The sequence below is a fragment of the Paenarthrobacter sp. AR 02 genome (assembly GCF_021538675.1).
Classification (GTDB): Bacteria; Actinomycetota; Actinomycetes; order Actinomycetales; family Micrococcaceae; genus Arthrobacter.
This window is the reverse complement of sequence record NZ_JAJUKH010000001.1, coordinates 902,575-960,245: the sequence shown is the minus strand read 5'-3', so window position 1 is coordinate 960,245 and position 57,671 is coordinate 902,575. Positions and strand designations below refer to the sequence as shown.

The following is a 57,671-nucleotide window of genomic DNA, read 5'->3' as shown; positions in this document are numbered from 1 at the left end:
AGAGCTACTGGATGGCCGATGGGCCCTACAAGGTTACTGACGTCAGCCAAACTCCGAATGCCGGTAAGTCAGAGCGCAGCAGTGAGACTGTGGGGGATAAGCTTCATAGTCGAGAGGGAAACAGCCCAGACCACCAACTAAGGCCCCTAAGCGTGTGCTAAGTGGGAAAGGATGTGGAGTTGCGAAGACAACCAGGAGGTTGGCTTAGAAGCAGCCATCCTTGAAAGAGTGCGTAATAGCTCACTGGTCAAGTGATTCCGCGCCGACAATGTAGCGGGGCTCAAGTACACCGCCGAAGTTGTGGATTTCACACAGTACCCTAGCCTTCGTGGTTCAGGGGTGTGGAGTGGTAGGGGAGCGTCGTGTGGGCAGTGAAGTCGCGGTGGAAACCAGCGGTGGAGCCTACACGAGTGAGAATGCAGGCATGAGTAGCGAAAGACGGGTGAGAAACCCGTCCGCCGAATGATCAAGGGTTCCAGGGTCAAGCTAATCTGCCCTGGGTAAGTCGGGACCTAAGGCGAGGCCGACAGGCGTAGTCGATGGACAACGGGTTGATATTCCCGTACCGGCGAAAAACCGCCCATGCCAAGCGGGGGATACTAACCGCCCGGAGCCTGCCCGTACACCCTTGTGGTGTGCCGGGTTTTGGCCGAGCGCGGGACCTGATCCCGGGAGGTAAGCGTATTAACAGGTGTGACGCAGGAAGGTAGCCGGGCCGGGCGATGGTTGCCCCGGTCTAAGGATGTAGGGTCAGGGATAGGCAAATCCGTTCCTGTGTGTTTCGAGCACGATCCTGAGATCTGATGGGACTCCCGTAAGGGGGGATCCGGTGATCCTATGCTGCCAAGAAAAGCATCGACGCGAGGTTTTAGCCGCCCGTACCCCAAACCGACACAGGTGATCAGGTAGAGAATACCAAGGCGATCGAGAGAATTATGGTTAAGGAACTCGGCAAAATGCCCCCGTAACTTCGGGAGAAGGGGGGCCTGCCCCGTGATGGAGACTTGCTCTCCGTGAGCGGGTGTGGGCCGCAGAGACCAGGGGGAAGCGACTGTTTACTAAAAACACAGGTCCGTGCGAAGTCGCAAGACGATGTATACGGACTGACTCCTGCCCGGTGCTGGAAGGTTAAGAGGACCGGTTAGCCAACTCGTTGGCGAAGCTGAGAATTTAAGCCCCAGTAAACGGCGGTGGTAACTATAACCATCCTAAGGTAGCGAAATTCCTTGTCGGGTAAGTTCCGACCTGCACGAATGGAGTAACGACTTCCCCGCTGTCTCAACCATAAACTCGGCGAAATTGCAGTACGAGTAAAGATGCTCGTTACGCGCAGCAGGACGGAAAGACCCCGAGACCTTTACTATAGTTTGGTATTGGTGTTCGGAGTGGCTTGTGTAGGATAGGTGGGAGACGTTGAAACCCGGACGCCAGTTCGGGTGGAGTCATCGTTGAAATACCACTCTGGTCACTTTGGACATCTAACTTCGGCCCGTGATCCGGGTCAGGGACAGTGCCTGATGGGTAGTTTAACTGGGGCGGTTGCCTCCTAAAAAGTAACGGAGGCGCCCAAAGGTTCCCTCAGCCTGGTTGGCAATCAGGTGTCGAGTGTAAGTGCACAAGGGAGCTTGACTGTGAGAGAGACATCTCAAGCAGGGACGAAAGTCGGGACTAGTGATCCGGCGGTACATTGTGGAATGGCCGTCGCTCAACGGATAAAAGGTACCTCGGGGATAACAGGCTGATCTTGCCCAAGAGTCCATATCGACGGCATGGTTTGGCACCTCGATGTCGGCTCGTCGCATCCTGGGGCTGGAGTAGGTCCCAAGGGTTGGGCTGTTCGCCCATTAAAGCGGTACGCGAGCTGGGTTTAGAACGTCGTGAGACAGTTCGGTCCCTATCCGCTGCGCGCGCAGGAAATTTGAGAAGGGCTGTCCTTAGTACGAGAGGACCGGGACGGACGAACCTCTGGTGTGTCAGTTGTACTGCCAAGTGCATCGCTGATTAGCTACGTTCGGATGGGATAACCGCTGAAAGCATCTAAGCGGGAAGCTCGCTTCAAGATGAGATTTCCATACACATTTATGTGTGAGAGGCCCCCAGCCAGACCACTGGGTTGATAGGCCGGATGTGGAAGCGAGGACTAAAGACTCGTGAAGCTGACCGGTACTAATAGGCCAACAACTTACACCACACAACACACTGCACGCGTCCACTATGTGGTTCCCAACCAACAACCCCGGGAACCAACAACCAACTGAATAAACAACCAAGCACCACAGTTGTAACCACAGTCTTCCCACCCACCCCCACACGGGGTTGGGACGGGTAACAAAGTTACGGCGGTCATAGCGTGGGGGAAACGCCCGGTCCCATTCCGAACCCGGAAGCTAAGACCCACAGCGCCGATGGTACTGCACCCGGGAGGGTGTGGGAGAGTAGGACACCGCCGGACAACCATTAAGGTCGAGACCCCCCAACCCACACGGGTCGGGGGGTCTCCCACATTTAACAACCCAACAGCTCAGGTACTGTCATGGGATGAATCTCACCCGGAACATCCCCTTTGACGCCGCCGACACCGCGGACGGACGCGGGCCATTGACCTTGCGCCCGCTGGCGGTCCAGGATGCCGGCCCCTTGGCCGCGGCCTACACACGGAACCAGGAGCACCTGGCCCCGTGGGACCCTCAACGGAGCGAGGAGTTCTTCAGCGAAGTTGGTCAGGCCAGGGACGTGGAAGCCAAACTGAACCTGTTCGCTGGCGGCAGCGAGGTGCCCTGGGTCATTACGGCGGGTCAACGGGTCATCGGCAGAATTACGCTCTCCGGCGTGGTTCGCGGGCCATTTCTCAGCGCGAATATGGGTTATTGGGTTGACCAGGAGTTCACCGGCAGAGGCCTGGCATCGGCCGCAGTAGGGCATGTCCTCACCATGGCCGCGGATGAGTTGGGACTCCATCGCGTGCAGGCCGCGACCCTGGTCCATAACCTGGCCTCGCAGGCGGTACTCAAGCGGTCCGGGTTCGAGCGGATCGGGATGGCGCCAGAGTATCTGCAGATCGCCGGTAAGTGGCAGGATCACGTCCTCTTCCAACGCATCCTGTTCTGACAGGACCGGACGACGGCTCCCTGCCGACGGCGAAGGGTACGCCAAGGGCGTAAAGCGGTCCCAAAAACCCCTAAATTGCGGTGATTTTGGTCAAAAAGGCGCGGAAACACGCGGAATTTGCTGGCCATGGCTGCCCAAGCTGGTAAGTTTTCGAACAGTGGCTTGCTCGCATTCCGCTTGAAAGCTCAAAAACGTATGAGTCCAGGAGGACGTAAATGGCTAAGAACCGTAGTGAACTCGTTGCAGAGGTAGCAGGCAAGGCTGGCACCAGCCAGGCAGCAGTCAACTCCGTGCTCGATGCACTGTTCGAGGTTTTCGAGACTTCTGTCGCCGCCGGCGAAAAGATCACCATCCCGGGCTGGCTCGCAGTTGAGCGTACCGACCGTGCAGCTCGCACCGGCCGCAACCCGCAGACCGGCGAAACCATCCAGATCGCAGCCGGCCACAGCGTCAAGCTGACCGCTGGCTCCAAGCTGAAGGCAGCTGTCGCCAAGAAGAAGTAACTATTCTTCGGCGAACGCCTTGAAGGGACGGCAACCTGATGGTTGCCGTCCCTTTTGCTGTTAGTTAATGCACATAGCGCCCCTTACGATTCGCAGCCCGGGAGCGGGTAGCGGACAATGGATAGGTGCCGTCAGCAAGAAGCTCCGCAACTGCCCCTTCGCCCGTTCCCAAGCCGGGAACGCGTGGAGGTGACTCCGTCGCGGGAATTTCCGTTCCGTGGCAGCTGGCTGGCTTGGCGGTCTTGTTCCTGGTTCTGGCCGGGGCACTGATCTTCTCCGGCGCTGCCGCAGCCCGGCAGGTCTCCGATCCCGGCGCTCTGGTCCGATGGGGTCTTCCGATTGCAAAGGCCGTACACAACATTTCTGTGGCCACCGTTGTGGGTGGGCTGATCTTCGCCGTCGGCATCCTGCCCAAGAACCTCGGCGGCTCCCGGTCACGGGAGAAGGACCTCGACGCTCCGGAGCATCCGGCCTTTACCCGGGCCCTTGGAGTTGCTGCAGCCGCCGGTGCCGCCTGGACCCTGTCGGCCGTGGCGGTTCTCGTTCTGACGTACGCGGATGTCGCTGGGCAGGGACTCTCGGGTGATGCCGAGTTCACTCGGGCGTTGGTGTATTTCATGACCGACATCGACACCGGTAAGGCGTGGCTCGCGGTGACCATTATCGCCGCAGTGGTCACCACGGCACTGTTCGGCGTCAGGTCGTTGACGGGCCTGGCTTTCACTCTTCTTTTGGCCCTTATTGGTCTCGTTCCTACTGCCCTCATTGGGCACTCTTCAAGCTCCAGCGACCATGAAGGTGCCATCAACTCCCTGGGCCTTCACTTGGTGGGAGTCTCAACATGGGTGGGTGGCATCATCATGCTCGCCGTCCTGTCAGGACTCCTCACGGGTTCGCGAAGCAAGGGGAGCCCGGACATCACGGAGCAAACCCTCCGGCGCTTCTCCGCCCTGGCAGGCTTCGCGTTCGTTCTTGTGTTCGCCTCGGGTGTCATCAACGCAGCCATCCGGGTCACCAACCCGGCGGACCTGTTCGGTTCGCCTTACGGTCAGCTGATCGTCGCCAAGGCGCTGGCTACCCTGGTCTTGGGCGGCATTGGTTTCATGCACCGTCAGTGGGTCATCCCCCAGCTCGGCAAGGGCGGTTCGATGTCCGCGCGCCGCGTGCTGTGGCAGCTGGTGCTGGTTGAACTGCTCGTGATGGGTGCGACGTCGGGCCTCGCCGTTGCGCTTGGGCGCTCGGCACCGCCGCAGCCCACCACCTACGCGCCGGACGCGTCGCCGTCGTTCATCCTCTCCGGCTACGAGTTGCCACCCGAACTGACGCCCGAGCGGTGGCTCACTGAGTGGCGTTTCGACTGGCTGTGGGTAGGTGTAGCGCTCTTTGGCGCAGTCACGTACGTCATGGGCGTCGTGAAGGTCCGCAAGCGTGGAGACAAGTGGTCCTGGTTCCGGGCTGCGAACTGGATGATCGGCTTGGTGGTACTCACGTACATCACGTCAGGACCGCCCGCTGTCTACGGCAGGGTGCTGTTCTCCGCGCACATGGTGGACCACATGGCCCTGACTATGGTGGCACCGATCTTCCTGGTCCTCGGGGCGCCGGTAACCCTCGCCTTGCGTGCCCTCCCGGCGAGGGGCGAAGGCGCCCAGGGCTCCCGCGGACTGCGCGAGTGGTTGCTGTTGTTTGTCCACTCCAGGTTCTCGCAGGTCGTCACCCACCCGTTGTTCGCCGCAGCGAACTTCGCAGGGTCGATCGTTTTGTTCTATTACTCGGATCTCTTCGGCCTGGCGATGCGCGAGCACGTTGGCCATGAGCTGATGAATGTCCACTTCCTGCTGACCGGATACATCTTCGTGCTCAGCATGATCGGCAGCGATCCGCTGCCACGCCGTGCCCCTTATCCAATGCGCCTGCTTCTGCTGCTGGCCACCATGGGCTTCCACGCCTTCTTCGGCGTGTCCATCATGGGTGGCACGGGCCTGCTCGCCGCGGACTACTTCGGAAACCTCGGCCGTGCGTGGGGCCCGTCGGCCTTGGGAGACCAACAACTGGGGGGAGCAGTGGCCTGGGGCATCGGCGAGATACCCACGCTGCTGGTGGCGATCGGGGTGGCTGTCATGTGGTCCCGTTCCGATGAGCGGGAGACCCGCAGGGTGGACCGGGCGGCCGACAGGAATAATGACGCCGATCTCAGTGCTTACAACGATATGTTTGCCCGCCTGGCTGATCGTGACGCCAAGATGGCGGGCCGGAGCACGGAACCTGCCCGGACGGACCCCACCACGGACCCCGCCGGGCAGACTGAACCACAAACCAAGCTGGAAGGACGCTGATGAGCGAAACCGTACGCACCCAACTCCGGGTCCGGGCCTCCGAACTGGAGGGCCGCGGCTGGCTCAACACGGGCGGCAAGTCACTGGATCTCGAATCCCTGCGGGGAAAGATCGTGCTGCTCGACTTCTGGACGTTCTGCTGCATCAATTGCCTGCACGTCCTGGATGAGCTCCGCCCGCTCGAGGAAAAGTACTCGGACGTCCTGGTGACGGTAGGCGTGCACTCGCCCAAGTTCGAACATGAGGCCGATCCGGTGGCCCTGGCATCAGCTGTTGAACGCTACGAAATCCACCACCCGGTCCTTGACGACCCGGAGCTTGCCACCTGGAAGGCCTACACGGCCCGCGCGTGGCCAACGCTCGTCGTGGTCGATCCGGAGGGCTACATCGTGGCCCACCTGTCGGGCGAGGGCCACGCAGGCGGCCTTGCCGTGCTCCTGGAGGAGCTCGTAGCCGAGCACGAAGCCAAGGGAACCCTGCACCGCGGCAACGGTCCCTACGTGGCACCGGAGCCGACGTCGGGTACGTTGCGCTTCCCCGGAAAGGCCACCCAACTCACCAACGGCAACTACCTCGTGGTGGACTCCGGCCACCACCGGCTGGTGGAGCTCCGCCCGGACCTGGAGACTGTGGAGCGCGTTATCGGCTCAGGGACCAAGGGCTACGTGGACGGACAAGCCGAGATTGCCCGGTTCAACGAGCCGCAAGGCGTAGCTTTGCTCCCGTCTGAGCTCGCGTGGAAGCTCGGATACGACGCCGTCGTGGCCGATACGGTCAACCACCGGCTGCGCGGCGTGACGCTCAGATCCGGCTATGTGCAAACCGTTGCGGGCAACGGAGTGCAGCGCCTGCTGGACGCCGGTCCCGCCCGGGTCACCGACTCGGGTGCGGGTACGTGGTCCGAACACCACGACGACGGTCCGGCCGATTTTGCGGCGGACTCCGTGGACGTTGGAGCACTGGGACTTGGCACTGAAGTTTCCCTGTCCTCGCCCTGGGATGTGGTCTGGAGCCAGAAGCTGCAGAAGGTCGTCATTGCGATGGCCGGAACCCACCAGATTTTCGCTTTCGACCCCCTGACCAACGAGGTTTCGATCCTTGCCGGTTCCGGGCTTGAAGGCCTGTTGGACGGCAAAGCCGAGGAAGCCTGGTTCGCCCAGTCGTCCGGCCTTGCGATCGACGCGGATGACAACATCTGGGTTGCCGATTCTGAGACGTCCTCCCTGCGCCGCCTGGTTCTCAGTGACTCCGGCGTGACTGTTGAGACTGCCGTAGGCAAGGGCCTGTTCGACTTCGGGTTCCGCGACGGTGACTTCGCGGAGGCCCGTCTCCAGCACCCCTTGGGCGTCACGGTCCTCCCTGACGGTTCAGTGGCCATTGCCGATACGTACAACGGCGCCGTTCGCCGGTACGACCCCGTCGCCAAGTCCGTCTCCACGTTGGCGAGGGGCCTCGCCGAGCCGAGCGACGTCGTCGTGGTTCAAGTGGAAGGCAGCGAGCCGCTGCTTGTCGTGGTGGAGTCGAACAAGCACCAGCTGGTCCTGGTTCCCATCCCGAAGGAAGCACAGCAGGTGGACGAGGGCGCGTCGCAGACGCACCGCCCCAAGAGCCCTGTCACGCCGGGAAACCTCGAGCTTGCCGTGCGGTTCAAGGCCCCCACAGGCCAGAAGCTTGACGACCGCTGGGGCGACCCGACGCAGTTGAAGATCTCCTCCACACCCCCTGAGCTGCTGGTTTCAGGTGGAGGGACGTCGGTGGGCTTGCTCCGTACCCTTGAACTGTCGGCCGACGTTCCCGAGGGCATCCTGCACATCACGGCACGTGCTGCCGCGTGTGATGGACCCGAGACCGAAGACGGCGAAATCCCGGACCATGCTGCATGCCACCTCTACCAGCAGGATTGGGGCATTCCAGTGGTCCTGCAGGCCGATGGCGAGTCCGAGTTGGTGCTGGACCTCCGCGGCATGGACTAAGAACCCGCGGACAGGCCTCAGAACGTCAGCATGGGCGTCACCGTCACGGTGTCGCCGCTGACGTCCAACTGGGTGGTGAAGCTGAAGTCGTGCTCAACGCTGAGGTCTTTGCCGGCGCCCGTGAAGAGGTCGATTTCGCGGGCGGTCAGCGTAGCTTTGCCATTCAAAGGCGCTACGACCCACTTGCCGCCAAAGGGCTCAATGGTGACCTTGGGGTACTCCGTGATAGCCCATTTGATGGTTCCGTCCACTACCCGGGCATTGCTGACGTGGTAGAACGGGCAGTCCGGCTGGAGGCGTTGCTGTTCCGTCGCCTGGACGGCGCACGTGTCCAGGAACTCCTTGACCTTGCCCGCGACGGCGTCATTCATGGCCTTCGTGGACCGCGTCAGGAGGTTCAGGGGGGCCGTCCCGCCGTCGCGCGTTGAAACGAGCGCCGACGCAGGAGGAGCCTCGAAATAGGTGCCGTTCAAGCTTGCTTCGTATTTGCCGGGGAAAAAGACGGCGAAGGTGTTGTGGCCGTTGGGCATGTTGACGGGGACACCGTTGAGCGTCGCTTCGCTTGCATTGACCACCGTGACGTCAATGGTGGGCAAGGTTGTGGGCACGAAGGCCCATTTGGTGAAGAACAGCCACTGGGTTCCGGTGCGCTCCATCAGGAACTCGGTGTGGAGGCGGTTGCCGTCCAGGGTGTATTCCACGGGCACGGCTACCCGGTTGCTGCCACGGGATTCGGGGTTCCCCACCTTGACGTCTGACATCTTGGAGGCGGCGGTTTGTAACGCGGTTCCGTCGAGCATTGCGGCGTTGGCGCTGGGAACTTTGGCCCTCAGCAACCCCAGTGCTTGTGCGCCGTCACCCTTTTGCAGGGCTTGGAAGTATTCCTTGACGGGCTGCTGGGGGCTGGCCACAGAGGAGCTCACCAGATTGATGCACACGATGGCTCCGGCGGCAGCAAGCATCAGACCGAGCAGCCACCCGGCTGCGGTCCTGACCATCGCTTGACTCCACTGCACGCCCTTTACGTTACCTGCCGCAGCCGAAATCACTGTGCACGAAGGCGTCGGAACGACTTATGTCCACCGTGTGGAGAAGGCACGACGGCGGGCGGCAGCTTGTGGTGCCGCCGCCCGGGCCCGGCGAGGAGGGTTAGCGACGCCGGCGCGAGGAGGTGCCGAAGACACCCCGCATGAGGTCACGGCCGAGCTGGGTCCCCATGGATCGGACCATGCTCTTGAGGCCACCGCCCAACGCACCTCCCAAGGCGCCGGCGATGTCACCGAACATGCCGTCCTGTGGGGCGGGTGCCGGGGCAGGCGCGGGAGGGGCCGGCATGGGCGGGGCCGGGTAGGACTCGGGGGTGGAAGGCCGGGAGCTTGGACGGCCGAGGATTTCCTCCTCGATACGGCGGGCTTCGGCGTCGATGTCTGCCTGCGATGTTCCCGTGGAGGAAGCCGGGGCGGGCGGCAGGCCGGGTGCGGGGTCGCCTGTGGAGGCGGCAACCTGGCCGTTCAGCTTCTCGTACGCGGAGACGTTGTCCACCGCGGTACCGTACTTCGACAACAGCGCGGATGCAGCCACCGTGCTCCGGATGAGCTCGTCAGTGCTGGGTCCCATGACGGACTCGGGCGCCCGGAGCCGGGTCAGGGCAACAGGCGTGGGAGCTCCTTTTTCGTTCATGACGGTGATGACAGCTTCGCCGATGCCGGCTGAAGTCAGTGTCTTTTCCAGGTCGTAGTCGCTGACCGGGAACGTGGACACCGTCGCTTTGAGCGCCTTGGCGTCCTCCGGGGTGAAGGCCCGCAAGGCATGCTGCACCCTGTTGGCGAGTTGGCCCAGGATGTCGGCGGGAACGTCCTTGGGTGTTTGGGTGACAAAGAAGATGCCCACGCCCTTGGAACGGATGAGCCGGACCGTGGTGGTGATGGCTTCAAGGAAGGCCTTGGAAGCGTCGTTGAAGAGCAGGTGGGCCTCGTCCAGGAAGAAGACCAGCTTGGGCTTGTCCAGGTCGCCGGCTTCGGGCAGGTCTTCGAAGAGGTCGGCCAGGAGCCACATCAGGAAGGTTGAAAACAGCAGGGGCTTGGTCTGCAGCGTCGGGAGCTCCAGGCAACTAACCACTCCGCGGCCGTCCGGTGCTGTGCGGAGCAGCTCGGCAGTATCGAACTCCGGTTCGCCGAAGAATTTCTCCATGCCTTGCGCTTCCAATCCCACCAATTCGCGCAGGATCACGCCTGCTGTGGCTTTGGAGAGGCCGCCCAGGTTCTCAAGCTCCGCTTTGCCCTCGTCGGAGGTGAGGAACTGGATGACGGCACGGAGGTCCTTGAGGTCGATCAGCTCAAGGTTTTTCTGGTCGGCGAAGTGGAAGATGAGCTGGAGGCTGGACTCCTGGGTGTCGTTGAGGTCCATGATGCGCGAGAGCAGGATGGGCCCGAAAGAGGTAATGGTGGCGCGGACCGGGATACCGTTGCCGTCCCCACCGAGTGACAGGAACTCGACGGGAAAGTTCTTCGCGGACCAGTCCTGGCCCAGCGCAGAGGTACGGGCTGTCAGTTTCTCGCTCCCGGTTGCGGGCGTCGCCAGCCCGGACAGGTCGCCTTTGATGTCGGCGAGGAAAACCGGGACACCCGCCGTCGAAAGCTGTTCGGCGATCATGTGCAGCGTGACTGTCTTGCCGGTACCGGTGGCGCCGGCCACCAGACCGTGCCGGTTCATCATGGCCAGCGGGAGGCGGACCTGCGCCTCCTTGTGGACTTCGCCGTCCACGATCGCTGCACCAAGCTCAATGGTGGCACCTTCCAGGGTGTAGCCCTGCTGGATGGTGGCTAGTTTTTCGGCAGTGGTTTTGTTGGCCATGCGCATAGCTTAGCTGTGCGTGGCAAGATCCTTGCTGAAAGCCAAATGCTTGATTTCTTCGGGGTCTGCGGCGAGGTCGAACAGCGCCGTATACCCTGTGGCCAGGTACAGGTTTTTGGCTTCCGGCTGCCTGGGACCCGTGGTCAGGTAGAGCTTGGAGTAGCCGCGGCGCAGGGCCTCCGCCTCGAGCTCAAGGAGCACCCGCCGTGCCAGGCCGCGGCGGCGATGCGCTGAGTGCGTCCAAATCCTCTTGAGTTCGGCGGTGTCCTGGTCATAACGGCGGAAGGCACCGCCAGCCACGGACTCGCCGTTCTCCTGGAGGATGATGAGCGCACCGTGGGGCGCCGCGAACTCTTCGGCAGGGTAACGGTTGAGTTCCTCGGCCGCGCCCTCGCTGCTGAACAGATTCCCGTAGCGCGTCTCATATTCGACGGCGAGCTCGTCCAGGAGCGGGCGGACGCGGGGATCGTCCATGGGCAGGCTCAGGACGGTGATGTCCGACGTCGGAAGGGTCGGCGAAGTGGTCATGTCATGCCTTTCGTGAACGGATACCAACCAGGTCCAAGCTGCGAACTAGTTGGGTTGGAGCGCGGGGACGGCGGCAACCGCGGACAGGATCCGCCGCGCCAGGGCGTCATTTTCCCGGAACGGAGCTGCGTTGGTGTTGGGACGGGCAAAGGCGCCCGCGCCCCAACCGGAAGTCCATGGTCCCACCGCGAACAAACCCTTCTGTGGAATACCAACAGGGGACAATACTTCGTGATTCCCGGAAACCAGGAGTTTGCCCGTTGAGTGGGTTCCTTCGGAGGTGAGCAACCGCTGTTCGGTTCCCCATCCGGCGTCGTGCAGGTGCAGCAGGGCAGGGTTGGCGGACCGCTCCACCGACGCCGAAGGCAACCGCGCCTCGATATAGGCGGACGAGTCAACCACCACGGGCGACTGGAAGGAGCCCGCGACGAAACGGCCGAGGGATTCGTCAGCGCGAACCCACATGCCCGGGCCCAGGAATTTCAGGAGCCCGGCCCTGTGTAGCGCGAGCATTTCGCGGAGTCGGTGGGAAGGGGGTCCGGAGTCAACGAAGCTGAAGAAGCCGTGCCACCAACCGTGGACGGCCTGCTGTGAGCGGGCGTTGAGCCGCTCCTGCGGGACAAGCCGGCCCAGATCCATGTACACAAACAACAACGCGGTGAACAGTGCGAGGGTTTCGGAGTGGTCGCTGCTGGTGCGGAGGTTGAGGTCGTTCTGGATGTACGCGGCCACCGAACGCTGCACGGCGTCATGGTCGGCGAAAGCGCAGCCGCTCAACGGGTGGTCGAGCTTCTCCAGGTCCAGCCGGAGTGCCGGATCCGGCACGGATACGGCCACCAGCTCTTCCCGTGCCGGGCTGTACCACTGGACGGCGTCAAAGTGCGCTTCGAAGCTCTCCCACGTTCCCAACACCCGTGACGGGTAGCCGGTGAACAGTTCCCGGTAGTAGGCGTAGCCGGCATCCTTGGCGATCAGGGGCCACAGTTGGGTGCGGAAATCGAGCTCCTGATGCTCGGCCAACAGCGCCTGGACAGCCTCTGCAGTGAAATACCGGGGGCGGGAAATCGGCTCGCCGCGCAGCTCCGAGGAGATCTTGGAGTGATACGGCACCCCGCGCCGCGACCCTGCCCAGACCCGGGGTTCGGCGCCGGACGGCACGTAGTCGAGTTCGCCGTCGGGCCTTTCCTCGAACCGCCCGCCGCGACCTTCGAACAACAACACCAGCAGGTCAACGAACGCGAGACCCATTCCGGAGACAATCACGTCCTGGCCTGCTTCCACGGCGGAGTAGTCCACATCAGTGGTGTACGACGGCGGCGCATGGAACCCGCCGTGGGTGGCAGCGAAATCGCTGAGGCGGGCGGACTCGGGATCCAGCAAGGAATCGGTGTGGCCGAGCGCGTAGACCACGACGTCGGCGACCACCCCAGCACCGGAAGCCAGCCGCACGTGGTGGGAACCGTCGTCGGAAGCGCGTTCGACGGCGGTTGCCGTGTCCTGATGGACCGTGACCGTCACTTCTGTGCCGAGCGAAGAGACGGCCCGACGGAAGAACCACTCAAGGTACTTGCTCTGGAGTTGCCTGGTGGGAAAGGACGACGGCGTCAGCGAGCGGAGCTTTTCGAGCAAGTGCGGCTCCAGCGCTGGAACGTCGCGGATTGTGCCATCCAGCACTCCCGCGGCCCAGGTTGCGAGGCCCGGCCCATCGACGGAGGGTCCATCGCACGCCACCGACGCGTCAGTGAACATGGTGACGTCCGCTGCCGTTGAGTTGAGCAGGAGGCCGGGGTCCTGGTCGTAGCGCCAGATCCTGCCCGAGCCCGGCTGATGCGGCTCGATGACGTGGATGTCCAGGGGGCCTTCGAACAGTGCGGGGCGGTTGGCTGCCAGCCGTTCCAGGACGCCGGCCGTGCGCGGACCGCCGCCAATGAAGGCGAGGGCGGGAACTCGTGACGGCATGGGATCTCCTGGCAAACAGTGGTTGGTGCAGTCCAATCTAGGGACCTCGGAGCGCGCCGGTCGAGGAGCGGGTAACGGCCGTTCACCACGCGTAACACCGCGTTAAGGCACGCAAAATCCCGACGCATATGGCGCTTGATGACGGTGATTGTGACGCGGTGCGAAGCCTTGCGAAGCCCCGCGAAGTCCAGTGAAGAAGTGCAAATTCCCGCCTTGCTGGCGGCTTCGGCGCGCCCATAGATTGGCAGCCATCCACTAGACAACAACCGATCTGAAATGAGGTGGCGCATGAGTGCAATAGCACCGCCTGCCACGGCGGACACCGCACCGCCCACCCCGGACTACTCCGAATACAAGCTGGTCCCGGCCCGTCACACCTGGCGTTGGGTGGGTACCGTGCTGGTTGCCGCCGGCGTCGCAGCCATCGCCTGGTCCCTGGTGACCAACCCCCGCTGGGAGTGGGGCGTGGTGGCCCAATGGTTCACCGCGCAGTCCGTTGTCAACGGTTTGGTGGAGACCCTTAAGCTCACGGCCATCTCCGGCGTCCTGGGCTTTGTGCTCGGGTTCATCCTTGCCCTCATGCGCTTGTCTGCCTCGCCTTTGCTGGTTTCAGTGTCCTGGACGTTCTCCTGGATCTTCCGCTCCACACCGCTGCTGGTCCAGCTCCTCCTTTGGTACAACCTGGGGTACCTGTACGAGAAGATCAGCCTGGGCATCCCCTTCACGGACGTCCGCTTCTTCGAAGCCCAGACCACCACGCTCATCAGCCAGTTCGCCGCTGCCGTGCTTGGCCTCACCCTGAACCAGGCGGCCTACTCTGCAGAGATCATCCGCGGCGGCATTCTCTCCGTGGACCAGGGCCAGTTGGAAGCAGCATCGGCTTTGGGCATCCCGGCGTGGAAGCGTTCCACCCGGATCGTGCTGCCGCAGGCCATGCGCGCCATCCTGCCCAATGCCTTCAACGAAATCATCGGCCTGGTCAAGGGCACCTCGATCGTTTACGTCCTGGCCTACTCCGAGCTCTTCTACACCGTCCAGGTCATCTACAACCGGACCCAGCAGGTGCTCCCGCTGCTGTTGGTCGCCACCCTCTGGTACGTGGTGATCACCTCCGTGCTGAGCGTCTTCCAGTACTACATTGAGCGCCACTTCTCCAAGGGCGCCCTCCGGACGCTGCCGCTCACGCCGCTGCAGAAGGCCCGGAAGTTTTTCGCCACCCACGTTGCCTCTTCCCCCACGAAGGACGCCCGATGAGCATCATCGCCGCACGCAAGCAGAAAACGACGGCGGCACAGGCTGCCGCTGAAACCGCAGCCGGGGAGGCTGCCGGCGAATCCCGCGAAACCGTGGGCGCTACCGGGTCAGCCCAAGCAGCCAACGACTCAGCCCAGGCCAAGGCCGGCACCCGCGGCCAGGTCGATATCGCCAACGTCCGGAAGTCCTTCGGCGCCACCGAGGTCCTCAAGGGAGTTTCCCTCACCGTCCAGCCTGGTGGCGTGGCTGTGATCGTCGGACCGTCCGGGTCCGGCAAGTCCACGCTTCTGCGGACCATCAACCACCTTGAAAAGGTCGACGGCGGCTACATCACCATCGACGGCGAACTGGTGGGCTACGAGGTTCGCGGCAACAAGCTCCACGAACTGCGCGAGAAGGACATCCTCAAGCAGCGCACCAACATTGGCATGGTGTTCCAGAGCTTCAACCTGTTCCCGCACCTCACAGCCCTGGAGAACGTCGTTGAGGCGCCGATCGTGGCGCAGAAGCGCTCCAAGGCCGAAGCCCGGAAACGCGGGCTGGAACTCCTGGACCGGGTGGGCCTGAAGGACCGCGCCGACGCCTACCCCCGGCAGCTCTCCGGTGGCCAGCAGCAGCGCGTCGCCATTGCCCGTGCGCTGGCCTTGGACCCCAAAATCCTGCTGTTCGACGAGCCCACCTCCGCCTTGGACCCTGAACTGGTCAACGAGGTCCTGGACGTCATCCGGGAACTGGCCAAGTCCGGGACCACGCTGATCATCGTGACCCATGAGATGGGCTTTGCCCGAGACGTGGCAGACACCGTGGTCTTCATGGACGACGGGTTGATCATCGAATCCGGTTCACCCCAGGAGATCTTCGCCAACCCGCGCGAGGAACGCACCCGGAGCTTCTTCTCCAAAGTCATCGAACCAGCTTTCAACATCTAGGACACCCCATGCCTCGCATTACCTCCGCAGTCGCCGCACATGAAACCAAGCTGCGCCCCACCAAACGCAGGCTCCTGGCACTCGCTGTACTTCCCGCCGTCGTGCTTCCCGTGCTGGCCGGTTGCTCCGATCCCGGAGCGTCGGCAGCCAAGCCGGAATCGGCGGCCGCCAAGAACGGCATTGTGTACAACACCTCCGTTGACCAGAACCGGGTCCGCGATGAGAAGGACCCCGCAGCGGCGGCCAAGGTTCCGGCCGCCATCGCCAAGGACGGCAAGCTGACCGTTGCCACCACGGCCGGCTCCATCCCACTGTCCTTCCACGCCACGGATGACAAGACCCCCATCGGCGTGGAGGTCGATATCGCCCAATTGGTGGCGGACAAGCTCGGGTTGGAACTGGACCTCCAGGTGACCTCGTGGGAGAACTGGCCGCTGAAGACACAGTCAGGCGACTTCGAGGCTGTCTTCTCCAACGTGGGCATCAATGCCGCCCGCGTGAAGCTGTTCGACTTCTCCACGTACCGCGCCGCCTACATGGGTTTTGAAGCGAAGAAGAGCTCCAGCTACGACATCAAGGGCTCGGACGACATTTCCGGGTTGAAGGTCTCCGTAGGGTCCGGCACCAACCAGGAGAAGATCCTGCTGGCGTGGAACAAGGAACTCGAAGGCAAGGGCAAAGCCCCGGCCACGCTGCAGTACTACTCCTCCGACGCCGACACGATTCTGGCGCTGTCCTCTGGCCGTACCGACCTGAACCTGGCCCCGTACCCGTCCGTCACATACCGTGAAAACACGCGTGACGACCTCAAGGTGGTGGGCAAGGTCAACGCCGGCTGGCCGTCAGAGACGCTTGTCGCAGCCACGACACTTAAGGGCAACGGACTGGCCCCGGCCATCACCGATGCACTGAACTCCACCATCAAGGACGGCTCCTACGCCAAGGTCCTGGAACGCTGGGGCCTTTCCGAAGAAGCCGTGACGGAATCGAAGACCGTCACCGAAGCGACGTTCGGTACCGGCAAATGAAGTTCCAGGTCCTGGACATCATTCCGCACCTGAAGAACCCGGTCACCGGGGAAATCGTGTCCACCGCTGATCGGCTCAACCAGGTAGTGGAGACGGCCCGCCGCGCAGAGGAGCTCGGCTTCGACAGCTTCTCCGTGGGGGAACGCCACGCCGGTGAGTTCGTCTCGTCATCCCCGACGACGGTCCTCGCCGCGATCGCTGCCGTCACCAGACGCATCCGCCTCCAGACCGGTGTCACAGTGCTCTCCGTGCTGGATCCCGTGCGGGTGGCCGAGGACTACGCCACGATCGACCAGCTGAGCCGTGGACGCCTGGAACTGGTGATTGGCAAGGGCAACGAGGTGCTGCAGTACCCGTTGTTCGGGCTTTCCCTGGACGATCAATGGGACCTGCTCGCCGAAAAGTATGCGCTGCTGCGCACGTTATGGCGCAAGGAAAGTGTCACTTGGTCCGGACGCTTCAGGCCCGCACTCACCGAACCAACGACGACGACGCCCCGCCCCTTCGCGGGATCACCCCGGATTTGGCACGGCTCGGCTACAACCCTGACGTCCGCCGCGCTCGCGGCCAAGTGGGGCGACCCGTTGTTCACGGCCAACGCCATCCAACCGCGGGAAAACTACAAGGTCCTGATCGACCACTACCGCGAAGAGTACGAACGCCACGGCCACGATCCACGGCACCAGTACCTTGGTTCGGGCAGCGGCGCAGGTGGAGTGTTCATCGCGGACACCACCCAGGAAGCCATCCGCCAGTACGGCCCTGTCTATGAGGGGCTGACTGCCGGACGGAACGTTCCGGGCAACAACTCGCCTTTCCGGGACATCCAGCACGCAGTCGCCGAGGGCCCGGCATTGGTGGGCAGCCCGGAGCAGGTCATCGACAAGATCCTCAGCTACCACTCGCTGTACCAGCACGATCTCCAGTCAATTTCCTTGCCAACCACCCTGCCTTTCGAACAGCAGCTCGAGATCCTGGAACGCTTTGCCTCGGAGGTCGTCCCGGCCGTCCGGGCTGCGGCCCCCACCACGCTGTGGGAAGCAGGGGATCCTTTTGGTGGCCGCCCGGAGTTCGCCGGGGCCACCGAACCGGATGCCGCAGCAGCAGTCACCGCCGACCACGCATTGAACAGGAGCGACACCGCACATGTCTACGCACACTGAAACTGCCCGTGAAACCTTTGAACAGGACTGGCAGGACTGGCACGACGCCCACGAACGACACCGCGCCGGCCCGCACGGGTTCCTTGCAGTAACGCACCTGCACTGGCTCAGCAGCGAGGCGACCCGGCTGGAAGGGACGCCGGGCACCTGGAGTGCGGATGACGACGTCGTACGGGTTGTCCTGGAACCGGGCGAAAGCCTGGAACGGGACGGTGTCCAGCTCAGCGGCAGCATCGCGTTGGGACCCATCGCCGAACGCGGCGGAATCAACCTGGTCTCCGGCGACACCGTTATCGAGGTAGCCAAGCGTGGTGGCGAGTACATCGTGCGACCGCGCAACCCGGAAAACACCCTGCTGCAGGAGTACCAGGGCACGCCCACGTATGCGCCCAATGCTGCTTTTGCGGTGGAAGGCACATTTGTTCCCTTTGACCAGCCGCGTGCCACCACTGTTGGCGCGGCAGTGGAAGGCATCCAGCATGTGTACGAAGCGCCGGGTGAGATCCGCTTCAAGCTGGCCGGCGAGGAGCTGGCGCTGACTGCGTTCAACGGCTACGCGCCGGGATCGCTGTCCGTGCTGTTCACCGATCAGACCTCCGGAAAGACGACGTATGCCGCCAACCGCTCGCTGTCTGTCACCCCGGCAGCCGACGGAACCGTCCAGCTCGACTTTAACCGCGCAGTGAACCTCCCGTGCGCCTACACCGACCTCGCCACCTGCCCGCTGCCGCCCGCCGAAAACCGGCTTCCGGTGGCCATCGAAGCCGGCGAAAAGATCCCCTACGAACGTCAGGACCAGAAGTGAGCAGCAACAACAACCAAGCCGGTTTCCTGGCCATCGAACTGGACGGGGCAGGCTACGCAAACCTGGCCGGTGCCGTGCTCGCCGCAGAATCGGCCGGGTTCCACGTGGCAACATTCAAAGACGCACCGGCGGCCGGCCGCGTCAACGCACTCCAACGTGCAGCTTTCGCCGGGCCCATTACCCGCACCATCGCCGTCGTGCCGGAAGTGGACACCGTCTACACGGAGCCGTCCCACATCTCCACCCAGCTCGCCAGCCTGGACTACGTTTCCGGTGGCCGTGCCGGGTGGATCGCTACCGCCGCGGAATCGCCCGAGTCAGCTGCCGCCGTCGGGCGCACCTCCGTTGAAGGTGCAGCCCTGGCGCAGGAAGCCGCCGCCTCCATCGAGGTCGGCCGCCGCTTGTGGGACTCCTGGGAGGACGACGCCGTGATCCGCGACGTCGCTACCGGGCGCTACATCGACGTCGACAAGCTGCACTACGTCGACTTTGAAACTCCCGCGGACTTTGCCGGAACACCATATTCGGTGAAAGGTCCGTCCATCATCCCGAGGCCGCTGCAAGGACAGCTGCCTGTGCTCGCCGCCGCGTCGTTGGTGGGGGAGGGCCTGGTGCCGGCAGATGCCGTCGACGCAGTGCTCGTCTCTGCACCAACCGCGGAATTGCTGGCCGCCGAAATCCGCGACGTGCGTACCTGGCTTGGTGCCGCGGTGGCGGTGATTGCGGAGCTCGACGTCGTCCTGGACTCGCGCGGGCAGGACGCCGGCGCGCGTTTGGTGGCCTCCACTGACAGCGGACGGGCGCGGTTTGCCGGCTCCGCGGCAGGGCTGACCGAACTTCTGGACTCGCTCCTGCGGGAGGCCGACGGCGTTCGCGTCCACCCCGCCGAGGTGGACGTGGACCTGGAGGAATTGGCACGACTGGTCCTCCCGGAACTCAGGCGCCGCGGTTCGCTGCGCGAGCCAATCCAGGACGGAACGTTCCGGGATGTGCTGGGGCTGGGGCCCGCGCAGAACCGCTACTCGACATCTGCCGCGGCCGTCGCCGCCGGAAAGTAAGGGACCACCATGACTCGAGACATTTTCCAGCCCAGCGGCCAGATCCAATTCGGCATCTTCTTCCAGGGCGTTAACTCCGGCACCATCTGGAAGGCGGAGGAATCGGGCTCACAGACGGATTTCGAATCCTTCCGCCACATCGTCCAGAGCGCCGAACGCGGCAAGTTCGCTGCCTTCTTCCTCGGCGAAGGCCTGCGGTTGCGCGAGCACCTTGGCCGGCCGCACGCGTTGGACGTGGTGGGCAGGCCCGATGCCCAGACCATGCTCGCAGCGCTCGCCGCCGTGACCCGGAACATCGGCCTCGTTGCCACCCAAAACACCACGTACAACGATCCCGCCGATCTGGCCCACCGCTTGTCGTCGCTGGACCTGATCTCCGGGGGCCGGGCCGCGTGGAACGTGGTGACCACGGACAACGCCTGGACCGGGGCCAACTTCCGCCGGGGCGGCTACCTTGACCATGCCGACCGCTACAAGCACGCGGAAGCCTTTGTCGAAACGGCCAAGCGGATCTGGGACTCGTGGGAAACAGCCAACGGTCCCGCCCGCCACATCAGGCATGAAGGTCAGCACTACACCGTGGATGTCACACCGCGTTTGCCGCGCAGCGCCCAGTACCGGCCTGTGCTCTTCCAGGCAGGTGACTCCCCGGAAGGCCGCGACTTCGCTGCCCGCCAAGCCGACGTGATCTTCTCGGCACACCCCAAGTTCGACGACGCTGTGGAGTTCCGCCGCGACATCGTGAGCCGCTCCGTTGCTGCCGGACGCGGTGCCAACGCCGTGCAGATCATGCCGGCCAGCGAGTTCATCCTCGCCGCCACCGATCAGGAAGCGCAGGAGAAAAAGGCCTGGGTCCGCAGCCTGCAGATCGGTCCGCAACAGGCCATCGCGTATCTGGAACAGTTCTGGGGACGCGAGCTCTCCTCCTACGATCCTGACGGTCCCCTCCCGGAGATCGATCCCGTGGTGGAGGAAACGTCAGAGACCCGCGGCAGCGGTTTCCACGGCGCCAAGGCCCGGCAACTCGCCGATCAGTGGCGCGCCGAGGCCAAGGACAAGGGCCTGAGCATCCGCGGTTTCGTCACCTCCAAGACGGCGCGCATCGACTCAACATTCACAGGTTCCTACTCTGCAGTGGCGGACCACCTGGCCGAGTACGCACGGGTGGGTGCCGTGGACGGATTCAACATCTCGCCGTGGCTCATCCCCACCGGCCTGGACGACATCGTGAACCACCTGGTCCCCGAACTCCAGGAACGCGGCGTGTACCCCACGGAGTACCGCGGGACCACCCTGCGGGAAAACCTGGGGCTTGAGACTCCGGTGCGGTCCGAAGAGTCGGTCCGGGTCTCGTGAATACGGGTCGCTTGCTGCAGCTTTGCCGTCGCTGGTTCGGTTTCACGCCGGACCAGCACGGCGCAGCGCCCGACGGCGGCGAGGCGGCTGCCGCCGTCGTCGACCCTTCGCGTGGGACCATCAGCCTGCAGTTGACGGTGCTGGGGCAGCCGCTCTAAAGCAGCTCCTTGAAGACGTTCCAACCGCTACCTATCGGCCCATACGGGCCGTACAACGCGCCGGTTGACGCGCCTGTGGTGTAGCCGAGAAGGTTGCCGTCGGCGTCCACGGCAGAGACCTCGTTGTATTTGGAGTGGCCGGAACTGCCGAGCCCGGCCAGGATGGTGAACGTCTCCCACCCAACGCCGACCTGTGCAGGCTGCTCCCAGCCGCCTTCGCCGTCGGTGGGATACTGGTACAACTGGCCATACTGATCGCGGCCGAAGATATCCACCGCGCCATCGGCGTTCATATCGCCACCTGTGATGATCTTGTTCATGACCTGCCAACCCCACCCCACCTGCTCAGGCTGAAGCCAACCGCCTTCGCCGTCGCCGGGGTAAAGGAAGAGGCCGCCTGCGGTGTCGCGTGCCAACACATCGTTGGTGCCATCGCCGTTGAAGTCACCCGGTCCCACGATGGTATTGAAGACGCCCCAGCCCTGGCCCACCTGCCGACGGGCCAGCCAACCGCCCTCGCCATCACCGGGGTACAGGAAGAGCTTGCCCGCGGCGTCCCGGCCCAGGAGATCGTTGAAGCCGTCGCCGTCGAAGTCGCCCGGGGAGAACACGATGTCGAAGACGTTCCAACCCTGCCCCACCTGCTGAGGTTCGTCCCAGGAACCCCTGTACGCAGGGCAGGGGCCTTCACACATGCCCTTGTAAAACGTGTAGGTCCGTGGGTAAAGGACGAGCCTGCCGTCGGTGGTCCGGGCCAGGGGCTCGAAGTTGCCGCGCCCCGTCCATCCCATCGCCCGGCTGGAGGCTTTGACGGGCAGGGTTTCCGCGCTCAATTGCGTGCCTGTGGGACAACCGGCCTGGCCTGGGGTAAGCGGGTGCACCCGCAGCGATATCCGCCCGTCCCTGTCCTCCGGGAGGATTTTCAGGACGTCGCCTTGACGCTCCTGGGGAAGGGGAACACCGTCCCGCAACCATTCAAGCGTGATCCCGTCGCCGGATCCGTCAGGGTTCCGGCAACCGCTGTAGCTGTAGTCGTACTGACGGCGCATCTCGGCGCCCACGTACGGTACGCCGTCGATGGACGGCGTTGGCTGGGAAGCTGCTTCGGAAGGGCCGGTGCCCAACAATCCCGCCGCCAACCCCAAGACAGCCGCCGATGCAAACCTGGCAGTGCGCGCTCGAATAATCCCCATTGTTTCCCCCCGGAAGCCGGCATCGATGGTGCGTAGGTTTGTGCTGAGGCTACCTCACCGGGGGTGCTCCAGTCAGGGGGTTGCGGTAGAGACCATGAAAACGTCGATGGGATCCTCGGACTCCAGCACGAAGCCATGGCGTTCATAGAGTCGCCGAGCAGGGCTGCCCTGCAGGACGTCCAGGCGGAACGGCCGGTGGTCCGCCGAACTTTCCATGACGTGACGGAGCACGGACCCGCCAAGTCCTTTGCCTTGATGGGCGGGAGCCACGTAGAAGTGTTCGATCCACAGAGCATCCGCTTCCGGGCGGACTGCGATCACCCCGGCATCCACCCCATCGGAATGGATCACCGAAGTATGTTCCGGCTGGAATCCCTTCAGGAAGCGCTCACGTACCCGCACAGGATCGTATCTCCCGAGCCGCTCAAGGTCCGGACGCATCACCACCGCACGCAACTCAGCGATCCACGCAGCGTCGGAGGCTACGCAGGGACGGAGCACAAAATCAGCCATGCCAACCAGCCTATGCGCTCGCAGCCCGTGGCAGCGCCGTCCCCTTGGCAACCTTAGGATGAAACGGACGAAAGGTGCCTCCCACATGGTCACACGCGAAGAAGTCGAAGCCGCCTATGCCCGGACATCAGGCTGGGTCCGCCACACACCTGTGGCCGAAAGCGGAAGCGCCGAGCCCTACCACCTGTGGTTCAAATGCGAATACATGCAACACACAGGCTCTTTCAAGGCCCGCGGCGCGTTCAACCGCCTGCTGACGGCGAAGGAAAACGGCGAACTGGATCCGGACGTCGGGATCGTGGTTGCCTCCGGGGGTAACGCCGGGCTGGCCAACGCCTATGCCGCAGCCAAGCTGGGCGTGCCAGCAACGGTGTTCGTCCCCGAATCCGCGCCGGCCAACAAGGTGCATAAGCTTTATGCCATCGGCGCCACCGTCGTCCAGGGCGGAGCGGAATACGCGGACGCCTATGCGGCCGCCGTTCGTTTCGCGGAAGAGAAGGGCGCCGTCTATTGCCACGCCTACGACCAGCCCGAGATTGTGGCCGGCGCCGGCGGTGTGGGGCTTGAGCTGCTGGACGAACTGCCCGACGTCGACACCATCCTGGTCGCTGTGGGCGGCGGTGGGTTGATAGGCGGGATCGCCGCCGCCACCGAGGGCAGGGCACGCGTGGTTGGTGTGGAACCGGAGACGGTCCCGACCCTGCACACAGCGCTCGCACAAGGCCAACCCGTGGACGTGCCGGTTTCCGGAATCGCCGCTGATTCCCTGGGCGCCCGGCGCATCGGGGAGATTGGCTTCGGGGTTGCCCGGCGGACCGGCGTCCACAGCGTGCTTGTCAGCGATGAGGACATCATCCAGGCCCGGCGCAGCCTGTGGGAGAACCACAGGATCGTCGTGGAGCACGGTGCTGCCGCGGCTTACGCGGCGCTGCTCTCCGGAGCATACAAACCGCACGACGGCGAAACGGTGGCGGTCATTCTCTGCGGCGCCAACACTGACCCCGCGCACTTCTAGGAAGACCCGCACGCAAGAATCCCCGCCGGTTGGTGTCCGGCGGGGATTCGGCGTCGGCAGGTCTGCCCTGCCACAGCTGGCGTCCTACTTCTTGGGCAGACCCGCCGGGTTCAGTTCGGATGCCGGGATAGCCTCGGATGACAGCCCCCAACGGTCCAGGATCTTGCCGTAATCGCCGTCCTTGATGAGGGTGTTCAGCGCAGCCTGGGCCGCTACAGCCAGGCCGTTGCCCTTCTTGGTGGTGAACGCGATCTCGGCCTTCAACGGCCAGCCGCCTTCCAAAGTGCCTACTTGCTTGGTCTTTCCGTCCTTGGCTGCCTTGTAAGCTGCCGAAGCATTGGGACCAAACGTCAGGTCCGCGCGGCCGGACTGAAGGGCGAGCTGGGAGGCGGAGTCGTCGTCGTAATACTGGAAGGCGACCGGCTGCAGGCCGTTCTTCTTGTTCTCCTCGTCCCACCGCACCAAGATGGCCTCCTGGTTGGTGCCGGAGCCTACGATGATGCGCTTTCCGGCAACGTCCTTGGCTTCCTTGATCTCGCCGATGTTCGAGTCGCTCTTGGCGTAGAAGCCCAGGAGGTCGTTGCGGTACGTGGCGAAGTCGAACTTTTCCTTGCGGGCCTCAGTGACGGTGACGTTGGAGAGAACGGCCTCATACTTTCCGGATTCAACGCCCAACGGCCAGTCCGCCCACGCCACCGGAAGGACTTCGACCTGAAGGCCCAGGGTCTCACCCACGGCGTAGGCGATATCCACTTCGCTGCCGATGAGCGTCTTGTTGTCCGTGGCGAACGTGCTCAGGGGCGGGGTGCCTCCCGTGGTCACCACCGTCAACTTGCCATCGGCCTTGATGGCATCGGGGACCAGGGCGGCGGCAGCCGAGTCGACGGCGACTTTGATGCGGTCCTGCTGCGGCGTCAGGTTGAACTCTTTGGTCGTGGAGCCGGACGAAGCGTTCGACGACGGGGCAGTTGCGTTGGTGGCCGCCGTCGCGCCCGGGTCCGAGCAGGCCGCGAGCCCTAACAGGGCGGTAGCGGCCAGCGCCGCAGTGACGCCGGTCTTGACTGCAAAACGTGCCATGGTTACTCCTCGTGTTCCCTCATTGGGAGGTCTGATGCGTGCTGTTGGCTGCAACTATCCGGTAGCTGCGAGAGCCGGGTCAAAGCGCTCTGAAACGCAGGGATACAGGCGTTCATGGCGCTTAATCGGGCGTCGAACGGGGTCACAAAACAGGCCCAGCAAGGCGGGAAAAAGGGGCGCGACGCAACTCACAGAAATAAGGCGGCCATTGTGGTGGTTGTCGCTAGAGTGCCGGCAATCAACCGTGCCGGCACCGCGAAACGTACCGAAAGGCTTTTCTTGTGACTGTTCCTCTTTCCATCCTCGACCTGGCGACCATCGGGAAGGGCCAGACGGTGGCGGAAAGCCTCGCGGGCAGTGTTGCCATGGCGCAGAAAGCCGAAGAACTCGGCTATCGCCGGGTCTGGTACGCCGAGCACCACAACATGTCGGCCATTGCTTCCTCCGCTACGAGCGTGTTGATCGCACACGTCGCAGCGCACACCAACACCATCCGCCTCGGTGCCGGCGGCGTCATGCTGCCGAACCACTCGCCGCTGACCATAGCGGAGCAGTTCGGAACCTTGGAGACCCTCCACCCGGGCCGGATCGACCTCGGGCTGGGACGCGCCCCCGGCAGCGACCAGAACACCATGCGGGCCCTCCGCCGGGACCACACGTCCTCGGACAGGTTCCCGCAGGACGTCCTGGAACTGCAGGGCTACCTGACAGGACCCACCCGGATCCAAGGCGTGGAAGCCACCCCGGGCAAGGGCACCAACGTTCCCCTGTACATCCTTGGATCATCTCTTTTTGGTGCGCAGCTGGCGGCTCAGCTCGGCCTGCCCTACGCGTTCGCGTCGCACTTTGCGCCTGCCGCGTTGCAGGACGCCGTGGCCATTTACCGGCGCGAGTTCAAGCCGTCGGAGCAGTTGTCCGAGCCGCATGTGATCGCGGGGGTTAACGTCACTGCCGCCGACAGCAATGCCGAAGCCCAGGCGATACACCTTGCCGTGAAGCGTGCCCGCGTTTCGCTGTTCTTTGGCGGCGGCCGTGAGTTCACGGACGACGAAGCGGATATGGTCCTCGACTCCCCGCAGGGACAGCACATTGCCCAAATGATGAAGTTCTCCGCCGTGGGTACCCCTGATGTGGTGCACGACTACCTTGACGAGTTCGCGGCGTTCGCCGATGCCGATGAACTGATCGTGGCGCACCAGAGCATCGGTACCGGGGAACGCCTTCGCTCGGTTGAACTGGTGGCCGAGGTTGCAGGGCTCATTCCCGCCTAGGCTTTCAGGGCTGTCAGCCCTTCGCTACATTGGAAGCCCGGCCAGCTCAGGGGCCATGGGGTGGCGATCAGCCCAGGGAAGCACGGATTCCACGGCCGCCCCGATGTGGAACACCGTTGCATCCTCGAAGGGGTGACCCACGATCTGCAGTCCTGTGGGGATGCCGCAGTCCGCCATGCCACTGGGCACAGCCAGGACCGGGCACCGGTTGGCGATGTTGAACGGCGCGGTCATATGCGCCTGCCAGTAATGGCTGAAATGTTGGCCGCGGGCGTCGATTCCGTCCAGGTAATCGCCGTCCGCCTCCAAGGCCGGGATGGCCGACGCCGGGCACAGCAAGGCGCTGAACCCGGTCATGGCCTCTGCGAGCTGCGCTTGCAGGAGGGTCTCGGCCCGAAGTCCGTCGATGTATCGGTTAGCCCGTGCTGCTGCGCGAGCGTCAGCCATGAAGCGCCTTGTGTACGTGGCAAGTTGAGCCTCGCTGCCAGCCGTTTCGTCCTCCATTGCCGGGCCCAACAGATACCCGAAGTGCGTGAACATGGTTTGGCTGATCTCCTCGACGGTCCAAGGCAGGGTGATCTCCTCGACCACCGCGCCAGCCGCTTTGAGGGCTTCTGCCACTCGCCGGGTGTTGATCTCGATGTCGGGAGCCACAGGATAATTGCCCAGGCGTATACAAAGTGCTATCCGCAAACCCGCCACCGATCCCGGATCGGGAGTAATCCACGACCCGTCGGCCACTGTGGTGTGATCACCGGGGTGCCGCCCGGACATAATGTTCGCCAGTAGTGCCGTGTCTGCCACGGTACGTGCCATGGGTCCGTCACCACGGTAGTGGTCCGCTGACAATGGGGCCAGCCCCGGGATCCTTCCGTAAGGTGCTTTGTAACCCACCGTCCCTGTGAACGATGCCGGCAACCGCGTTGATCCTGCGATGTCGGACGCGGTTGCCAGTGGCGCGAATCCTGCAGCCAATGCCGCTCCCGACCCCCCGGACGACCCACCGGGTGAGAACTTCGGATTCCAGGGGTTTCGGGTGACGCCCCATAGCGGGCTGTGCGTGACCGTTGCGCAGCTCAATTCTGGTGTAGTGGTTCGCGCATGAATTATGCCGCCTGCTCTGCGGATCCGGGCAATGACGGGGTGGTCGGCCGCTGCGACGGAGTCCTTCCTCGCGACCAGTCCCTGGGAGAGTGTTCGGCCTTGGATCCCATGCTTTTCCTTCGCGGCCACTGGCAATCCGAGCAGTGGACTGATGTCACGTCCGCGGGCATATTGGTTGGCTGCCTTTCGCGCCGCTGGCAAGGCTTCCTCAAAGAGTGTCTCCGTCAGCGCATTGATGCCGCCGTTTACCTCTTCGATGCGTCCGATCGTGGCCTCCAATAGTTCAACCGGAGAGAGCTCACGGCGCCGGAACAGGCCCAAGGCAGTGGTGGCGTCGAGGTAGTGCAACCCGGTCATGCCAGCGCTCCCTGCAATAGCTCACGGGCAACACCCGTCAGCATCTCCACGCCCGTCACCATGTCCTGATCGGTGGTGAACTCGCGCTCGCAGTGCGATACGCCGTCCACACTCGGGACAAACAGCATCACAGACGGAACTGCGGTGTTCATGGCCACGGAGTCATGCCCGGCCATCGTCTGGATGCGGCGGGAAGACAGCCCAAGGTTGGCGGCGATCTTGGCTGACAATTCCAGTCCGGCTTCCGGGAATCGCCTGATGGGGCGGATGTCAAAGTCCTTGACGTTGATTTTGATGTCATGGTCAGCGGCCAGCGTCTCGATATCGCCCAGCAAAGTGGCCCGGGCCGCATTGACGATCTCCGGGTCGCCCGACCTCAGATCAGCGACCAGGTGCACCCGGCGTGCTACGACGATGGGGGAGTTGGGCTCCAGGGTTAGCTGCCCCACGGAAGAGACCAACGCTTCCTCTTCAAAGTCCTTGGTGACCTCATGGACCATGAGGATGATTTTCGATGCCGCCACCAGCGCGTCGTGCCTGTCTGCCATGGCGGTTGCACCAGTGTGGGACTGCTCGCCGAGCACTTCGATATCCAGCTTCTGCGTGTACCAGCTGCTGTCCACCAAACCTATGCTGATGCCTTCACGTTCCAGGATGCGTCCCTGCTCTATATGGATTTCCGCGTAGCCGGCGGCCTCCGGACCCGCATCTGTGCCCAGGTATCCGATGCCGTGCAGGGCGTCACGGACCGAGACGCCCTGCAGATCCCGGACGGAAAGCATCTGTTCAAGGTCAAACAGTCCTGTAAAGACGGAACTCCCCATGACGGACGGCGCGAACCGGCCCCCCTCCTCGTTGAACCAGTTAACGACGGCCAGATTGAACCGGGGTGCACTGCCGGTGGCGGTGACTTCCAGGTCGATGGCGTGGGCAGCGTGCAGGGCCGCAACCACACCGTACGCTCCGTCGAACCGGCCACCGAGTGGCTGGCTGTCCAGATGAGAACCGATCAGGATAAAAGGGGCCCCGGGTGTCCACTCAAGCAGCCCGAACATATTGCCAATGCCGTCCACTTGAAGCTGCCATCCGGCGTCGTGAATCCATTGGCCGAACCAGTCACGGGTCCTGGCATCATCCGGCGTCGCGGCTTGGCGATCAACGCCGTGGTTGGCTGTCGCGCCAATAGTGGCCACATGGTGGAAGTCCTGGAGAAAAGGTGAGGAAGTCATTGAAGTCCTTAGGATGCTATGAAGTGCGGCGGGCTCGGCGGGTTTCAGCCCATACGGCCGCGGGTCTCCGGCACTTTGGTGAAGAGAATCAGCAGAAGTACGACGCCGGCGGCTGCCGCCATGTACAGGCCCGGCGCGTGTGGCACACCCGTAGCGCCTACGAGTGCGGTGCCGATCAGCGGGGCGGTGCCTCCAAAGATCGCATATGCCCCGTTGTAGCTGACTGCTGCAGAGGTGAAGCGGGTATTGGTTGTGAAGATCTCGACGAAGAACGTATAGCAGCCGCCACCGTAGACGCAGAGTGCCACCACGAAGATCGACTGGCCGAGCAGTGCAAGGGGCAGGCTGCCGCTGGTCACGAGCATGAAGCTCGGGATGGACAGCAAAGCCAAGGAAGCGGAGCCGGCGATCAGCATGGGCTTGCGGCCGAATCGATCCCCGAGCCGCCCGCCGATGGGCAGGAGGATCGCATAGAGCGCCAGTGCTGCAGCGTTGACCATGAGTGACTGTTCGCGGCTCAGTTTCCCTGTCGTCTGAACATAGGAGACGAAATAGGCGGACAGGAAATAGAAGCCCATGGCTGTCAGGCCCATGACAAAGATGACTTGCAACATTCGGAGCTTGTTTTCACGGAATGCCTCACGAATGGGGCTGAATTCCTTGGTCTGGCCGGACTGTGCCTTCTTGAAGGCTTCGCTTTCTTCTGTGCGGCTGCGGATCCAGACTCCGAACAAAGCCAAGGGGAGCGCCAGCAGGAACGGGAGGCGCCACCCCCAATCCATGAAGGCTGAGTTGGGCATGGATTGACTGAGGATCAGGATCATGGACCCTGCAACCACCGAGGGCAGAGCTGTCGCTGCGATGGTGATGTTGAGCCAGAAACCCCGTTTGTTGACCGGCGCGTGCTCAAACACGAAAGACGGGGCGCCAACGGATTCGCCACCCGCCGAGAAGCCTTGAATCAGTCGGCAGAGAACCAGGAGGGTCGGGGCCCAGGCCCCAATTTGGGCGTATGTGGGGAGCAACCCCATGAGGGCTGTAGCTCCGCCGATTGCGATGAGGGTGATGGTGAGAACGCGGCGCCGGCCGATCCGGTCGCCCAAAGCGCCGAAGTAGAGGCCGCCGAGGGGTCGGACCACGAAAGCCACGCCAAAGGTGGCGAACGTTGCCAGCATCGCTGTCAGCGGGTTGCTGCCCGGGAAGAAAAGTTGGGAGAACACCACGGCGGTGAGGCCGTAAAGGGTGAAGTCGTAGAACTCGATGAACTGGCCGACGCTGCCGCCAGCCAAAACACGCCGCTGCATTCTCGAGGACGTGGTTTTGTCTCCAGCTGTGGCCGCTGAAGGCGTGGGCACCTGGGCGGGATCTTGTTCGGCGATCTTGTTGAGGGTCATGACTGCCACGCTAGGTTGTCCATGTTTCCTGTAGCCGAAGCAGTGTTGCGGCCGTGGGAAATGATTTCGTCAATTATTGCTTCACTGTTGCTGGTAGGTCCGTGCGGGGAAACCGCCCAGACATTTTCGACGCTGTTCTGTACCATCGAATCTCCTCTGATCAAGATGGCAAACCGGGGTCCGGCCGAGGTCGCTTTCCTGCAATTGCGGGCTTTCGAGGGGCTCCTCGGACCCTGCAGGTGCCGGACTCGTTCAACCATCGGTGATCCACGTCACACATGTCCAATTGATTGTTTTTGATTCTGCAATCGTTTTTTTCGATGGTTTCGTAGTCGGATCTAGCCGCGCGGCGCTCCGTACAACGTCAAGCACGTCTCCTCGAACGCCAACACCCGCCTGGTGGCTTGGACCCCCTGGGGCCGGACCAGCATCACTTCGATCGGTGGGAAGTTGTTTGTCAGCGCCAACAGCACCACCTTGCCGCCCGAGTAGGTGACGTCGCTGTGGAGCCGCTGGTTGAGGATCGCATAACCATGGCCCTTCGCGACGAAGGAACGAACTGTCTCGTAGCCTGCGAACCTATGCCTGACGTTCTGGACCACCCCAGCCGTGGCGTACAGCTGCTCGTAGTACTCCCGGCTGTGGGGAAGGTCCAACACAACTGAAGGCTCGCCGTCGAGCTCCTTCAGCGAAATTTCGCGCTCCGGGCGAGCTGCGGCGGGATGTCCCTCATGGACCAGGACGTGTGGCGGGACGCGCTCCACCACCTTGTACGTGAATCCCTTGCCGAGGCCCAGTCCGTAAGTGAGGGCCACATCGCAACGGCCATCCATGAGCGCCTCCTGCAACGTTGCCAGGTCCGCTTCCAGAATGGAGACTTCGACGCCGGGATGCCGCGTTTCGAAGGTTTGCAGGATCGCTGGAAGGCGGAACGGGGCAAGGGGGGCGAAAACGCCAACCTTCAACTCGCCCACAAGCGTTGCTGACATGCCGCGTGCGGACTCGTACAGCGAATCTGCCTGCTCAAGGAATGACGCAATATCCTTGGCGAATTGCCGGCCGCTCTGCGTCAACCGCAGACCCCGGGACTTGTGGCGAACGAACAGCTGTGTTGCGAGGCTCGTCTCCAACTGTGCCATGGCCGCGGATAGTGCTGACTGCGTCACCATCAGCCGCTGAGCCGCTGCTGTCATGTTCTCGAGTTCGGCCACAACAGCGAAGTACCGCAGTTGCGTGAGGGTGAAGGGCTTGGCCATCCGTCAATGGTCGCATTACTGCCGGCCCCTTACTGTCCCCGGGTCAGGTAGGCCAGGAGTGCTACGTGCAGTGAGGTGCGCGATTCGGGGTCGTCCAGGTCTACAGCCAACAGTTCCTCCAGCTTGGCGAGCCGGGCATAAAGGGTTGGCCGGCTCAGGAAGCCGCTGCGCGCCATAGCGGCCTTGTTGCCGCCGGATCCGAGGTATAGCCCCAACAGCTCCAGGTATTCGCCCTTGCCCTCGGCGTCAGCCCGGAGGACTGCGGACAACTCCGATTCCACGAATTGCTGGACGCGGGGATCCTTGCGCAACAGGGCCAGCAGCCCGCGAAGGCGCACATCCGTGGCGCGATAGTAGGGCTTGCCTGTTTCCCGCAGCGTGGCAGCACTTTCAGCTATATGGGCGGCTTCGTCAATGCCCGCAGCGGCTTCCAGCAGCGTGGCTTTCATGCGGCCCACTCCGATGATCCAGGCCGGGGGGACTGCGGGCGTCTGGCTGATGCCGGAGCTGGCCTCAACCCCGGGCCCCGCAGCGGCTTCGGCCAGTATCCGCAGCGTGGTCTCCTCTTGCTGCCGGGCCGGAAGGGCAAGGATCATTCCCACCGAACCTGACTGGATGCTTGCCGCCAAGGCTGTTCCGGCGGTGGACTTCAACGCCTTGGCAAGCCGCTCCAGAAGTTCGCGTTCGTCCTGCTGCCCGGCGAGGGGGTCTGCGGGCAGCACAGGTGAACCCCATGCCTGAAAGGCGGTCCGGAAAACGAGCGGCACGTAGTAGGAGGAGCGTTTCAGGCCCAGTGAACCCGCCCGTGCCAGGGCCTCCGCCTCACTGAGCCCACGGGGTTGGCGCAGCGAGTTAAGGAGTCCGGCCTGGGCGTGATGGCTAAGCTCGCGCTGGTCGCGGTCCGCCAAGCGGTTGATCGCCAGGGTCTGGGCGGCCCGCTCAAGAACCATGACGGCCATGTCCTCATCGGCGTCCAGGGCGGCCGGAGGCATTGGCACCACCAGCCTGCCCCATACTTGTTGCCTCACTCCCACCGCTGCCTGCAGCCACAGCTCCGGCCCGGACCGGCCGGTGAGCAACGGAAACGGCGTGGTCCTGGAGCGTCGCTCCCAATCGTCCAGAAGGTCGGTGGTGGTCACGTGCCGGCCCGCATAGGCGAGCACCAAGTGCGAGAGGTCCTCCAACACGACAGGGGCGCCGATCATCGTGGCCGCCTGCTCCACGACGCGTTGGGTGTCTGCGCTTTCCAGGCTCAGCACAGTGAATGCCTCATGGACGTCCCGGGCCCGTTCGACGCGCTCAAGTTGGTCCGCGACGATCATCCTGTGGACGATCTCGGTGACCTGGACGAACCGGACCCGGCGTTCCACGATGACCACGGGAATCGAGGCCGTACGGGCTGCTTCCTCCAGGGCTTTCCGGCTGCGTTGCCGCTGGCCGACGAGTTCCACGATCAGGCCGGCCGCTCCGGCGGCCTCCAGGGAGTCAATGAACGACGCCGATGCTTCCGGTGATTTTTCCAGCTCCAGTCCGGTGGTGAGCACCAGCTCCCCGCCCGACAGCAGCCCGCCGACGTCGAGTATTTCGCTGACGTGCACCCAGCGGACCGGTGCGTCCAAACCGTTTGCGCTGCCGAGCACAAGGGGATCCGCGGCGCGCAGCACGGGGAGTTCGAGGACGGCACCGACGGTAGGAAGCATTTACACAGTGTAAGGGCGCAGTCAAATAACCTTACAGACGTCTCCTTATATAAGCGGTGGTGCGCGGCAAGACTTGTCCCAGGCCACCTACCAAGGAGAACTCTTGAACACCATCGAGCACTGGATCAACGGCAGCTACGTCCCGGCGGGCGACCGCACCGCTTCTGTCACCAACCCTGCCACCGGGAAGGTGACCGGACAGGTCGCCTTGGCCAGCGTCGAGGACGGCAACGCCGCCGTCGCTGCCGCGAAAGCCGCTTTCCCGGCTTGGCGCGAAACCTCCCTGGCGCGCCGCACCCAGATCCTTTTCGCTTTCCGCGAGCTCCTCAACTCCCGCAAGGACGAGCTTGCTGCGATCATCACCTCCGAGCATGGAAAGGTCCTGGACGATGCTCTGGGCGAGGTGACCCGCGGACAGGAAGTGGTGGAGTTCGCGTGCGGTATCCCGCACCTGCTCAAAGGCAGCTACACCGAAAACGCCTCCACCAAAGTGGACATCCACTCCATCCGGCAAGCACTGGGCCCGGTCGCAATTATCAGCCCCTTCAACTTCCCGGCGATGGTCCCCATGTGGTTCTTCCCGATCGCGATCGCCGCTGGCAACACCGTCATCATCAAACCGAGCGAAAAGGACCCCTCGGCCGTCAACTGGGTGGCCGAGCTGTGGAAGGAAGCCGGCCTGCCCGACGGCGTATTCAACGTCCTGCACGGCGACAAGGTCGCGGTTGATACCTTGCTGACGCACCCGGACGTCAAAGCCGTCTCTTTCGTGGGCTCCACCCCGATCGCCAAGTATGTCTACGAGACCGCCACCGCCCACGGCAAGCGGGTCCAGGCTTTGGGCGGGGCGAAGAACCACATGATTGTCCTTCCCGACGCCGACCTGGACCTCGCTGCCGACGCCGCAATCAACGCCGGCTTTGGGTCCGCAGGCGAACGGTGCATGGCTGTTTCGGCGCTCCTGGCTGTAGGCGAGATCGCGGACGCACTGGTGGACAGGATCGCTGACCGCGCCCGGAACCTGCGCACCGGCGATGGGCTGCGCGGTTGCGACATGGGCCCCTTGGTCACCTCCCAGCACAGGGACAAGGTATCGGGTTACGTCGACGCCGGTGAAGCCGCCGGTGCCACGCTGGTGGTCGACGGCCGCGGCATCATCCCCGATGCCGAAGGCGATGGCTTCTTCGTCGGCCCAACACTGTTTGATCACGTCACCACCGACATGTCCATCTACCAGGACGAGATCTTCGGGCCGGTGCTCTCGGTGGTCCGGGTGGACAGCTACGACGAGGCGCTCGCCACCATCAACGCCAACCCGTACGGCAACGGCACCGCGATTTTCACCAACGACGGCGGCGCCGCCCGCCGTTTCGAGAACGAGGTTGAGGTGGGCATGGTGGGCATCAACGTTCCCGTCCCCGTACCCATGGCCTACTACTCGTTCGGGGGCTGGAAGAACTCCTTGTTCGGTGACACGCACGCCCACGGCACGGAGGGCGTTGGCTTCTTCACCCGCGGCAAGGCCGTCACTACCCGCTGGCTGGACCCCAGCCACGGCGGGATCAACCTCGGTTTCCCACAGAACTCCTAAACGCCGACGACGTCAGGACAACCATCATGACCGCCATCCTCGAACCATCACTCACGGACCCCGAGGCAGCCCAACGCGCCTACGAACTGGACCGCAAGCACGTCTTCCACTCCTGGTCAGCGCAGGACACCTTGGACCCGATGGTCATCAGCGCAGCACAGGGGTCGCACATCTGGGACGGTGAGGGCAACAAGTACCTGGACTTCTCGTCCCAGCTGGTGAATACGAACATCGGGCACCAGCACCCGGCCGTTGTGGCGGCGATCGCGGCGCAAGCAGCCAAGCTGTGCACGATTGCCCCCAGCTACGTCAACGACGCACGATCGGAGGCCGCACGTCTGATCGCGGAACGGACCCCGGGGGAGCTGGACCGGATCTTCTTCACCAACGGTGGGGCCGACGCCAACGAGCACGCAGTCCGGATGGCCAGGCTGCACACAGGCCGCCACAAAGTCCTGTCCGCCTACCGCTCGTACCATGGCGGAACACATCTGGCGGTCAACATCACCGGCGACCCCCGGAGGTGGGCCAGCGACAACGCATCCACCGGCACCATCCACTTCTTCCCGCCCTATCTCTACCGCACGGCCTTCCACTCGGCCACGGAGGCAGAGGAATCCCAACGTGCATTGGAGCACCTGGAACAGCTCATCGAGTTCGAAGGCCCCTCCAGCATCGCCGCGATCATGATGGAGAGCATCCCCGGAACGGCCGGGATCTACGTCCCGCCGGCAGGCTACATGCAGGGGGTCCGGGAGCTGTGCACCAAGCACGGGATCGTCTTCATCGCCGACGAGGTCATGGCCGGTTTCGGACGCACAGGCAAGTGGTTCGCCGTCGAGCATTTTGACGTCGTCCCGGACCTGCTCACCTTTGCCAAGGGCGTGAACTCCGGTTATGTCCCGCTGGGTGGCGTAGCCATCAACCCTGACATCGCAGCCACCTTTGGCACCAGGGCCTATCCCGGCGGATTGACCTACTCCGGTCACCCACTGGCCACGGCCGCAGCGGTGGCCACCATCAACGCCATGGAACGTGAAGGCATTGTGCAGCACGCGGAAAGCCTCGGCACAGACGTGATCGGCCCGGCGCTCGCAGGATTCGCTGAACGTCACCGTTCTGTGGGCGAAGTGCGGGGCAAGGGCGTCTTTTGGGCCATCGAGCTGGTCAGGAACCGTGCCACGAAGGAGCCGCTGGCGCCGTACGGTTCCTCCAGCCCCGAGATGAACCAACTGGTGGCGGCCTGCAAGTCGCGCGGCCTCATCCCGTTCGCGAACTTCAACCGGATCCACGTGGTTCCGCCCTGCAACATCAGCGTGGAGGATGCCCGGGCGGGCCTGGCCATCCTGGATGAAGTCCTGGATATGGCGGACGCTTTCACGGAGTAGGCAGTTCCAAATGTTTTACGCATTTGCAACGAATAAAGCATGACGGCGAAACCGTACGGGCGGAAACTGGATCTATCCGCTTCGGAAGGATTCCCCATGCCTACGCCCTTGAACCAGTCGGTTGCCGATTCAGCCCGGCTGATGAAATCGCTTCCGCTCGGCCTGCTCCGGACAGCCCTTCAGTCCGACTCGCCCAACGGCATCACCCCGCAGCTGTTCTCGGAACTCCGGGTCCTTGCCCGGGTTCCGGGCCTGCTGGTGGCCTGCAATTATGGCGGGACTCTCTGCGCGGCTGAAGGCGTGTCCACTGAAACGTTGCCTTTGGACAGCGCAGCCGTGGCTTTACGGGCACTCGCAGCTTTGCCGAACACGCACACCGCCATCATTTCCGGCCGCTCACTCAGGGACCTGGCAGCAGTATCAAGGCTGCCGGCAGAGGTGCATTTGGTGGGTTCGCATGGCATGGAGTTCGACATGGGCTACGCCTACACCCTGTCCCTCGCCACGGAACAACTGCTCCAACAGGTGGCCACGGCGTTGACCGAAGCCGTCGGGTTCGAAAAGGGCATCAGCGTGGTCCGGAAGCCCGTGGGCGTAGCCGTGCACACCCGGCCCGCGACACCGGAAGTCGTGGACCGGGTGGTCTTCGCCTCGCAAAAGATCGCCATTGAATTTGGTTTGTACTTCATTGTGGACGGTACAGTCCTGGACCTCACTGTCGAGGAGCCTGCCAAGGGGCAAGCCTTGGAGCAGCTCCGGGCACGGCTGGGCGTCAGCGCCGCACTTTATGCAGGAGACGCCGAGAGCGACGAAAAAGCGTTGGGGACCCTGCGCGGACCGGACCTGGGTTTGCATGTCGGTTCGGGAGATACGACGGCGGCACACACCATCCCGGATCCGGAAGCCTTCGCGAAGGTGCTGGCTTTATTGTTCGAACTGCGCCGCGCCTGGCTGTTCGGGGAAGACGCCGTGGGGCTGGAACGCCATTCTATGATCGGCAACGGCAGCTCCACCGCTTTGCTCACCCCTGATGCGAAGGTCTGTTGGATGAGCCACCCCCTGCCGGACTCGGGATCATTGTTTGCCCACATCCTCGGCGGGGATCCAGCAGGCCACTTCAGCGTGGAGCCGGTCAAACCCTCGCCGGTGCTGGCCCAGCGCTACGTAGATAACACCATGATTGTTGAAACCCGCTGGGCCGACGTCACAGTGACCGACTATCTGGAACCGGCACAGGAAGGCATCACCAGCCTGGTTCGCGTGCTTTCGGGAACAGGCACGGCACGGGTGACCTTCGCGCCACGGCCGGATTACGCGAATGCGCCGTTCGACATGGAGATCCGCGGCGATGACGTCCACATCATCGGCACCTCGGACCCCATCATCCTCTCTGCCCCGGGTGTTGCTTTCCAAGTCACCAGCGACGGCAGGTTTGCAACGGCAACAGCCGACGTGCCCCTCAATAGCGGCCCCGTGGTGCTGAACATGCGGTGCGGTGACACCGAGCCGCCACCCGCGGACCCGGCGGGAGAACCCCACCGGCGGGCCGCCGTCGGGCTCGTCACGCGCGAGTGGGTCAAAACGCTGCAGCTGCCCACCATGAAGCCGTCGCTGGTGCGGCGCTCGGCGCTGGTGTTGAAGTCGCTGGTCCACGAGCCCACCGGTGCTGTCCTTGCCGCGCCCACAACATCGCTGCCCGAGGGGATCGGCGGCACCCGGAACTGGGACTACCGGTATTGCTGGCTCCGGGACGGTTCCATGACGGTCAACGCCTTGGTCAGCCTGGGCTCAACCGAGGAGGCTGAGGGGTTCCTCAGCTGGCTGGGCCGGATCCTGGAGAGCGCGCCGGGGCCGGAATGGTTGCACCCGCTCTACTCGGTGACGGGGGCTCCACTGTCAACGGAGGCGATCGTGGAGAGCTTGCCGGGATACGCGGGTTCCCGGCCCGTGCGGATCGGCAACGCGGCAGACCACCAGGTCCAGTTGGACGTGTTCGGCCCGATTGCGGAGCTCATCCACGATCTCGCTGAGCGGAGGGGCTTCCTCCCCGACGACCATTGGTTCCTCGTGGAGCAAATGGCCCACGCCGTCCTGGCCCGCTGGCACGAGCCCGACCACGGTATTTGGGAGGCCCGCCGCGCGCCCAGGCACCATGTATACACGAAGGTCATGTGCTGGGTGACGTTGGACCGGGCCCTCCGCACTGCGGCGCTGCACGGCCGCGAACCCCACCCTGACTGGGCGCCTGAGGCACGGACCATCCGTGCGGAAGTCCTCCGTGAGGGCTGGGACGATTCGGCCGCGTCATACACCGTTGCCTACGACAGCCCTGACCTGGATGCCGCTGTCCTGCACGTGGGACTTTCGGGCCTTCTCGACGTCCAGAACCAGCGTTTCCTGGACACGGTCGCCGCCGTGGAGCGGGAGCTGCGCGTCGGACCCACGGTCTTCCGGTACAGGTACGACGACGGCCTGCCGGGCTTGGAGGGCGGCTTCCACATCTGCACCACCTGGCTGATCGAGGCCTACTTGGCCGTGGGGCGCCTGGATGATGCGCTGGAGCTGTTCAACCAGTTGGTGGCACTGTTCGGTCCCACGGGCCTGTTGCCCGAAGAGTACGACCCCGGCACCGAAACACACCTGGGCAACCATCCGCAGGCGTACTCACACCTGGGCTTCATCCGGTGCGCACAGCTCCTGGACCACTACCTGGCAAGCGCGGACGTGGAGTAAAACCGGCTAGGCGAGCAGCAACGCCACGGCGATCATGGCGGGCACGGCCACGATCGTGGTGATGAGCACGGTGTCCTTGGCCACGGTGATTCCGGCCTGGTAGCGGTTGGCTGCGACGAACACGTTCTGGGCTGTGGGAAGTGCGGACGTCACCACCACGGCAAACAATGCGTGGCCGTCCATTCCCAAGGCAAAGCGGGCAAACAGGTACGCGACCAGGGGATGCACGATCAGCTTGAACCCGCTGGCCAGTAACGTATCGAGCCGCCGTCCGGCGTCCTTTTGCAGGGGCCGAGACCCGTTGAGGCTCATGCCGAACGCCATCAGCATGGCCGGAATCGCTGCGCCGCCAATCAGGTGGATCGGTTCCAGGATGAGCGCCGGCACCTGGAATTCGGTACCTGCCACCAGCAAACCCAATGCCGAGCCCACGATCATGGGGTTCTTCACGATCATCAGCACGAAGCGCAGGGGAGTGGTGCGGTGCGAACTGGTGCTGGCATCCAGTGCCATCAAGTACATCGGGGTGAAGAACGCCAACTGGAAGATCAACAGCGGAGCCACATAGCTGGCATCGCCGAGGACAAAAACGGCGATGGGGATGCCCAGGTTCGCTGAGTTCGCCAAGGACGCGCTCATGGAGGACATGAGGGCTTCAGGCATTGAGCGCCTCAGCCAGAACTTCACGATCAGGAAGAACAGCAGCCCCGTGATGACAGCGCCCACGGCCGTGACCAGAAGCGGTGCAGCGAACACGTCGTGCAGCTTGGCCTTGCTCAGTGTTTCAAAGAGCAGCGCAGGGCTCGCCACGAAGAAGGTCAGCGAACTCAGGACGGACCGGGCGTTCTCGCCCAGAATGTTGCGGCGTCCCACGAACATGCCCACCAGGATGATGGCCCAGACAACAAAAAACCCCGACAGGACGCCGATCATGGCAGCGTGCGGCTGGGGGCTTGGTGGGTCACGAACTACAGCCTAGCCAGAACCACCCGGTGAGTAAGCGTTTTCTGCCGGGAGTTCCGTCATATGGACGCCCACAACGCGTTCGACGTCGGCACCCGGGTAGGTGCCGACGTCGAACTCTGCTGAGGCTTAGCTGAGGTGCGCCGCGTTGTTCAGCGCGTGCGGAGGGCGCATGAGCCCGGGCGTGTGCGCTTCTGCGGGGTCGTTACCCAACTGGAGGATGTGATTGTCCTCGCCCACGTGGACCACCTTGGGCTGGTACGACCTGGCCTCTTCGGTAGTCATCTGCGCGTAGGTGATGAGGATGACCAGATCTCCTACGTGGACCTGGTGGGCGGCGGCACCGTTGATCCCGATCACTCCGGAACCGCGCTCGCCGGCGATGGTGTACGTCTCCAGGCGGGCACCGTTGGTGATGTCCACAATGGAGACGAGCTCGCCGGGAAGGATGTCCGCCGCGTCCAGGAGGTCCAGGTCGACAGTGACCGAACCGACGTAGTGGAGGTCGGCGTGGGTCACCGTTGCGCGGTGAATCTTGGACTTGAACATTGTGCGGATCATAATGCGACAAGTTTAGCGCGGCACCCTCGTCCGGCGCTGTGACGTACCAGACTCCTGGGCCTTAGGGGAGGACGCCCATGGGGTAACGTCTTTTGCGGTGAAGTGACCCCCGATCGAAAGGCCCAAAGCGTGCTGGAGTCTTACGCGCAGGGGAGGCCGCTGGAGTATTGGCTCTCGGCCGATCTGGCCAAGGTCAGTCCTCCCCAAGCCCCTTCCCGTCTGCGCCAACTTGCCGATGCACAGGGTGCCTTGGCAGCGGCCTGGAGCGGTGCGATTGGCGGTGGCTCCTTGATGCTCCTTATCGGCGCCGTTGTTTCCACGCTGACCGGCAACCCCACGTGGGTACTGTCCTTGGGGCTGCCGGGAATTGCCCTGGGCCTGCTTGGTTGGCGGGGCTGGAAGAAGGTCCGCAGCAGACTGCCGGACACCAACAAGCTGCTCATTAACCGCGGACCGGGATCTGCCAAGGGTGGCGTGTGGGCGACCCTTGGCATGGCAGGGCTGCTGGCTGCTGGTTTTGCTTTGGCGGTTCCCTCGGCATTTGAACGAGGATCACTCGCCACGCTGTTGGGCGTCTACTTCATGATGGTGCTCCTGTTGGTGGTGGGTATCCTCATACCTTCCGTAGTCATGGGCAGGGCGCGTGAGTCGTTCCGGGAGAGGTTGCTGGTGGATCCTGACCTCCGCCGGGCGGTGGAGGCGGACATGGCCACGTGGAGGGACCCGCACGGCGGAAGTGCGGCGTACGGGCCACTCTGAGGTTCGACTTAGACCGGGTTGCTCATCAGCGCAGGCTGGTACTTTTCCAGCGCAACCCCGGAAGCAACCAGCGACCTCAGTTCGGCCAGGTCGCCTTCCACCACGCCGCCGGCCCGTGCCTGCAGCAGGACGTTGCCCAGCGCGGTGGCTTCCACTGGGCCGGCAATCACAGTCTTTGCAGTGGCGTTCGCCGTCAGTTGGCACAGGAGCCGGTTTTGCGAGCCGCCACCCACAATGTGCACCACGTCCACGCCGCGGCCGGTGAGCCGTTCGGCGTCGGCCAGCGTACGTGCGTAACCGGCCGCGAGGCTGTCCATAATGCAACGCACGACGGCGGCAGGACAGTCCGGAAGGACGTCGCCGTTGTGCCGCACGGCTGCGCGGATACGGTCCGGCATGTTGTCCGGTGCGGTGAAGGCGGGATCATCGGCGTTGATCTGCGGCCCGCCCTCGGGAAGTGCCGCAGCTGAGTCCAGCAGTGCCGGGAGCGATTGGCTGAATCCTTGTGCGGCCCAGGAACGCTGGCATTCGCTCAACAACCACAGGCCACCGACGTTGCGCAGGTACCGGATGGTGCCGTCCACTCCTCGCTCGTTGGTGAAGTTGGCTTGGCGGCTAGCCTCAGTGAGCACGGGCGAGGAAAGTTCCACGCCCACCAAGGACCACGTCCCGGAGGAGATGTAGGCAAAGTCCTCGCTGCCAGCGGGGACTGCTGCCACGGCGGAGGCGGTGTCGTGGGAGCCAACAGCCACCACCTTGGTGCCGGTGGAAAGGCCGGTCCGTTCAACAACGGCGGGCAGCAAGGTACCAATGGTCTCGCCGGGCTGAATCAGGGGCGGGAAGATATCGCGGGGCAGGCCGAACGCATCGAGGAACCCCAACGCCCACTGGCCCGCAGCGGCATCGAAAAGCCCGGTGGTGGAAGCGTTGGTGGCCTCGGTTCGGCGTTCGCCGGTGAGCAGGAAAGCGATGAGGTCCGGAATCAGGAGGGCCTGGAGTCCATCCACGTCCTTTTCCGTGGCTAGTTGATACAAGGTGTTGAACTGCAAGTACTGCAAGCCGGTGGTGGCGTAGAGCTTCTCGGGCGGGATCACTGCGTGCACGCGCTCAACGGCGGCGCGGCTGCGCTCATCCCGGTAGCTGAACGGCACCGAGGTGAGGTTGCCTTCTTCATCGACCAGTCCGTAATCCACCGCCCACGTATCAATGCCGATGCTGGCGATTGTCTCCCCTTGTTCCGCAGCCACGGAAGCGGCGGCAGCGAGGCCGTTCAGTACCTCCGCGAAAAGGGCATCGAAATCCCAGTGAAGGCCGCCGTCGAGCTCTATGACGCCGTTGGGGAAGCGGTGGATGGTCTCGAGAGAGACACCGGTGGACAGCGAGACGCGGCCCAGCATGACGCGGCCGGACGAGGCGCCGATGTCGATGGCTACGAAAACCTGGTTTGTTTGCGGAGAGGACACCGCCCCGGCGTGTGCCGGGGCGGTGTCCACGGTGGTTCCTTTGGTCACTGTCTGTCCTAGCGGAGGAACGCTGCTGCCACGCCCGCGTCCACGGGAATATGCAGGCCGGTGGTGTGGGAGAGCTCGTTGCTGGTGAGCACGGACGCGGCGTTGGCTACGTGCTCCGGGAGGACTTCGCGCTTGAGGAGCGTGCGCTGGGCGTAGTACTTGCCCAGCTCCTGCTCGTCCACGCCATACACCGCTGCGCGCTTGGCACCCCAGCCGCCGGCGAAGATCCCGGAGCCGCGGACCACGCCGTCGGGGTTGATGCCGTTGACGCGGATGCCGTGATCGCCCAGCTCAGCGGCGAGCAGACGGACCTGGTGGGCTTGGTCTGCCTTGGTGGCGGAGTAGGCGATGTTGTTGGGGCCGGCGAACACGGAATTCTTGGAGGAGATGTAGATGATGTCTCCGCCCAGGCCCTGGTCGATCATCACCTTCGCCGCGGCCTTGGACACCAGGAACGAGCCTTTGGCCATGACGTTGTGCTGCAGGTCCCAGTCCTTCTCCGTGGTTTCCAGCAGCGGCTTGGAGATGGACAGGCCGGCGTTGTTGACCACCAGGTCCAGGCCGCCGAACGCGAGCACTGCCTCCTGGATCGCGGCTGCGATCTGGGCTTCGTCGGTCACGTCCGCCTGGACGCCGATGGCGACGTCGGAACCCCCCAATTCCTCGGCTACCTTTTGGGCGTTCTCCAGGTTCAGGTCGGCAATGACCACGCACGCGCCGTCGGACGCCAAGCGGGTGGCGATTGCTTTGCCGATGCCCGACGCCGCGCCGGTCACCAGTGCAATGCGGGTGGCGTGCGACTTGGGCTTGGGCATGCGGGCGAGCTTGGCCTCTTCGAGTGCCCAGTACTCGATGCGGAACTTCTCGGACTCCTCGATGGGGGCGTAGCTGGAGATCGCCTCGGCACCGCGCATCACGTTGATGGCGTTGATGTAGAACTCGCCGGCCACGCGTGCGGTCTGTTTGTCCTTGCCGAAGGAGAACATGCCCACGCCCGGGACCAGCACGATGGCCGGGTCCGCACCACGGAGGGCCGGACTGTTCTCGTCGGCGTGGCGGTCGTAGTACGCCTGGTAGTCCTCGCGGTAGGCGGCGTGGAGTTCCTTGAGGCGGTTGGTTGATTCCTCGATGGTGGCGTCGGCCGGCAGGTCCAGGACCAGGGGCTTGACCTTGGTACGCAGGAAATGGTCCGGGCAGGAAGTGCCCAGCGCGGCGAGGCGTGGGTGCCCGGTGGCGGCGAGGAAGTCAAGCACGACGGCGTCATCGCTGTAGTGCCCCAGCTGCGGTTTGTCCGTGGAGGCCAAGCCGCGGATGACCGGGGCCAGGGCTGCTGCCTTTGCTTTCCGCTCCGCCTCGGGGAGTGCGGCGTAACCGGGCAGGGCAGGACCGAAAGGCTGGGACTTGCCGTTGGCTTTGATGTAATTCTCGGCCTGCTCAATGATCCACATCGAGTTCGCTTCGGCCTCTTCGGATGTGGCACCCCAGGCGGTGATGCCGTGGCCGCCCAGGATGGTGCCGATGGCCTGCGGGTTGGCTTCCTTGATCGCGGCGATATCCAGGCCGAGCTGGAACCCGGGCCGGCGCCAGGGAACCCAAACCACCTTGTCACCGAAGACCTTGGACGTCAGCGCTTCGCCATCCACCGCCGCGGCAATGGCGATGCCGGAATCGGGGTGCAGGTGGTCAACGTGGGCAGCGTCCACCAGCCCGTGCATTGCGGTATCGATCGACGGCGCTGCGCCGCCCTTGCCGTGGAGGCAGTAATCGAAGGCGGCCACCATTTCGTCCTCACGCTCGACGCCGGGGTAAACATCCTTGAGTGCCTGGAGCCGGTCGAGCCGGAGCACAGCGAGGTTTTCGGCTTTCAAGGTGCCGAGGTCGCCGCCGGAGCCCTTGACCCAGAGAAGCTGGACGTCCTGGCCGGTAACGGGGTCCTTCTCGGTGCCCTTCGCTGACGTGTTGCCGCCAGCGAAGTTTGTGTTCCGCTTGTCCGCACCCAGGCGGTTGGAACGGTTGATCAGCTCTTCAACAGTGGTGTTGTCTGTGTTCTGCATGTTCATGCCTTTACGCGCCCCATCCGGCTTGCTGGCCGCCTGCGCGGTCCTCGTTGATCTTCTTCTGGTATCCGCTGGCCTTATATGCGGCCATCGGGTCCGCGGGCAGGCCGCGGGACTCGCGCCACTGCGCCAGGACCGGACGGACATCGGTGTAGAAGGCATCGTTGAAGATGCCGTTGGCGGCCAGGACATCCCCGGCACGCTGGGCTTCGTTCAGTGCAGCGGTATCCACGAGCAGGGCACGGGCGGTCATTTCCTGGACGTTCAACACCGAGCGGATCTGGCCCGGGATCTTCTCTTCCAGGTTGTGGCACTGGTCCAGCATCAGGGCAACGCCTGACTCCTTGCCGAAGCCACCGCCGCGGATCACCTCGTACATGATGCGGAACAGCTGGAACGGGTCGGCGGCGCCAACAATCAGATCATCGTCGGCGTAGAAGCGGGAGTTGAAGTCGAAGGACCCCAGCTTGCCCAGCCGCAGCAGCTGCATCACGATGAACTCGATGTTGGTTCCCGGGGCGTGGTGGCCGGTGTCCAGGCAAACGAAAGCCTTCTCGCCCAGCGCCAGGGTCTGCGCGTACGAGGTACCCCAGTCAGGAACATCGGTGTGATAGAAAGCGGGCTCGAAGAACTTGTATTCAAGGACCAGGCGCTGCTGGTCACCGAGGCCTGCGTAGATCTCCTGCAAGGATTCGGCGAGGCGGTCCTGTCGGCCGCGCATATCGTCCTGGCCCGGGTAGTTGGTGCCGTCAGCCAGCCATATCTTCAAATCCTTGGACCCGGTGGCGTGCATGATGTCGATGCACTCCAGGTGGTGATCGATGGCCTGGCGACGTACGGATTCGTTGGACGAGGTCAGGGAGCCGAACTTGTACTCGTCATCCTGGAAGGTATTGGAGTTGATGGTGCCCAAGCCAACGCCCAACCCTTCGGCGTATTCGCGGAGTGCGGAGTAATCGTCCACTTTGTCCCACGGGATGTGCAGGGCCACGGTAGGAGCCAGCCCCGTGAGTTCGTGGACCTTGGCGGCGTCGGCGATCTTTTCCTGGACGGTGCGCGGAGTACCCGGGGTGCCGAACACCTTGAACCGGGTGCCGGAGTTGCCGTAGGCCCAGGACGGCACTTCAATGGCCAGTTCCCCGAGGCGGCCAAGGGCCGATTCTGTGGTGTTCATGCTTGTTCCTTAGGGTGTTTGTGGGCTGGGTCTATGTCTTTGTGTGCGGTGCCGGTGGGGTCTGTGACGATCCCCGCGGCAACCAATTGATCCTCAAGGTTGAAAACTTCCTCGATGATTTCGAAACCCTGGTCGGGTGGGAGGTCGCTGCCCGCGAAGAGGGTTGCCATCTCGGCCTGCCAACGGGCATTGACGCCGGTCAGGGCCATGCGTGCCTGCGCTGCCCGGTAGTCTTCGCATTCCAGGTAGCCGATCAGCTGGCCATCGGGGGCGAGGAACAGGGAGTAGTTGTTCCATCCCGCGCTCTTCAGCGCTGACAGCATCTCCGGCCAGACAGCCGCGTGGCGCTCCTTGTACTCGTCCATCAGCTCCGGCTGGACGGAGGAGCGGAAACAAACCCTCATGTGGGATCTCCGGGTTACTCGTCTTTGAATCGTTTCATTTGTTACGATTCAAATTACCCTCGGAATTGGGAGGGTGTCAAGGCGTTTCCAGCACTTTGACTTCGGCCCACGGAGATCGGAAAGCATGTCCACGACAGCCAGCATCAAAGACGTCGCCAACCATGCGCAGGTAGCCGTGGGGACTGTTTCCAACGTGCTGAATTATCCGGACCGCGTTTCCCAGCGGACCAAGGAGCGCGTCCTCAAGTCCATCGCTGAGCTGGGTTTCGTGCGCAACGACGCCGCCCGCCAGCTCCGGGCAGGACAAAGCCGGACCATCGGCCTGATCGTGCTTGACGTCGGAAACCCGTTCTTCTCCTCCGTGGCCCGTGCGGCTGAAGATGCAGCTACGGCCCTTGGAAGCGTGGTGCTGGTAGGCGACAGCGGCCAGGACGCTTCCCGCGAAGCGCACTACATGGACTTGTTCCAGGAACAACGGGTCCAGGGCCTGCTGATCTCGCCCGTCGGCGATGTGGGCCAGCGGATCGATACCCTGCGTGAGCGCGGCGTGCCCACAGTCCTGGTGGATGAACTGGCCGACACCGAGCGGTGCAGCTCAGTCTCCGTTGATGACCAGGAAGGCGGATATTTGGCCGCCAAGCACCTGCTGGACATTGGCCGCCGTCGTTTGGCTTTTGTTGGCACACCCTCCATCCGCCAGGTAGCCAGCCGACTCAAGGGGGCGCAGCGCGCCGTCGCCGAAGTTTCCGGAGCCAGCATCGAGGTGCTCGACTCCGAGGGGCAGACCGTCCTGACAGGCCGCAAAGTGGGCAACAGCCTGGTGGAACGTTCTCCGGAAAAGCGCCCGGAAGCTGTCTTCTGCTCCAACGACCTCCTGGCCCTGGGCGTCATGCAGTCACTGACCATGCTGCGGACAGTCCGGATTCCGGAGGACATTGCTTTGATCGGCTATGACGACATCGACTTCGCCATCTCCGCGGTAGTGCCGCTGTCCTCGATCCGGCAGCCCACGGAAGCGCTCGGCCGCACGGCCATCGAACTCCTGGCAGAGGAGCATGACAACGGCGGAACCAAGCATCGGGCTGTGGTGTTCACGCCCGAGCTGGTGGTCCGCCAAAGCACTGCGGGTTCAGGAAGCTAGCGCCCGGCCTGGTTGGATGCCTACAGAGCGTAGATGCTCCACGCCGCTGTGTGTCCAGCCCCGGGCTCAAGCCGGATCAGGTCCGTTCCGCTGTTGAAAGCGTCGGGCGGGCACGTCATGGGCTCCACTGCCAGGCCGATCCGGTTGGGGATGGGCGCAGGCTTGTCGGCTGTGTGGATCTGCAGCCATGGGCAGCTTTCGTCCCATGACATCCCGACGCCGGTGCCCGCCGGGTCCCGCACGGACAACCGCGCCAGCCCGCCGTCGAACGTTATGCCCGTAAAGGCGTGATCGATCTCGGTGCTGCCGATGGCGCGCGGAGCGCGGAAATCGAACTCATGACCTGCCACGGGTGCCAATGAAAGCGGCAGCAGCCTGTCCGGCGTGACCTCCAGGAACGAGTCCGCGGCGAAATCCAGGACCCATTCATTGAGCGGCGACGAACCGGCCACTAGGTATGGGTGCGGGCAGACTCCGTAGGGTGCCGCCACGTCAGCAGTGTTCATTGCCGTTACGGACGCGTGCAGCCCGGAGTCGTCCAGCTCGTACCGGGCCGAAAGTTCCAGGGCGAATGGGTAACCTGCGGTCGGACCTACCGTGCACGTCAAGGTGACCGAACCGGCGTCGGACTCTTTCATTGCCCAGTCGAGCGGGAAGGCGAGGCCGTGCAAAGCTGTGCCGCGCTCCGGTTCGTTGACCGGCAACTGGTACTCAACGTCGTCAAAGCTGTACCTGCCATCCGCGATCCTGTTGGGCCACGGCGCAGCGATGATGCCGCGATAGTCCGGGATGGGGCCGCCGGCCGGGAACGGGACAATAAGGTCACGCCCATCGAACCGGAGGACGCGGAGCGCAGCCGCGCGGGCGGTCACAACAGCCGTGTAACCGCCCGCGCTTAGCGTGAATTCAGTGCTCACAGGCCGCCGGCCAGCTTGTAGTAGGCGGCGTTCCAGGCGAGTTCCTTCTTGAACTGTTTGATGGTGGTGTCCTGGTCGATGGTCAGGAGTTCGGTCTTTGCGATTTCGGCGAAGTCCTCGAATACCTCCAGGCCCACCTGCGTGGACAATACCGTGTGGTGCGCCGCGCCGGCGGTGAGCCACGCGGCGGCCGAGGTAGCGAAGTTGGGCTTGGGTTCCCACAGCGCGCGGGCCACCGGGAGGTTGGGGAGCGGTTGGTCGAGGTCGACGACGTCCACCACGTTCGCCACCAAGCGGAAGCGATCGCGCATGTCGGACAGGGCCACCACGACGCCGGGCCCGGCGTCGGTGTCGAAGACCATGCGGACGGGATCTTCCTTGCCGCCAATACCCAGCGGGTGGATCTCCACGCGCGGCTTCTTGGCGGTCAACGACGGGCACACCTCCAGCATGTGAGCGCCCAGGATCTTCTCGCTGCCCGGTTCCAAGTGGTACGTGTAGTCCTCCATCAGCGATGCACCGCCGGGCAGGTCACCACCCATGACCTTGGCCGCGCGGACCAGGATGGCGGTCTTCCAGTCACCCTCGGCACCGAACCCGTAGCCATCGGCCATGAGCCGCTGGACGGCCATGCCGGGGAGCTGGCGCAGTTCGCCCAGGTCCTCGAAGGACGTGGTGAAGGCCGCGGAGCCGTTGGCCTCCAGGAAGCTGCGCAGTCCCAGCTCGATGCGTGCGCTGTAGCGCAGCGACTCGTGGCGGTCGCCTCCTGCCTTGAGTTCGTCAACCACCTCGTAAAGGCGCTCGTACTCGGCAACCAAGGCGTCGACGTCGGACTCCGCGGCGCCGTGGACGGCGTCGGCGAGCTCGTTGACGGACCAGGTGTTCACCGAGACGCCGAAGCGCAGCTCGGCTTCGGTCTTGTCGCCTTCGGTGACCGCGACGTTGCGCATGTTGTCACCGAACCGGGTGAGCTTGAGCGTGCGGACGGCGGCCCACCCGGCCGAGGCGCGCTGCCAGGCGCCCACCTGGCGAGCCACCTCGGGGTTGGATACGTGACCGACGACGGTCTTCCGCGGCACGCCCAGGCGGGACTGGATGTAGCCGAACTCGCGGTCGCCGTGGGCTGCCTGGTTGAGGTTCATGAAGTCGAAGTCGATGTCCGCCCACGGCAGGTCCCGGTTGGCCTGGGTGTGCAGGTGCAGCAAGGGCTTGCGCAGTGCGTCCAGGCCCTGGATCCACATCTTGGCGGGGCTGAACGTGTGCATCCATGCGGTCACGCCGATCACGGAATCGTTGGAGTTCGCTTCCAGCGCGGTGCGGCGGATGGCGTCCGAGTCGGTAAGGACCGGCTTCCAGACGAGCTTGACCGGGACGTCGTTGCTGGCGTTGAGGACGTTGGCAATCTCCTGCGACTGCGCTGCGACCTGCTTGAGGACGTCCTCGCCGTAGAGGTGCTGGCTGCCAGTGAGGAACCAGACCTCGTACTGCTCAAGTGACGTGTTGTTGGCCTTTGCCATGGGAGTGCTCCTGGGGTTGTGTTCTTGTCCGGGCTGGCTGCTGAGGGCTTAGCGGCCGTAAACGTTTTGGTAGCGGTCGTACAGCGATTCGATCTTGGCCCGGTCAATGGGAAGGGGTTCGCCCAGCTGTCGGGAAATGTGTACGGTCCGGGCCACTTCCTCGCACATGACAGCGGCCTTGACCGCGGACCGGGCGTCCTTGCCGATGGTGAACGGCCCGTGGTTCTGCATCAGCACCGCTGGTGAATTGGAGTTTTTGAGCGTCTCGACAATGCCTTGGCCGATCGAATCGTCTCCGATCAGTGCGAACGGCCCTACCGGGATGGGGCCACCGAATTCGTCGCCCATCATGGTCAGGACGCAAGGGATTTCCTCGCCGCGGGCAGCCCACGCCGTGGCGTAGGTGGAATGCGTGTGCACCACGCCGCCAACCGCGGGCATGTGGCGGTAGACGTAGGCGTGCGCGGCTGTGTCCGACGACGGCGAAAGATCCGGATTTCCCCAGTCAACGGTGCCCGCGCTGCCGGTGTTCATGCCCCGGACCGGTGTGCCGTACAGGTCGGTGACCACCATGAGTTCCGGTGTGAGGTCGTCGTAGGAAACCCCGGACGGCTTGATGACCATCAGGTCGTGGCCCGGGATGCGGCCCGAGACGTTCCCGGCGGTCCACACCACCAGCTCATACCTGGTGAGTTCAGCATGGAGCTCACAGACTTCCTTGCGGACCTTCGCGATGGTGTCCAGGAGCGCGCTCATGCGGACACCCGCTCAGCTTCATCAGTGGAAGGGTTCGACGCCGGTTCGGACACCGTCGCGGCGCCCTGCACCTCGCGCTGGATCGCCTTGAGTCGGTGCATGACATTGTTGGTTCCGCGGCCGAAGTAGTCGTGCAGGGTCCGGTATTCCTGGAAGAGGACGTCGTACGCGGCAACGTTTTCAGGAATGGGCGTGTACACAGCGCCCGGAGCTGCGGCCATGGATGAGGCGGCTTCACGGATGTCCTTGTACTTCCCGGCAGCGACGGCAGCGTGGATGGCCGAACCGAGCGCGGGGCCCTGCTCGGAACCGATCGTGGAGAGTTGCAAGCCGGTGATATCCGCGTAGACCTGCATGAGGAAGGTGTTCTTCAGCAGGCCGCCGGCAACGATGAACTCCTTGACCGGGACACCGGAATCGCGGAAGGCATCCACGATGGTGCGGGTGCCGAACGCCGTGGCCTCCAGCAGGGCCCGGTAAGTGTCCTCAGGCTTGGTGGCCAGGGTTTGGCCCACCACAATGCCTGAAAGTTCGTGGTCAACCAGCACCGAACGGTTGCCCGAGTGCCAGTCCAGGGCGATGAGTCCATGCTCGCCAATGGCCTGTTTCTTGGCGAGTTCGGTGAGATGTTCGTGGATGCTTCTACCCTGGGCTGCGGCGGCCTGGTGGTATTCCGGCGGGACACCGTTCTTAGTGAACCAACCGAAGATGTCGCCTACACCGGACTGGCCGGCTTCGTAGCCCCACAGGCCGTCAACGATTCCGCCGTCGACGACGCCACACATGCCCGGGACTTCGCGCAGGACGTCGCCGTTCATGACATGGCACGTGGAAGTACCCATGATGGCAACAAGCTGCCCGGGCTCCACGGCATTGGCTGCCGGTGCGCTCACGTGCGCGTCAACGTTTCCCACGGCTACGGCAATCCCTGCCGGAAGCCCCGTCCATGCGGCGGCTTCTTCCGTGAGCTGTCCGGCGGCCTCGCCCAAACGGCCGATGGTGTGCTCGAGTTTGCTGCTGACGAAGTCCTTGAAGTCAGGATTAAGCGCTGCCAGGAAATCTTCCGACGGGTACTTTCCATCCTGGTAAATGCCCTTGTATCCGGCGGTGCAGGCGTTCCGGACGTAGCTTCCGCACAGCTGCCAGACAATCCAGTCGGCGGCTTCAACCCAGTGGTCCATGGCGCCGTAGACTTCGGGGTCCTCTTCCAGGAGCTGCAAACCCTTGGCGAATTCCCACTCGGAGGAGATCAGGCCGCCGTAGCGGGGGAGCCAGGATTCGCCGCGCTTTTCAGCAAGCTGGTTGATGCGGTCCGCTTGGGGCTGGGCGGCGTGGTGGCGCCACAGCTTCACGAACGCGTGGGGTCGGTCAGCGAAGCGTTCCAGTTCGTTCAGCGGCGTGCCGTCTGCCGTCGTCGGAACCATGGTGCAGGCGGTGAAGTCAGTGGCGATGCCCACCACGTTCTTCGGGTCGACGCCGGCATCGGCGACGGCGGCCGGTACAGCATTGCGCAGGACGTCGCGGTAGTCGTTGGGGACCTGGAGCGCCCAGTCGGCGGGCAGGCGCTGGCCGCTGCCGGGAAGCTTTTCCGTGACCACGGCATGCGGGTATTCGAACACGCCACTGCCGAGCTCGGCGCCGTCCGAGACACGAACGACGACGGCGCGGCCGGACAGGGTGCCGTAGTCCACGCCGATGACGAATTGCTCATCGAGCGGGGAATTTTCTGAGGTATTCATGAGGTCTCCATCCGGCTGGCCAGGGCCTCATTGCCGGGGTTCGGGGTGGAAAAGTGAAGAAGGTCTGATGCAATTGTTAGCGCTCACAACTTTGATGTCAAGAGCGGTTCGCCGCTGTGTCCAAGTCCGCTCCCGGGTAGGCTGGCACGACAAACTGTTTGGGGGAACATTGAGATACCGCGAGATGAAGTCCGCTGCCGCCGCTGTGGCGCTCCTGCTGCTCGCCGGGTTGCTTGCCGGGTGCTCCGGCTACTCCGGGATTACGACCGTACAACGGCCCGCCGAGGCAAAAGATGCACTACCCGCCGGTATTCGGAGCGAAAAGCCTGACTTGCCTTCAGACTTCCGGCTTTTGGCCGAGGACAACCGGGTTAAGTACTTCGCAGCAGAGAGCCCCGAGCGCACGACGGCCTGCATCGCTGCCTACCCCGTCGACAAGCCGGACCAATGGATGCTGGCTTGTTCCGATGGGATTACCGGTGAACGGGAAATCGTAACCACCAGCCACATGGGACAGCCCACCGTAAAGCTGGTAACAACCGGGTTCGACACCAAGGCCCTCGAATCAGAGGGCTGGCGCAAGGTTCACGCCAATGTTTTGGTGGGGGCCGTGGCCAACCCCTAAGCCTGCCCCTCGGCAGGGTCCGGGCTAGGCGGTTCGGGCCTGGGCGGTGGTGGAGCGGACAACCAGACGAGGCGTGACCGTCGCCGGCGCCTGCGATGTGCCCTTGTCCAAGTGCTCGAGCAGCAGATCGATGCAGCGCTGGCCCAACTCTTCGAAGTCCTGGGCAACGGTGGTCAGGGGCGGAATGAAATACGCGGATTCCGGCTGGTCATCGAATCCCACCACGCTGATGTCGGTGGGAACCTGGACGCCGGTCTCATTGAAGGCCCGCAGGACCCCCAGGGCCATCTGGTCATTGGCAACAAAAAGAGCCGTCATTGAGCGCTCCGCCGCGATCTTCAGGCCTTCGCGATAACCACATTCAGCACTCCAGTCGCCCTCGATCAGTGTGGCTGGCTTAAGCCCCGCTTCAGCCAAAGTGTCCCGCCAGCCGTCGATGCGTGCCGCCGCGTCGATCCAATCGGCGGGCCCGGACAAGTGGCCGATCTGCGTGTGGCCAAGGTCCAGAAGGTGTTGGACGGCCAACCGGGCGCCCTGCCGTTGGTCGACTGTGGCGCCGCTGAGGTTCTCATCGCCCACAGACCCTACGGCCACCAACGGAACCTGGGCTGTAATGTCCCGCAGGACGTCGAAAGTTCCAGGGTGTGGCACCGTCACCACAATGCCGTCCACGCCCTGGTCCATGAAGTGGGCGATGGCGTCCTTGATGGTTTCCGGGGTGACCTCGCGCAGGCCTGCAACACTGACGAAATAGCCGGCATCCCTCGCAGCCTGCTGAACGCCCAGCAGCGTGTGGGATGGTCCGTACTGCGCCAGCTCGCTGCCGAGCACTCCAATGGTTTGGGAGCGCCGCGTCACCAAGCTGCGGGCGGCAACGTTGCGGCGGTACCCCAGATCGGTGATGGCCTGTTCGACGCGCTCGCGGGTCTTGGAACTCACGTTGGGGTGGTTGTTGAGGACCCGTGAAACGGTCTGATGGGACACCCCGGCAACGCGGGCGACGTCCTCCATAACCGGCGGGCGGGTTGGTGCAGTTCGTTCAGAGCTCACCCTGTCACGATAGAGCACTGGCCACGATGATCAGCCGATGGCCGCCCTTGCGGCGTAATGCCGGTACCTCGTAAGAAAGGCAGCGGGCGCGTCGCCGTTCCGTGCGCTCACGTTCACACCTTCCACCGGCCAGTCAGGCAACGTACCCGCCAGGACACCCGCTGCCTGCCGCGCGGCACCGTCAGCAACGTACTCGCCCGGCTTCGGCACGAAGACCGGAACCCCGAATGCGGCGGCGGCCACCTGTTGGACGGCTTCGGATTGTGCGCCCCCGCCCACCAGGATGATGCGCCGGGCTTCGACACCCTGGGCCTGGAGGGCTGCCAGGCCATCGGCGAGTGAGCACAGCACGCCCTCGACTGCGGCCCTGGCCAGGTTGGCGGGGGTGTAGTTGGAGAGGGTAAGTCCGTGGAGCGAGCCGGTGGCGTTCGGCAGGTTGGGTGTCCGCTCGCCCTCGAAATACGGCACCATGGTCAGTCCGCCGGATCCTTCCGGCGCGGTCAACGCCAGCTCCCCGAGTTCCTGGAGCGTTACGCCCAGCAAAGCGGCGGTGGAGTCAAAAATCCGTGTGGCGTTGAGCGTGCACGCCAGCGGAAGGTAATTCCCGGTGGCATCAGCGAAACCAGCCACCAGCCCGCTGGCGTCGCGTGAGGAAACATCCGAGACGGCGAATACTGTCCCTGATGTCCCAATGGATATGACTACATCGCCGACTCCGGCATTGACACCCAGGCCCGCGGCAGCGTTATCGCCGGCACCCGGCCCGATCAAGGCACCGTCCGGAGTCTTGCCTGCCACTTCCAAAGGCCCCACGACGGTAGGCAGAACCGGTACATGCCCCAGCGTGCTCCGGAGTACTTCGGGAAGATACTCCCCGGCGGTGGCCGAAAAGTAGCCGGTGCCGGAGGCGTCGGATCTGTCGGTCCGGAGAAGGTCCAGCGACGCAGGCCCTGTTCCGGGACCATGGCCTGCCAGGCGCCAGGACAACCAATCATGGGGAAGGCATACTGCGGCCGTGCGGGCGGCGTTTTCTGGCTCATTGCGGGCCAGCCAACGCAGCTTGGTGGCCGTCAATGAAGCGACCGGCACGGTTCCTGTGCTGCTTGCCCACTGGGCGGCACCGGCCACTGAATCGCCATCACCGGCCTCGCGGATGAGATCCTCGGCATCCGGTGCTGAACGTGTGTCGTTCCACAGCAGGGCCGGGCGAACAACGTCTCCGGATTCGTCCAGGCACACCATGCCATGCTGCTGCCCACCGATGGAGACGGCGTCCACATCATCCAGGCCACCCGCCTCCGCGATCGCCTCCAGCAGCGCAGTCCACCAGTGGTCCGGATGGACTTCGCTTCCCTCCGGATGGGAAGCCCGGCCTTGTCGCACCAGGGCGCCTGTGGCTGAGTCCCGGATGATCACCTTGCAGGACTGGGTGGAGCTGTCTATCCCGGCTACGAGTGGCATGGGTAAATCCTTTGGAGGACATACCGGACGCGCCCTCAAAACAAGGGCACGTCCGGCATGGATTGTGGTGGACGGGAGTGGCTTAGCGGGCGCCGAGGAGGTGCTCGATGGCCAACTGGTTGAGGCGGACGAAGGCGAACGAGCGCTCCGCGGCCTGGTCGGCGTCGAACGTTTCGAAAGCGCTGGCATCAGCCAGCAGGTCCGCGGTGCTCTCGCCCGCGCCAAGAGTAGGCTCACCCAGCTCGAACACGCCTGAGGTGGCCAGTGCTTCCTGAACTTCGGGATCCGCGCGGAACGCCAGTGCCCGTTCCTTGAGCAGGAGGTACATGGACATGTTGGACTTTGCGGATTCCCAGACGCCGTCGTAACCGTCAGTGCGTGACGGCTTGTAGTCGAAGTGCCGCGGGCCGTCATACTTCGGTCCGCCGTTCGGGAAGCCGTTCTCCAGAAGGTCAACGGTGAAGAAGGCGCTGGTGAGGTCGCCGTGGCCGAAAACAAGGTCTTGGTCGTACTTGATTCCACGTTGGCCGTTAAGGTCGATGTGGAAAAGCTTTCCGGCCCACAGGGCCTGTGCGATGCCGTGGGTGAAGTTCAGGCCCGCCATCTGCTCGTGGCCCGTCTCGGGGTTGAGGCCCACGATGTCACCGTGTTCAAGCTGCGCGATGAATGCGAGGCCGTGGCCGACCGTGGGAAGGAAGATGTCGCCGCGGGGTTCGTTCGGCTTGGGCTCCAGGGCGATCCGGAGGCCGTAACCCTTCTCCTTGATATAGCCGGCCGCTGTGTCAACGCCTTCCTTCATGCGGTCCAGTGCGGCGGAGAGGTCCTTGGAGCCGTCATATTCGCTGCCTTCGCGGCCGCCCCACATGACGAACGTCTCGGCGCCCAGCTCTGCCGCGAGATCGATGTTGCGGAGGATCTTGCTCAGGGCGAAGCGACGGATGGAGCGGTCGTTCGACGTGAAGCCGCCGTCCTTGAAGACGGGGTGGCTGAAGAGGTTGGTGGTGACCATGGGCGTCTTCATGCCGGTTTCGGCCAGTGCGGCCTTGAAGTTCTTCAGGATCAGTTCACGTTCGGAGGCGGTGGCATCGAAAGGGATCAGGTCATTGTCGTGAAAAGTGATGCCGTAGGCGCCGAGCTCGCTGAGCTTGTGGACGGCTTCTACCGGGTCCAGGGCCGGGCGGGTTGCGACGCCGAATGGGTCCGCGCCAGTCCAGCCAACGGTCCAAAGGCCAAAGGTGAAACGGTCCTGGGGGGTGGGCTGCAGGGTCATTTTGCTCCTTTGCAAAGCACTGGGAAGGGACGGAAAGTGATGCCCTCCAATTAGTTTTCAATCTGAACTATATGGGGGATGATGGATTATGGTCAATGGAAGCCGGCAAAAAGTTTTTCGAATCCGCAGGGAGGTCCCATACCCGTGATTGACGCAACCGCGCCGGGGCGCGTAGGTGATGTCCGCCGTCGTAATCTTTCGCGCGTGCTGGACTCCATTGCCAAGACGGGCGACGCCAAGCCCAGCCGCGCGCAGCTTGCCGCCGGGACCGGGCTCACCAAGGCCGCGGTGTCCAGCCTTGTCGCCGACCTCGTGGAATCCGGGTTGGTCGCCGAGGTGGGCCTTTACCGCGACGGTGAGCGGGGGAGGCCTGGCCAGGGCCTGGAGCTCAGTTCCCGGCGCGGTGTGATCGGCATGGAAATCAACGTGGATTACCTGGCCGTAGGCGTGGTGGACCTCGGTGGCAACCTGCGCTTCCATGCAAGTGTTGAGTCGCCCAACCGGGGCTTAGAGCCGGCGACGGTGATGGAGCGTCTCGGCGCCTTGGCGGCCGAGGCGAAGGCTGCTGCGGCCGCCGAAGGCATAGCCATCCTCGGTGGCGGCCTGGCTGTCCCCGGGCTGGTGGACGAGCAGCGAAGCGTCGTCCTGTCCGCCCCCAATTTGCATTGGGAAAATGAGCCGTTGAATCCACGGGCCCTCCTGGAGGGGGCCCCGCTTGGAGTGCGGTTGTCCAATGAAGCCAACAGTGCAGCGCTGGGCGAACTTTGGTATGGAGGTGGGCCCGCCGACTTCCTCTACGTATCCGGAGAAGTGGGTGTAGGCGGCGGCGTCATCATCGCGTCCGAGCTGTACACGGGGCCGGGTGGCTCCGCGGGAGAGTTGGGGCATATCGTAGTGAACCCGGACGGGCCGTCCTGTTCGTGTGGCGGGGCGG

At 63.8% G+C, this 57,671-nt stretch carries 46 protein-coding genes and 2 rRNA genes (2 of these 48 only partly in view); 23 read left to right on the top strand and 25 right to left on the bottom strand.

The features are described 5' to 3' along the window. The 6 genes from LRQ04_RS04465 to LRQ04_RS04440 form a co-directional block, all read left to right on the top strand. Nucleotides 1-2,191, top strand: a 23S ribosomal RNA gene (locus LRQ04_RS04465); it begins 956 nt to the left of the window's first position. Between the two features lie 144 nt (nt 2,192-2,335). Continuing rightward, nucleotides 2,336-2,452 (top strand): 5S ribosomal RNA (gene rrf, locus LRQ04_RS04460). A gap of 86 nt (nt 2,453-2,538) precedes the next feature. Next, nucleotides 2,539-3,108, top strand: a complete 570-nt coding sequence (locus tag LRQ04_RS04455) for a GNAT family N-acetyltransferase (protein ID WP_235517953.1) — start codon at nt 2,539-2,541, stop codon at nt 3,106-3,108. A 215-nt stretch (nt 3,109-3,323) separates the two neighbouring features. Beyond that, entirely contained in the window at nt 3,324-3,611 is a 288-nt protein-coding gene (locus tag LRQ04_RS04450; protein ID WP_011776355.1) for an HU family DNA-binding protein, read from the top strand. A 125-nt stretch (nt 3,612-3,736) separates the two neighbouring features. After that, nucleotides 3,737-5,947 carry a cytochrome c oxidase assembly protein gene (locus tag LRQ04_RS04445; RefSeq protein WP_235517952.1) on the top strand — a complete coding sequence of 737 codons (2,211 nt, stop codon included), beginning with the start codon at nt 3,737-3,739 and terminating at the stop codon, nt 5,945-5,947. Beyond that, nucleotides 5,947-7,920 (top strand): NHL domain-containing thioredoxin family protein, encoded by a 1,974-nt coding sequence (locus tag LRQ04_RS04440; RefSeq protein ID WP_235517950.1) that lies wholly within the window; start codon nt 5,947-5,949, stop codon nt 7,918-7,920. The genes LRQ04_RS04445 and LRQ04_RS04440 overlap by 1 nt, the downstream gene beginning before the upstream one ends. A gap of 17 nt (nt 7,921-7,937) precedes the next feature. On the opposite strand, the gene LRQ04_RS04435 is transcribed toward LRQ04_RS04440, so the two are convergent. From LRQ04_RS04435 to LRQ04_RS04420, 4 genes are all read right to left on the bottom strand, one after another. Continuing rightward, nucleotides 7,938-8,918, bottom strand: a complete 981-nt coding sequence (locus LRQ04_RS04435) for a hypothetical protein (RefSeq protein WP_235517949.1) — start codon at nt 8,916-8,918, stop codon at nt 7,938-7,940. A 151-nt stretch (nt 8,919-9,069) separates the two neighbouring features. Next, a complete protein-coding gene (locus LRQ04_RS04430) occupies nt 9,070-10,773 on the bottom strand; it encodes a helicase HerA-like domain-containing protein (RefSeq protein ID WP_235517948.1) in 1,704 nt (567 codons plus the stop codon). 9 nt (nt 10,774-10,782) lie between these two features. Beyond that, nucleotides 10,783-11,301, bottom strand: coding sequence for a GNAT family N-acetyltransferase (locus LRQ04_RS04425; protein WP_235517946.1), 519 nt, complete (start codon nt 11,299-11,301; stop codon nt 10,783-10,785). A gap of 45 nt (nt 11,302-11,346) precedes the next feature. Further along, nucleotides 11,347-13,260, bottom strand: coding sequence for an FAD/NAD(P)-binding domain-containing protein (locus LRQ04_RS04420; RefSeq protein ID WP_235517945.1), 1,914 nt, complete (start codon nt 13,258-13,260; stop codon nt 11,347-11,349). 288 nt (nt 13,261-13,548) lie between these two features. Here LRQ04_RS04420 and LRQ04_RS04415 point away from each other — a divergent pair, with 288 nt between their 5' ends. The 8 genes from LRQ04_RS04415 to LRQ04_RS04380 are packed head-to-tail and all read left to right on the top strand — an operon-like array spanning nt 13,549 to nt 21,011. Then, entirely contained in the window at nt 13,549-14,514 is a 966-nt protein-coding gene (locus LRQ04_RS04415) for an amino acid ABC transporter permease (protein WP_235517944.1), read from the top strand. Next, entirely contained in the window at nt 14,511-15,443 is a 933-nt protein-coding gene (locus LRQ04_RS04410) for an amino acid ABC transporter ATP-binding protein (protein WP_235517943.1), read from the top strand. Before LRQ04_RS04415 ends, LRQ04_RS04410 begins: the two co-directional genes overlap by 4 nt. 8 nt (nt 15,444-15,451) lie before the next feature. Further along, on the top strand, nt 15,452-16,471 hold the full coding sequence (locus LRQ04_RS04405; protein ID WP_235517942.1) for an ABC transporter substrate-binding protein: 1,020 nt from the start codon (nt 15,452-15,454) through the stop codon (nt 16,469-16,471). Continuing rightward, nucleotides 16,468-17,634, top strand: a complete 1,167-nt coding sequence (locus LRQ04_RS04400) for an LLM class flavin-dependent oxidoreductase (protein ID WP_235517940.1) — start codon at nt 16,468-16,470, stop codon at nt 17,632-17,634. The genes LRQ04_RS04405 and LRQ04_RS04400 overlap by 4 nt, the downstream gene beginning before the upstream one ends. Then, entirely contained in the window at nt 17,618-18,439 is an 822-nt protein-coding gene (locus LRQ04_RS04395) for a DUF1684 domain-containing protein (RefSeq protein WP_235517939.1), read from the top strand. Before LRQ04_RS04400 ends, LRQ04_RS04395 begins: the two co-directional genes overlap by 17 nt. Beyond that, on the top strand, nt 18,436-19,497 hold the full coding sequence (locus LRQ04_RS04390) for an LLM class flavin-dependent oxidoreductase (protein ID WP_235517938.1): 1,062 nt from the start codon (nt 18,436-18,438) through the stop codon (nt 19,495-19,497). Before LRQ04_RS04395 ends, LRQ04_RS04390 begins: the two co-directional genes overlap by 4 nt. 9 nt (nt 19,498-19,506) lie before the next feature. Further along, complete coding sequence (locus tag LRQ04_RS04385) at nt 19,507-20,853, top strand: NtaA/DmoA family FMN-dependent monooxygenase (protein ID WP_235517937.1); 1,347 nt, start codon at nt 19,507-19,509, stop codon at nt 20,851-20,853. Then, nucleotides 20,850-21,011 carry a hypothetical protein gene (locus tag LRQ04_RS04380; RefSeq protein WP_235517935.1) on the top strand — a complete coding sequence of 54 codons (162 nt, stop codon included), beginning with the start codon at nt 20,850-20,852 and terminating at the stop codon, nt 21,009-21,011. Before LRQ04_RS04385 ends, LRQ04_RS04380 begins: the two co-directional genes overlap by 4 nt. Here the strand turns inward: LRQ04_RS04380 and LRQ04_RS04375 are convergent. Beyond that, nucleotides 21,008-22,204 carry a VCBS repeat-containing protein gene (locus tag LRQ04_RS04375; RefSeq protein WP_235517933.1) on the bottom strand — a complete coding sequence of 399 codons (1,197 nt, stop codon included), beginning with the start codon at nt 22,202-22,204 and terminating at the stop codon, nt 21,008-21,010. The two genes, LRQ04_RS04380 and LRQ04_RS04375, sit on opposite strands and share 4 nt — an antisense overlap. Nucleotides 22,205-22,276: 72 nt before the next feature. After that, nucleotides 22,277-22,717 (bottom strand): GNAT family N-acetyltransferase, encoded by a 441-nt coding sequence (locus tag LRQ04_RS04370; protein ID WP_235517932.1) that lies wholly within the window; start codon nt 22,715-22,717, stop codon nt 22,277-22,279. 85 nt (nt 22,718-22,802) lie between these two features. Between LRQ04_RS04370 and LRQ04_RS04365 the strand changes: the two genes are divergently transcribed. Next, nucleotides 22,803-23,732 carry a threonine/serine dehydratase gene (locus LRQ04_RS04365; RefSeq protein ID WP_235517931.1) on the top strand — a complete coding sequence of 310 codons (930 nt, stop codon included), beginning with the start codon at nt 22,803-22,805 and terminating at the stop codon, nt 23,730-23,732. 84 nt (nt 23,733-23,816) lie between these two features. Here LRQ04_RS04365 and LRQ04_RS04360 read toward each other — a convergent pair whose 3' ends face one another. Further along, nucleotides 23,817-24,809, bottom strand: a complete 993-nt coding sequence (locus tag LRQ04_RS04360) for an ABC transporter substrate-binding protein (RefSeq protein ID WP_235517930.1) — start codon at nt 24,807-24,809, stop codon at nt 23,817-23,819. Nucleotides 24,810-25,090: 281 nt separating this feature from the next. Between LRQ04_RS04360 and LRQ04_RS04355 the strand changes: the two genes are divergently transcribed. Then, nucleotides 25,091-26,080: an LLM class flavin-dependent oxidoreductase gene (locus tag LRQ04_RS04355; RefSeq protein ID WP_235517928.1), complete on the top strand. Its 990-nt coding sequence runs from the start codon at nt 25,091-25,093 to the stop codon at nt 26,078-26,080. Between the two features lie 24 nt (nt 26,081-26,104). On the opposite strand, the gene LRQ04_RS04350 is transcribed toward LRQ04_RS04355, so the two are convergent. The 5 genes from LRQ04_RS04350 to LRQ04_RS04330 all read right to left on the bottom strand — a co-directional run bounded on the left by LRQ04_RS04350 (nt 26,105) and on the right by LRQ04_RS04330 (nt 33,120). Beyond that, complete coding sequence (locus LRQ04_RS04350; protein WP_235517927.1) at nt 26,105-27,541, bottom strand: amidase; 1,437 nt, start codon at nt 27,539-27,541, stop codon at nt 26,105-26,107. Continuing rightward, the gene (locus LRQ04_RS04345) at nt 27,538-28,770 is read right to left on the bottom strand and encodes a M20 family metallo-hydrolase (protein ID WP_235517926.1); all 1,233 of its coding nucleotides are present in this window, start codon (nt 28,768-28,770) and stop codon (nt 27,538-27,540) included. Before LRQ04_RS04345 ends, LRQ04_RS04350 begins: the two co-directional genes overlap by 4 nt. A 44-nt stretch (nt 28,771-28,814) precedes the next feature. Then, nucleotides 28,815-30,164: an MFS transporter gene (locus LRQ04_RS04340; protein WP_235517925.1), complete on the bottom strand. Its 1,350-nt coding sequence runs from the start codon at nt 30,162-30,164 to the stop codon at nt 28,815-28,817. A 338-nt stretch (nt 30,165-30,502) separates the two neighbouring features. Continuing rightward, on the bottom strand, nt 30,503-31,420 hold the full coding sequence (locus tag LRQ04_RS04335) for a LysR family transcriptional regulator (protein ID WP_235517924.1): 918 nt from the start codon (nt 31,418-31,420) through the stop codon (nt 30,503-30,505). Between the two features lie 29 nt (nt 31,421-31,449). After that, nucleotides 31,450-33,120, bottom strand: coding sequence for a PucR family transcriptional regulator (locus LRQ04_RS04330; RefSeq protein ID WP_235517922.1), 1,671 nt, complete (start codon nt 33,118-33,120; stop codon nt 31,450-31,452). Between the two features lie 103 nt (nt 33,121-33,223). Between LRQ04_RS04330 and LRQ04_RS04325 the strand changes: the two genes are divergently transcribed. The 3 genes from LRQ04_RS04325 to LRQ04_RS04315 all read left to right on the top strand — a co-directional run bounded on the left by LRQ04_RS04325 (nt 33,224) and on the right by LRQ04_RS04315 (nt 38,832). After that, nucleotides 33,224-34,711, top strand: coding sequence for a CoA-acylating methylmalonate-semialdehyde dehydrogenase (locus LRQ04_RS04325; protein ID WP_235517921.1), 1,488 nt, complete (start codon nt 33,224-33,226; stop codon nt 34,709-34,711). A 26-nt stretch (nt 34,712-34,737) separates the two neighbouring features. Next, complete coding sequence (locus LRQ04_RS04320) at nt 34,738-36,099, top strand: aspartate aminotransferase family protein (RefSeq protein ID WP_235517920.1); 1,362 nt, start codon at nt 34,738-34,740, stop codon at nt 36,097-36,099. Between the two features lie 96 nt (nt 36,100-36,195). Further along, nucleotides 36,196-38,832 (top strand): trehalase-like domain-containing protein, encoded by a 2,637-nt coding sequence (locus LRQ04_RS04315; protein WP_235517919.1) that lies wholly within the window; start codon nt 36,196-36,198, stop codon nt 38,830-38,832. Nucleotides 38,833-38,838: 6 nt separating this feature from the next. On the opposite strand, the gene LRQ04_RS04310 is transcribed toward LRQ04_RS04315, so the two are convergent. Further along, on the bottom strand, nt 38,839-39,765 hold the full coding sequence (locus LRQ04_RS04310) for an AEC family transporter (RefSeq protein ID WP_235517918.1): 927 nt from the start codon (nt 39,763-39,765) through the stop codon (nt 38,839-38,841). 159 nt (nt 39,766-39,924) lie between these two features. Then, nucleotides 39,925-40,356 (bottom strand): aspartate 1-decarboxylase, encoded by a 432-nt coding sequence (panD, locus tag LRQ04_RS04305; RefSeq protein WP_235517917.1) that lies wholly within the window; start codon nt 40,354-40,356, stop codon nt 39,925-39,927. A 129-nt stretch (nt 40,357-40,485) separates the two neighbouring features. Here panD and LRQ04_RS04300 point away from each other — a divergent pair, with 129 nt between their 5' ends. Further along, nucleotides 40,486-41,115 (top strand): hypothetical protein, encoded by a 630-nt coding sequence (locus tag LRQ04_RS04300; RefSeq protein ID WP_235517916.1) that lies wholly within the window; start codon nt 40,486-40,488, stop codon nt 41,113-41,115. Between the two features lie 8 nt (nt 41,116-41,123). Here LRQ04_RS04300 and LRQ04_RS04295 read toward each other — a convergent pair whose 3' ends face one another. Genes LRQ04_RS04295 through LRQ04_RS04280 form a run of 4 tightly spaced genes read right to left on the bottom strand, consistent with a single transcriptional unit; the run spans nt 41,124 to nt 46,261 of the window. Then, entirely contained in the window at nt 41,124-42,626 is a 1,503-nt protein-coding gene (locus LRQ04_RS04295) for a rhamnulokinase family protein (protein ID WP_235517915.1), read from the bottom strand. A gap of 8 nt (nt 42,627-42,634) precedes the next feature. Beyond that, a complete protein-coding gene (locus LRQ04_RS04290; RefSeq protein WP_235517913.1) occupies nt 42,635-44,686 on the bottom strand; it encodes a bifunctional aldolase/short-chain dehydrogenase in 2,052 nt (683 codons plus the stop codon). 4 nt (nt 44,687-44,690) lie between these two features. Continuing rightward, on the bottom strand, nt 44,691-45,857 hold the full coding sequence (gene rhaI, locus LRQ04_RS04285) for an L-rhamnose isomerase (RefSeq protein WP_235517911.1): 1,167 nt from the start codon (nt 45,855-45,857) through the stop codon (nt 44,691-44,693). After that, nucleotides 45,854-46,261, bottom strand: a complete 408-nt coding sequence (locus LRQ04_RS04280; protein ID WP_235517910.1) for an L-rhamnose mutarotase — start codon at nt 46,259-46,261, stop codon at nt 45,854-45,856. Before LRQ04_RS04280 ends, rhaI begins: the two co-directional genes overlap by 4 nt. 124 nt (nt 46,262-46,385) lie before the next feature. Between LRQ04_RS04280 and LRQ04_RS04275 the strand changes: the two genes are divergently transcribed. After that, nucleotides 46,386-47,402, top strand: a complete 1,017-nt coding sequence (locus LRQ04_RS04275) for a LacI family DNA-binding transcriptional regulator (RefSeq protein WP_235517908.1) — start codon at nt 46,386-46,388, stop codon at nt 47,400-47,402. 20 nt (nt 47,403-47,422) lie between these two features. Here the strand turns inward: LRQ04_RS04275 and LRQ04_RS04270 are convergent, their stop codons facing one another. Genes LRQ04_RS04270 through araB form a run of 4 tightly spaced genes read right to left on the bottom strand, consistent with a single transcriptional unit; the run spans nt 47,423 to nt 52,331 of the window. Beyond that, complete coding sequence (locus LRQ04_RS04270; RefSeq protein WP_235517904.1) at nt 47,423-48,319, bottom strand: aldose 1-epimerase family protein; 897 nt, start codon at nt 48,317-48,319, stop codon at nt 47,423-47,425. Continuing rightward, nucleotides 48,316-49,836, bottom strand: coding sequence for an L-arabinose isomerase (gene araA, locus LRQ04_RS04265; protein ID WP_235517902.1), 1,521 nt, complete (start codon nt 49,834-49,836; stop codon nt 48,316-48,318). The genes LRQ04_RS04270 and araA overlap by 4 nt, the downstream gene beginning before the upstream one ends. A gap of 48 nt (nt 49,837-49,884) precedes the next feature. Continuing rightward, nucleotides 49,885-50,592: an L-ribulose-5-phosphate 4-epimerase gene (locus tag LRQ04_RS04260; protein WP_235517900.1), complete on the bottom strand. Its 708-nt coding sequence runs from the start codon at nt 50,590-50,592 to the stop codon at nt 49,885-49,887. After that, on the bottom strand, nt 50,589-52,331 hold the full coding sequence (gene araB / locus LRQ04_RS04255) for a ribulokinase (protein WP_235517899.1): 1,743 nt from the start codon (nt 52,329-52,331) through the stop codon (nt 50,589-50,591). The genes LRQ04_RS04260 and araB overlap by 4 nt, the downstream gene beginning before the upstream one ends. A 184-nt stretch (nt 52,332-52,515) precedes the next feature. On the opposite strand from araB, the gene LRQ04_RS04250 reads away from it, so the two are divergent. Then, the gene (locus LRQ04_RS04250) at nt 52,516-52,956 is read left to right on the top strand and encodes a hypothetical protein (protein WP_235517897.1); all 441 of its coding nucleotides are present in this window, start codon (nt 52,516-52,518) and stop codon (nt 52,954-52,956) included. A 24-nt stretch (nt 52,957-52,980) separates the two neighbouring features. Here the strand turns inward: LRQ04_RS04250 and LRQ04_RS04245 are convergent, their stop codons facing one another. From LRQ04_RS04245 to xylA, 3 genes are all read right to left on the bottom strand, one after another. Continuing rightward, nucleotides 52,981-53,967 (bottom strand): LacI family DNA-binding transcriptional regulator, encoded by a 987-nt coding sequence (locus LRQ04_RS04245; RefSeq protein WP_235518670.1) that lies wholly within the window; start codon nt 53,965-53,967, stop codon nt 52,981-52,983. 69 nt (nt 53,968-54,036) lie between these two features. Beyond that, nucleotides 54,037-55,467, bottom strand: coding sequence for a xylulokinase (gene xylB / locus LRQ04_RS04240; protein WP_235517895.1), 1,431 nt, complete (start codon nt 55,465-55,467; stop codon nt 54,037-54,039). Between the two features lie 82 nt (nt 55,468-55,549). Next, complete coding sequence (gene xylA / locus LRQ04_RS04235) at nt 55,550-56,737, bottom strand: xylose isomerase (RefSeq protein ID WP_235517894.1); 1,188 nt, start codon at nt 56,735-56,737, stop codon at nt 55,550-55,552. 81 nt (nt 56,738-56,818) lie between these two features. On the opposite strand from xylA, the gene LRQ04_RS04230 reads away from it, so the two are divergent. Continuing rightward, nucleotides 56,819-57,671: the 5' portion of an ROK family transcriptional regulator gene (locus LRQ04_RS04230; RefSeq protein ID WP_235518668.1), read on the top strand. It continues 416 nt past the right edge of the window; only the first 853 of its 1,269 coding nucleotides appear in the window; its start codon is at nt 56,819-56,821; the stop codon falls past the right edge of the window.

Excerpts from the sequence above, each read along its gene's own strand:
- LRQ04_RS04455 (WP_235517953.1), top strand. The coding sequence starts at position 2,539 with ATGAATCTCACCCGGAACATCCCCTTTGACGCCGCCGACACCGCGGAC.
- LRQ04_RS04450 (WP_011776355.1), top strand. The coding sequence starts at position 3,324 with ATGGCTAAGAACCGTAGTGAACTCGTTGCAGAGGTAGCAGGCAAGGCT.
- LRQ04_RS04440 (WP_235517950.1), top strand. The coding sequence starts at position 5,947 with ATGAGCGAAACCGTACGCACCCAACTCCGGGTCCGGGCCTCCGAACTG.
- LRQ04_RS04435 (WP_235517949.1), bottom strand. The coding sequence starts at position 8,918 with ATGGTCAGGACCGCAGCCGGGTGGCTGCTCGGTCTGATGCTTGCTGCC.
- LRQ04_RS04430 (WP_235517948.1), bottom strand. The coding sequence starts at position 10,773 with ATGGCCAACAAAACCACTGCCGAAAAACTAGCCACCATCCAGCAGGGC.
- LRQ04_RS04425 (WP_235517946.1), bottom strand. The coding sequence starts at position 11,301 with ATGACCACTTCGCCGACCCTTCCGACGTCGGACATCACCGTCCTGAGC.
- LRQ04_RS04420 (WP_235517945.1), bottom strand. The coding sequence starts at position 13,260 with ATGCCGTCACGAGTTCCCGCCCTCGCCTTCATTGGCGGCGGTCCGCGC.
- LRQ04_RS04415 (WP_235517944.1), top strand. The coding sequence starts at position 13,549 with ATGAGTGCAATAGCACCGCCTGCCACGGCGGACACCGCACCGCCCACC.
- LRQ04_RS04410 (WP_235517943.1), top strand. The coding sequence starts at position 14,511 with ATGAGCATCATCGCCGCACGCAAGCAGAAAACGACGGCGGCACAGGCT.
- LRQ04_RS04405 (WP_235517942.1), top strand. The coding sequence starts at position 15,452 with ATGCCTCGCATTACCTCCGCAGTCGCCGCACATGAAACCAAGCTGCGC.
- LRQ04_RS04400 (WP_235517940.1), top strand. The coding sequence starts at position 16,468 with ATGAAGTTCCAGGTCCTGGACATCATTCCGCACCTGAAGAACCCGGTC.
- LRQ04_RS04395 (WP_235517939.1), top strand. The coding sequence starts at position 17,618 with ATGTCTACGCACACTGAAACTGCCCGTGAAACCTTTGAACAGGACTGG.
- LRQ04_RS04385 (WP_235517937.1), top strand. The coding sequence starts at position 19,507 with ATGACTCGAGACATTTTCCAGCCCAGCGGCCAGATCCAATTCGGCATC.
- LRQ04_RS04375 (WP_235517933.1), bottom strand. The coding sequence starts at position 22,204 with ATGGGGATTATTCGAGCGCGCACTGCCAGGTTTGCATCGGCGGCTGTC.
- LRQ04_RS04370 (WP_235517932.1), bottom strand. The coding sequence starts at position 22,717 with ATGGCTGATTTTGTGCTCCGTCCCTGCGTAGCCTCCGACGCTGCGTGG.
- LRQ04_RS04365 (WP_235517931.1), top strand. The coding sequence starts at position 22,803 with ATGGTCACACGCGAAGAAGTCGAAGCCGCCTATGCCCGGACATCAGGC.
- LRQ04_RS04360 (WP_235517930.1), bottom strand. The coding sequence starts at position 24,809 with ATGGCACGTTTTGCAGTCAAGACCGGCGTCACTGCGGCGCTGGCCGCT.
- LRQ04_RS04350 (WP_235517927.1), bottom strand. The coding sequence starts at position 27,541 with ATGACCGGGTTGCACTACCTCGACGCCACCACTGCCTTGGGCCTGTTC.
- LRQ04_RS04345 (WP_235517926.1), bottom strand. The coding sequence starts at position 28,770 with ATGACTTCCTCACCTTTTCTCCAGGACTTCCACCATGTGGCCACTATT.
- LRQ04_RS04340 (WP_235517925.1), bottom strand. The coding sequence starts at position 30,164 with ATGACCCTCAACAAGATCGCCGAACAAGATCCCGCCCAGGTGCCCACG.
- LRQ04_RS04335 (WP_235517924.1), bottom strand. The coding sequence starts at position 31,420 with ATGGCCAAGCCCTTCACCCTCACGCAACTGCGGTACTTCGCTGTTGTG.
- LRQ04_RS04330 (WP_235517922.1), bottom strand. The coding sequence starts at position 33,120 with ATGCTTCCTACCGTCGGTGCCGTCCTCGAACTCCCCGTGCTGCGCGCC.
- LRQ04_RS04320 (WP_235517920.1), top strand. The coding sequence starts at position 34,738 with ATGACCGCCATCCTCGAACCATCACTCACGGACCCCGAGGCAGCCCAA.
- LRQ04_RS04315 (WP_235517919.1), top strand. The coding sequence starts at position 36,196 with ATGCCTACGCCCTTGAACCAGTCGGTTGCCGATTCAGCCCGGCTGATG.
- LRQ04_RS04310 (WP_235517918.1), bottom strand. The coding sequence starts at position 39,765 with ATGATCGGCGTCCTGTCGGGGTTTTTTGTTGTCTGGGCCATCATCCTG.
- panD (WP_235517917.1), bottom strand. The coding sequence starts at position 40,356 with ATGATCCGCACAATGTTCAAGTCCAAGATTCACCGCGCAACGGTGACC.
- LRQ04_RS04290 (WP_235517913.1), bottom strand. The coding sequence starts at position 44,686 with ATGAACATGCAGAACACAGACAACACCACTGTTGAAGAGCTGATCAAC.
- rhaI (WP_235517911.1), bottom strand. The coding sequence starts at position 45,857 with ATGAACACCACAGAATCGGCCCTTGGCCGCCTCGGGGAACTGGCCATT.
- LRQ04_RS04280 (WP_235517910.1), bottom strand. The coding sequence starts at position 46,261 with ATGAGGGTTTGTTTCCGCTCCTCCGTCCAGCCGGAGCTGATGGACGAG.
- LRQ04_RS04275 (WP_235517908.1), top strand. The coding sequence starts at position 46,386 with ATGTCCACGACAGCCAGCATCAAAGACGTCGCCAACCATGCGCAGGTA.
- araA (WP_235517902.1), bottom strand. The coding sequence starts at position 49,836 with ATGGCAAAGGCCAACAACACGTCACTTGAGCAGTACGAGGTCTGGTTC.
- LRQ04_RS04260 (WP_235517900.1), bottom strand. The coding sequence starts at position 50,592 with ATGAGCGCGCTCCTGGACACCATCGCGAAGGTCCGCAAGGAAGTCTGT.
- araB (WP_235517899.1), bottom strand. The coding sequence starts at position 52,331 with ATGAATACCTCAGAAAATTCCCCGCTCGATGAGCAATTCGTCATCGGC.
- LRQ04_RS04250 (WP_235517897.1), top strand. The coding sequence starts at position 52,516 with ATGAAGTCCGCTGCCGCCGCTGTGGCGCTCCTGCTGCTCGCCGGGTTG.
- LRQ04_RS04245 (WP_235518670.1), bottom strand. The coding sequence starts at position 53,967 with ATGGAGGACGTCGCCCGCGTTGCCGGGGTGTCCCATCAGACCGTTTCA.
- xylB (WP_235517895.1), bottom strand. The coding sequence starts at position 55,467 with ATGCCACTCGTAGCCGGGATAGACAGCTCCACCCAGTCCTGCAAGGTG.
- xylA (WP_235517894.1), bottom strand. The coding sequence starts at position 56,737 with ATGACCCTGCAGCCCACCCCCCAGGACCGTTTCACCTTTGGCCTTTGG.